The organism is Kitasatospora sp. MAP5-34, assembly GCF_029894335.1.
In the GTDB taxonomy this organism is placed as follows: Bacteria; Actinomycetota; Actinomycetes; order Streptomycetales; family Streptomycetaceae; genus Kitasatospora.
Map to the genome: position 1 here is coordinate 1 of NZ_JARXZC010000043.1, position 57,671 is coordinate 57,671.

General features: G+C 71.2%; 45 protein-coding genes, 1 pseudogene and 1 riboswitch (1 of these 47 running past the window's edge). Of the genes and pseudogenes, 36 read left to right on the top strand and 10 right to left on the bottom strand.

Translation table 11 applies throughout. The features are described from left to right. Positions 1-106: 106 nt before the first annotated feature. The 7 genes from P3T29_RS27485 to gcvT all read right to left on the bottom strand — a co-directional run bounded on the left by P3T29_RS27485 (position 107) and on the right by gcvT (position 6,608). The gene (locus P3T29_RS27485) at positions 107-325 is read right to left on the bottom strand and encodes a hypothetical protein (RefSeq protein ID WP_280719350.1); all 219 of its coding nucleotides are present in this window, start codon (positions 323-325) and stop codon (positions 107-109) included. A 715-nt stretch (positions 326-1,040) separates the two neighbouring features. Then, on the bottom strand, positions 1,041-1,499 hold the full coding sequence (locus P3T29_RS27490) for a type II toxin-antitoxin system VapC family toxin (RefSeq protein ID WP_280719351.1): 459 nt from the start codon (positions 1,497-1,499) through the stop codon (positions 1,041-1,043). Then, positions 1,489-1,758, bottom strand: coding sequence for a type II toxin-antitoxin system prevent-host-death family antitoxin (locus tag P3T29_RS27495; protein WP_280719352.1), 270 nt, complete (start codon positions 1,756-1,758; stop codon positions 1,489-1,491). Before P3T29_RS27495 ends, P3T29_RS27490 begins: the two co-directional genes overlap by 11 nt. Before the next feature lie 298 nt (positions 1,759-2,056). Continuing rightward, positions 2,057-3,439, bottom strand: a complete 1,383-nt coding sequence (locus P3T29_RS27500; RefSeq protein ID WP_280719353.1) for an L-serine ammonia-lyase — start codon at positions 3,437-3,439, stop codon at positions 2,057-2,059. A gap of 184 nt (positions 3,440-3,623) precedes the next feature. After that, complete coding sequence (glyA, locus tag P3T29_RS27505; protein ID WP_280719354.1) at positions 3,624-4,892, bottom strand: serine hydroxymethyltransferase; 1,269 nt, start codon at positions 4,890-4,892, stop codon at positions 3,624-3,626. A 138-nt stretch (positions 4,893-5,030) separates the two neighbouring features. Continuing rightward, a complete protein-coding gene (gene gcvH, locus P3T29_RS27510) occupies positions 5,031-5,408 on the bottom strand; it encodes a glycine cleavage system protein GcvH (protein WP_280719355.1) in 378 nt (125 codons plus the stop codon). Positions 5,409-5,489: 81 nt separating this feature from the next. Then, positions 5,490-6,608 carry a glycine cleavage system aminomethyltransferase GcvT gene (gene gcvT, locus P3T29_RS27515; RefSeq protein WP_280719356.1) on the bottom strand — a complete coding sequence of 373 codons (1,119 nt, stop codon included), beginning with the start codon at positions 6,606-6,608 and terminating at the stop codon, positions 5,490-5,492. Between the two features lie 149 nt (positions 6,609-6,757). Next, positions 6,758-6,860, bottom strand: a riboswitch (glycine riboswitch). Between the two features lie 228 nt (positions 6,861-7,088). Between gcvT and P3T29_RS27520 the strand changes: the two genes are divergently transcribed. From P3T29_RS27520 to P3T29_RS27585, 14 genes are all read left to right on the top strand, one after another. After that, complete coding sequence (locus P3T29_RS27520) at positions 7,089-7,886, top strand: enhanced serine sensitivity protein SseB (RefSeq protein WP_280719357.1); 798 nt, start codon at positions 7,089-7,091, stop codon at positions 7,884-7,886. Between the two features lie 133 nt (positions 7,887-8,019). Continuing rightward, positions 8,020-8,820 carry an enhanced serine sensitivity protein SseB C-terminal domain-containing protein gene (locus tag P3T29_RS27525; RefSeq protein ID WP_280719358.1) on the top strand — a complete coding sequence of 267 codons (801 nt, stop codon included), beginning with the start codon at positions 8,020-8,022 and terminating at the stop codon, positions 8,818-8,820. A gap of 576 nt (positions 8,821-9,396) precedes the next feature. Continuing rightward, the gene (locus P3T29_RS27530) at positions 9,397-10,392 is read left to right on the top strand and encodes an ABC transporter permease (RefSeq protein ID WP_280719359.1); all 996 of its coding nucleotides are present in this window, start codon (positions 9,397-9,399) and stop codon (positions 10,390-10,392) included. Between the two features lie 120 nt (positions 10,393-10,512). Next, the gene (locus P3T29_RS27535) at positions 10,513-12,276 is read left to right on the top strand and encodes an ABC transporter substrate-binding protein (protein ID WP_280719360.1); all 1,764 of its coding nucleotides are present in this window, start codon (positions 10,513-10,515) and stop codon (positions 12,274-12,276) included. 118 nt (positions 12,277-12,394) lie between these two features. Then, complete coding sequence (locus P3T29_RS27540) at positions 12,395-13,393, top strand: ABC transporter permease (protein ID WP_280719361.1); 999 nt, start codon at positions 12,395-12,397, stop codon at positions 13,391-13,393. Further along, a complete protein-coding gene (locus tag P3T29_RS27545) occupies positions 13,390-14,478 on the top strand; it encodes an ABC transporter ATP-binding protein (protein WP_280719362.1) in 1,089 nt (362 codons plus the stop codon). The genes P3T29_RS27540 and P3T29_RS27545 overlap by 4 nt, the downstream gene beginning before the upstream one ends. 43 nt (positions 14,479-14,521) lie before the next feature. Continuing rightward, a complete protein-coding gene (locus P3T29_RS27550) occupies positions 14,522-15,571 on the top strand; it encodes a dipeptide ABC transporter ATP-binding protein (protein WP_280719363.1) in 1,050 nt (349 codons plus the stop codon). 143 nt (positions 15,572-15,714) lie between these two features. Beyond that, positions 15,715-16,566 (top strand): methyltransferase domain-containing protein, encoded by an 852-nt coding sequence (locus P3T29_RS27555; protein WP_280719364.1) that lies wholly within the window; start codon positions 15,715-15,717, stop codon positions 16,564-16,566. An 83-nt stretch (positions 16,567-16,649) separates the two neighbouring features. Then, positions 16,650-17,849: an undecaprenyldiphospho-muramoylpentapeptide beta-N-acetylglucosaminyltransferase gene (gene murG / locus P3T29_RS27560; RefSeq protein WP_280719365.1), complete on the top strand. Its 1,200-nt coding sequence runs from the start codon at positions 16,650-16,652 to the stop codon at positions 17,847-17,849. A gap of 51 nt (positions 17,850-17,900) precedes the next feature. After that, a complete protein-coding gene (locus tag P3T29_RS27565; protein ID WP_280719366.1) occupies positions 17,901-18,668 on the top strand; it encodes an SMI1/KNR4 family protein in 768 nt (255 codons plus the stop codon). A gap of 136 nt (positions 18,669-18,804) precedes the next feature. Continuing rightward, positions 18,805-19,119: a DUF1778 domain-containing protein gene (locus tag P3T29_RS27570; protein ID WP_280719367.1), complete on the top strand. Its 315-nt coding sequence runs from the start codon at positions 18,805-18,807 to the stop codon at positions 19,117-19,119. Next, positions 19,116-19,619 (top strand): GNAT family N-acetyltransferase, encoded by a 504-nt coding sequence (locus P3T29_RS27575; protein WP_280719368.1) that lies wholly within the window; start codon positions 19,116-19,118, stop codon positions 19,617-19,619. The genes P3T29_RS27570 and P3T29_RS27575 overlap by 4 nt, the downstream gene beginning before the upstream one ends. A gap of 415 nt (positions 19,620-20,034) precedes the next feature. Beyond that, positions 20,035-24,426, top strand: coding sequence for a LamG domain-containing protein (locus tag P3T29_RS27580; RefSeq protein WP_280719369.1), 4,392 nt, complete (start codon positions 20,035-20,037; stop codon positions 24,424-24,426). Next, complete coding sequence (locus P3T29_RS27585; RefSeq protein ID WP_280719370.1) at positions 24,423-24,863, top strand: DUF4279 domain-containing protein; 441 nt, start codon at positions 24,423-24,425, stop codon at positions 24,861-24,863. The genes P3T29_RS27580 and P3T29_RS27585 overlap by 4 nt, the downstream gene beginning before the upstream one ends. Positions 24,864-25,017: 154 nt before the next feature. Here the strand turns inward: P3T29_RS27585 and P3T29_RS27590 are convergent, their stop codons facing one another. After that, the gene (locus P3T29_RS27590; RefSeq protein ID WP_280719371.1) at positions 25,018-25,188 is read right to left on the bottom strand and encodes a hypothetical protein; all 171 of its coding nucleotides are present in this window, start codon (positions 25,186-25,188) and stop codon (positions 25,018-25,020) included. A gap of 82 nt (positions 25,189-25,270) precedes the next feature. Here P3T29_RS27590 and P3T29_RS27595 point away from each other — a divergent pair, with 82 nt between their 5' ends. Beyond that, positions 25,271-25,930 (top strand): trimeric intracellular cation channel family protein, encoded by a 660-nt coding sequence (locus tag P3T29_RS27595; protein ID WP_280719372.1) that lies wholly within the window; start codon positions 25,271-25,273, stop codon positions 25,928-25,930. Here the strand turns inward: P3T29_RS27595 and P3T29_RS27600 are convergent. Then, positions 25,866-26,687 carry an IclR family transcriptional regulator gene (locus P3T29_RS27600; protein WP_280719373.1) on the bottom strand — a complete coding sequence of 274 codons (822 nt, stop codon included), beginning with the start codon at positions 26,685-26,687 and terminating at the stop codon, positions 25,866-25,868. The genes P3T29_RS27595 and P3T29_RS27600 overlap by 65 nt on opposite strands. 138 nt (positions 26,688-26,825) lie before the next feature. Between P3T29_RS27600 and P3T29_RS27605 the strand changes: the two genes are divergently transcribed. The 21 genes and pseudogenes from P3T29_RS27605 to P3T29_RS27705 all read left to right on the top strand — a co-directional run bounded on the left by P3T29_RS27605 (position 26,826) and on the right by P3T29_RS27705 (position 57,639). Beyond that, entirely contained in the window at positions 26,826-28,010 is a 1,185-nt protein-coding gene (locus tag P3T29_RS27605) for a cysteine desulfurase family protein (RefSeq protein WP_280719374.1), read from the top strand. Between the two features lie 112 nt (positions 28,011-28,122). Continuing rightward, positions 28,123-29,271: a tRNA 2-thiouridine(34) synthase MnmA gene (mnmA, locus tag P3T29_RS27610; protein WP_280719375.1), complete on the top strand. Its 1,149-nt coding sequence runs from the start codon at positions 28,123-28,125 to the stop codon at positions 29,269-29,271. A 40-nt stretch (positions 29,272-29,311) separates the two neighbouring features. After that, positions 29,312-29,848 (top strand): TIGR00730 family Rossman fold protein, encoded by a 537-nt coding sequence (locus P3T29_RS27615; RefSeq protein WP_280719376.1) that lies wholly within the window; start codon positions 29,312-29,314, stop codon positions 29,846-29,848. Then, positions 29,848-30,537 carry an SDR family oxidoreductase gene (locus P3T29_RS27620; RefSeq protein WP_280719377.1) on the top strand — a complete coding sequence of 230 codons (690 nt, stop codon included), beginning with the start codon at positions 29,848-29,850 and terminating at the stop codon, positions 30,535-30,537. The genes P3T29_RS27615 and P3T29_RS27620 overlap by 1 nt, the downstream gene beginning before the upstream one ends. Before the next feature lie 93 nt (positions 30,538-30,630). Further along, on the top strand, positions 30,631-31,641 hold the full coding sequence (locus tag P3T29_RS27625; protein ID WP_280719378.1) for a methionine synthase: 1,011 nt from the start codon (positions 30,631-30,633) through the stop codon (positions 31,639-31,641). A gap of 23 nt (positions 31,642-31,664) precedes the next feature. After that, positions 31,665-33,935 (top strand): NAD-dependent DNA ligase LigA, encoded by a 2,271-nt coding sequence (ligA, locus tag P3T29_RS27630; RefSeq protein WP_280719379.1) that lies wholly within the window; start codon positions 31,665-31,667, stop codon positions 33,933-33,935. 366 nt (positions 33,936-34,301) lie between these two features. Then, positions 34,302-35,897, top strand: a pseudogene (locus P3T29_RS27635) (bifunctional diguanylate cyclase/phosphodiesterase); the annotation flags it as partial. A 219-nt stretch (positions 35,898-36,116) separates the two neighbouring features. Continuing rightward, entirely contained in the window at positions 36,117-36,413 is a 297-nt protein-coding gene (gene gatC / locus P3T29_RS27640; protein ID WP_280719380.1) for an Asp-tRNA(Asn)/Glu-tRNA(Gln) amidotransferase subunit GatC, read from the top strand. A gap of 5 nt (positions 36,414-36,418) precedes the next feature. Beyond that, positions 36,419-37,912 carry an Asp-tRNA(Asn)/Glu-tRNA(Gln) amidotransferase subunit GatA gene (gene gatA, locus P3T29_RS27645; RefSeq protein ID WP_280719381.1) on the top strand — a complete coding sequence of 498 codons (1,494 nt, stop codon included), beginning with the start codon at positions 36,419-36,421 and terminating at the stop codon, positions 37,910-37,912. Beyond that, positions 37,909-38,166, top strand: a complete 258-nt coding sequence (locus P3T29_RS27650; RefSeq protein ID WP_280719382.1) for a hypothetical protein — start codon at positions 37,909-37,911, stop codon at positions 38,164-38,166. The genes gatA and P3T29_RS27650 overlap by 4 nt, the downstream gene beginning before the upstream one ends. Positions 38,167-38,260: 94 nt before the next feature. Next, positions 38,261-39,769, top strand: a complete 1,509-nt coding sequence (gene gatB, locus P3T29_RS27655) for an Asp-tRNA(Asn)/Glu-tRNA(Gln) amidotransferase subunit GatB (RefSeq protein WP_280719383.1) — start codon at positions 38,261-38,263, stop codon at positions 39,767-39,769. 223 nt (positions 39,770-39,992) lie between these two features. Next, positions 39,993-40,178 carry a hypothetical protein gene (locus tag P3T29_RS27660; RefSeq protein WP_280719384.1) on the top strand — a complete coding sequence of 62 codons (186 nt, stop codon included), beginning with the start codon at positions 39,993-39,995 and terminating at the stop codon, positions 40,176-40,178. A gap of 119 nt (positions 40,179-40,297) precedes the next feature. Next, on the top strand, positions 40,298-43,384 hold the full coding sequence (locus P3T29_RS27665) for an AAA family ATPase (RefSeq protein WP_280719385.1): 3,087 nt from the start codon (positions 40,298-40,300) through the stop codon (positions 43,382-43,384). Between the two features lie 633 nt (positions 43,385-44,017). Beyond that, complete coding sequence (locus P3T29_RS27670) at positions 44,018-47,005, top strand: EAL domain-containing protein (protein WP_280719398.1); 2,988 nt, start codon at positions 44,018-44,020, stop codon at positions 47,003-47,005. Between the two features lie 311 nt (positions 47,006-47,316). Beyond that, positions 47,317-49,170, top strand: coding sequence for an acetolactate synthase large subunit (locus tag P3T29_RS27675; RefSeq protein ID WP_280719386.1), 1,854 nt, complete (start codon positions 47,317-47,319; stop codon positions 49,168-49,170). An 88-nt stretch (positions 49,171-49,258) separates the two neighbouring features. After that, on the top strand, positions 49,259-49,783 hold the full coding sequence (gene ilvN, locus P3T29_RS27680) for an acetolactate synthase small subunit (RefSeq protein WP_280719387.1): 525 nt from the start codon (positions 49,259-49,261) through the stop codon (positions 49,781-49,783). 219 nt (positions 49,784-50,002) lie between these two features. Further along, a complete protein-coding gene (gene ilvC, locus P3T29_RS27685) occupies positions 50,003-51,001 on the top strand; it encodes a ketol-acid reductoisomerase (protein ID WP_280719388.1) in 999 nt (332 codons plus the stop codon). 233 nt (positions 51,002-51,234) lie between these two features. After that, positions 51,235-52,821: a phosphoglycerate dehydrogenase gene (gene serA / locus P3T29_RS27690; RefSeq protein ID WP_280719399.1), complete on the top strand. Its 1,587-nt coding sequence runs from the start codon at positions 51,235-51,237 to the stop codon at positions 52,819-52,821. A 186-nt stretch (positions 52,822-53,007) separates the two neighbouring features. Beyond that, a complete protein-coding gene (locus P3T29_RS27695; RefSeq protein ID WP_280719389.1) occupies positions 53,008-53,631 on the top strand; it encodes an LURP-one-related family protein in 624 nt (207 codons plus the stop codon). 275 nt (positions 53,632-53,906) lie between these two features. After that, positions 53,907-54,077, top strand: coding sequence for a hypothetical protein (locus P3T29_RS27700; protein WP_280719390.1), 171 nt, complete (start codon positions 53,907-53,909; stop codon positions 54,075-54,077). A 208-nt stretch (positions 54,078-54,285) separates the two neighbouring features. Next, on the top strand, positions 54,286-57,639 hold the full coding sequence (locus P3T29_RS27705) for a S8 family serine peptidase (protein ID WP_280719391.1): 3,354 nt from the start codon (positions 54,286-54,288) through the stop codon (positions 57,637-57,639). Here P3T29_RS27705 and P3T29_RS27710 read toward each other — a convergent pair. Then, a protein-coding gene (locus tag P3T29_RS27710; RefSeq protein WP_280719400.1) for a GtrA family protein crosses the window boundary here: on the bottom strand, positions 57,586-57,671 show its end. It continues 337 nt past the right edge of the window; only the last 86 of its 423 coding nucleotides appear in the window; the start codon falls outside the window, past its right edge; the stop codon is at positions 57,586-57,588. The genes P3T29_RS27705 and P3T29_RS27710 overlap by 54 nt on opposite strands.

Genomic DNA, 57,671 nt, shown 5'->3' on the forward strand with positions numbered 1-57,671 from the left:
CGCTCCGCATGCTCATCCGACGCTCGACAAGCCGCTACCGCTGGGACGGCCGGCCCACCACCCGACGCCTCAAGTGATCCATTTGCCGGTCGGTCTTACTTACTTCTTAGCGGCGACTCATCATCACCCACGTCACGGGGCTGGTGAGGCCAACAGCGGCGGCGGCAGTTACCGGCCAGCCGATCTGGTTGTGCAACGTCGCCGTGGTCAGGAGGCCGTGGAGGCCGACGATCAAGTCCCGCCAGGTCACCGGCTGGTCGACTCGAAATGCGGGAGGCTTCTTGCGTTGTGACATGATGGTGCCGTTCCCTTCAGTCCGCTTCATGGGAGATGCGAGGGAAACGCGGGCCACCCTGGCAGGGGTGGCCCGCACTCGCATTGGCATCTTAAGGCCCCTCAGATGCCCTCTCTAAATCGCCACGGACTCAAATGAACTGCACACGAATCGCAGCAGGTCACGGGGTCTATCATTGCGCCGACTGACACAAACCTGCACTGGTGTCAGTTTCCCGGGAAACTACCCCTCGGGTGTCAGTTCTCCGGACTATTGGCCAAAATGGTATAAATTAATAATTGAACTCTCCGGATTGGCCTTCCGATTTATCCCTTCCGTTTAACCCTCCGGTTTATCGCTCCCGGTTAACCCTCTGATTTAGTCCTGTGACCAAAAGGGATATCAGTGGGCGGAGATTATCGCTGCGGTTAGCGAGTACGCACGGTTCGCACCGCGTGTCTGGTGCTGCCCCGGGTTAGATCGGTGAGGGTGCGCTTGTCCAGGCTGTGGGGTCGTTGGGGTAGAGGCCGTACGCGTAGTCGAGAGCTTCTTCTGGGGATCCGGGCGCGGTGCAGGTGGTGCTGGACGATGAGGTGCGTGCGAAACCGGAACACACCGCCTCCTGGGCTCTGGCCGAGGAGTGATCGGCATGGTCACCCTCGGCGAGCCGGTCACGGAAGTCCGTCACTGTGGTGGAAGCCGGTGCCGTCCAACTCCATGGCCATGGCTGCTTGAAGTCGATTCCCAAGATCCCCGGCAGAGCCGCTCAATGCTCGTGGAGCACCTTGGGGCGGGTCACGGGCACCACGGTGAGCAAGGTTTCGAGTCCCTTGAAGTCATCGGGGTTGGTCGTGAACAAGGGGAGACCCTCCGCCATGGCGATTGCGGCGATCATGAGGTCGGCCACTCGCCGTCGCGGTTTGCGGCCTGCACCGATCACCGCTGCGCAGATGCGGCCGTAGATGCGCGCTGCCTCCGCATCGAAGGGGATGGGGTCGAATTCGCTCTCGGCGCGCTGGAGTACGTCGAGCCGGCGGGCACGTTCGTCGTACTCGTCGTAGTCGTCCTGCTCCTCGTTCCTGCGCACTTCGTGCGGCCCGGCGGAGAGTTCGGCCAGGGTGATCGCACTGATCGCCATCTGGGCGGGAAGCTCTGCAGGATCCACCCACTTGCGCAGGATCATGACGTTGGTATCGAGCAGGCCCTGCGCGTACTCAGCGGGCATACGGGTCGTCCAGTTCCTGATCGGCCGTGGCGTTCTGGTCGGCGCGGAACGCGTCGAGCGCGATGTCGGGAGCGGTACGTGACATTGCCGCGAATTCCTCGCGCGGGACGAAGCGCCTGCGCCGCCGGATCGGAATCAGCTCGCCAATCTGGTGTCCGTCCCGGGTGACGGTGAAAGACTGGCCAGCCTCGACGGCGTTCATGATCTCGCGGGATCTGCTGCGCAGGTCTCGCTGAGTGATCTCCGGCTGCACTGTCATGGCACCAGCGTAAGCGGATGTGCCACAAGGTGCTACAGGGTGCCACAGGGCGGTATATCGGTACGCCTCGCCCGCGCTTCGCTCAGGCGGCCGGGGCCCGACCGCCGTGCGGAGCGCCCGGGGTGGAGAGCCGTCCTCGCTGCCTCACCGTCAAGGTCGCCAGGGGTACGACAGATCCCCTGGTCAGCGAGGTGCTCACCAGGGGATCGGCAGGGACTTTCGGGGACCTCTCGCACTGCGACAGGAGAGGCCCCGACAGCACCGAAAGGCGCGAGGCCCCAGCTCAGGGCCTACGCCGTCAGCACTCGATGACGTTGACCGCCAGCCCGCCGCGCGAGGTCTCCTTGTACTTGACCTTCATGTCGGCGCCCGTCTCCTTCATGGTCTTGATGGCCTTGTCGAGGGAGACGTGGTGGCGGCCGTCGCCCCGGAGGGCCATCCGGGCGGCGGTGATGGCCTTGACGGAGGCCATGCCGTTGCGCTCGATGCAGGGGATCTGGACCAGGCCGCCGACCGGGTCGCAGGTGAGGCCGAGGTTGTGCTCGATGCCGATCTCGGCGGCGTTCTCGACCTGCTCGGGGGAGCCGCCGAGCACCTCGGCGAGGCCACCGGCGGCCATCGAGCAGGCGGAGCCGACCTCGCCCTGGCAGCCGACCTCGGCGCCGGAGATGGAGGCGTTCTCCTTGAAGAGCATGCCGATCGCGCCGGCCGCCAGCATGAAGCGGACGATGCCGTCGTCGTCGGCGCCCGGGATGAAGTTCAGGAAGTAGTGCAGGACGGCTGGGATGATGCCCGCCGCGCCGTTGGTGGGGGCGGTGACGACGCGCTGGCCGGAGGCGTTCTCCTCGTTGACGGCCATCGCGTAGAGGGTGACCCACTCCATCGCGTTGGCCGGCCCGATGCCCTCGGCGCGCAGTGCCCGCGCGCCGGAGGCGGCGCGGCGGCGGACCTTCAGGCCGCCCGGCAGGATGCCCTCGCGGGACATGCCGGCCGCGACGCACTCCTGCATGACCTTCCAGATCTCCAGCAGCCCGGCCCGGATCTCGGCCTCGGTGCGCCAGGCCTTCTCGTTCTCCAGCATCAGGCCGGAGATGGAGAGGCCGGTCTCGCGGGTGAGGCGGAGCAGTTCCTCGCCGGTGCGGAAGGGGTAGCGCAGGACGGTGTCGTCGGGCTTGACCCGGTCCGCGCCGATCGCGTCCTCGTCGACCACGAAGCCGCCGCCGACGGAGTAGTACGTCTTCTCCAGGACGGGCACGCCGTTGCTGTCGTACGCGAAGAGCGTCATGCCGTTGGCGTGGTAGGGCAGCGAGCGGCGGCGGTGCAGGATCAGCTGGGTGTCGGTGTCGAAGGCGATCTCGTGGGCGTCGCCGAGGTCGTGGCCGAGCAGCCGCAGGCGCTTCGCCGACTTGATCCGCTCCACGTCCGCGTCGGCCTGGTTCACGTCCACCGTGCGGGGGGAGTAGCCCTCGAGGCCCAGCATGACGGCCTTCGGGGTGCCGTGGCCGTGACCGGTGGCGCCGAGCGAGCCGAACAGCTCGGCGCGGACGGCGGTGGTCTGGGTCAGCAACCCCTCGGACTTCAGCCGTCGGGCGAACATCCGGGCCGCCCGCATCGGGCCGACGGTGTGGGAGCTGGACGGCCCGATGCCGATGGAGAAGAGGTCGAACACGCTGAGGGCCACGGGGGACGTCCTTGTCAGGTCTCGTGGTAAGCCGTAAAGGCTGAAGAGCAGAAAAGCGGGAGTGCAGAACTGCGTGGCAACGGCATGGCACGGGGCACCGCATCCACGTTCCAGTGTGCGCGGTGCCCCGGGGTTTCGGAAGGCGCAGCGGGGGTGCTGCTGCGCCTTCCGATTGAAGAGCTGGTTACAGGTTCGGGTACAGCGGGTACTTCGCGGCCAGCGCGGAGACGCGGGCGCTCAGGACGGCCGTCTTCGCATCGTCGAAGCCCGGGAGCAGGGTCTCGGCGATGATCTCGGCGACCTCGCGGAAGTCGTCGGCCTGGAAGCCGCGGGTGGCCAGCGCCGGGGTGCCGATCCGCAGGCCGGAGGTGACCATCGGCGGGCGCGGGTCGTTCGGGACGGCGTTGCGGTTGACCGTGATGCCGACCGCGTGCAGGCGGTCCTCGGCCTGCTGGCCGTCCAGCTCGCTGTTGCGCAGGTCGACCAGGACGAGGTGCACGTCGGTGCCGCCGGAGAGGACGGAGACGCCCGCCTCGGTCGCGTCGGCCTTCAGCAGGCGCTCGGCGAGGATCTTGGCGCCCTCGAGGGTGCGCTGCTGGCGCTCCTTGAACTCCTCCGAGGCGGCGACCTTGAACGAGACCGCCTTGGCGGCGATCACGTGCTCCAGCGGGCCACCCTGCTGGCCGGGGAAGACAGCGGAGTTGATCTTCTTGGCCCACTCGGCCTTGGAGAGGATCACGCCACCGCGCGGGCCGCCCAGGGTCTTGTGGGTGGTGGTGGTGACCACGTCCGCGTACGGCACGGGCGAGGGGTGCAGACCCGCCGCGACCAGGCCGGCGAAGTGCGCCATGTCGACCATCAGCAGGGCGCCGACCTCGTCCGCGATGCGGCGGAACTCGGGGAAGTCCAGCTGGCGCGGGTAGGCGGACCAGCCGGCGATGATCAGCTTCGGCTGGTGCTCCTTGGCGAGGCGCTCGACCTCGGCCATGTCGACCAGGCCGGTCTTGTCGTCCACGTGGTACGCGGCCACGTTGTAGAGCTTGCCCGAGAAGTTGATCTTCATGCCGTGGGTCAGGTGGCCACCGTGCGCCAGGCTCAGGCCCAGGATGGTGTCGCCCGGCTGGATCAGCGCGAACATCGCGGCCGCGTTCGCCTGCGCGCCGGAGTGCGGCTGCACGTTGGCGTGCTCGGCGCCGAACAGCTCCTTGATCCGGTCGATCGCGATCTGCTCGACCACGTCGACGTGCTCACAGCCGCCGTAGTAGCGCTTGCCGGGGTAGCCCTCGGCGTACTTGTTGGTCAGCACCGAGCCCTGGGCCTCCATGACCGCCACCGGGGCGAAGTTCTCGGAGGCGATCATCTCGAGGGTGGTCTGCTGGCGGTGCAGCTCGGCGTCGACCGCTGCGGCGATCTCGGGGTCGAGCGCGTGCAGGGACTGGTTCAGAACCGTCATGGTGGGTCTTCCCGTCATGGGGCTTCGAGCCGCGCAGCACGACCGAGAAGGGGCGGTGGCCGGCCGGCGGGGAAGGCAGTGGACCAAGGAGGAAGGGCGGCCGCCGCGCTGCGGCCGCCCCGTCACAACAGAGTTGGGTCAGCCGCCGATGAAGGCGGTGTACTCGGCAGCGTCGAGCAGGCCGTCCTGGGTGGACTCGACCTTGACCTTGAACAGCCAGGCGTTCCCGAAGGGCTCGGCGTTGACGAGCGCCGGGTCGTCCACGACGTCCTGGTTGATCGCGACGACCTCGCCGGTGGCGGGGGAGTACAGGTCGCTGACCGACTTGGTGGACTCGAGCTCGCCACAGGTCTCACCGGCGGTGACGGTGTCGCCGACCTCGGGGAGCTGGACGTAGACGATGTCACCGAGGGCGTCGGCGGCGTGGGCGGTGATGCCGATGGTCGACACACCCTCCTCGGCGGCCGTCAGCCACTCGTGCTCCTTGCTGTACTGCAGGTTCGTGGGGTTGCTCATGGCGTCATTCTCCAGGATCGCAAGAGGGTAGGGCGAAGCCGTCCGCTGAACGGACCGGACATGAGGGGGAGGTACAGCTGCTCAGCGGGCGCGCTTGTAGAACGGCAGCGCGACGACCTCGACCGGCTCGTGCTTGCCACGGACGTCCACGGCGACCGCCGTACCGGGGGCGGCGTGCGCCGCATCCACGTACGCGATGGCGATCGGCTTGCCCAGGGTGGGCGAGGGGGCGCCGGAGGTGATCCGCCCGATCGGGGTGCCGTCCGTGCTGACGACGTCGTACTCGGCGCGCGGGACGCGCTTGCCCTCGGAGACCAGGCCGACCAGCTTGCGCGGGGGGTTGGACTCGGCCTCGGCGGCGGCCGCCTCGAGCGCCTTGCGGCCGACGAAGTCACCGTTGTTGGTGGTCTTGTCGAAGCGGACGACCCGGCCGAGGCCCGCGTCGAACGGGGTCAGGTCGGTGTTCAGCTCGTGCCCGTACAGCGGCATGCCGGCCTCCAGGCGCAGCGTGTCGCGGCAGGACAGGCCGCACGGGACGAGGCCGACGGGGGCGCCCGCCTCGGTCAGCGCGTTCCAGATGTGCTCGGCGTCGGCGGGGGCGCAGAAGATCTCGAAGCCGTCCTCGCCGGTGTAACCGGTGCGGGCCAGCTCGACGTTCTTGCCGGCCACCACGGCGGGCAGGATCGCGTAGTACTTCAGGCCAGGCAGGTCGGCGTCGGTCTGCGAGGCCAGGATGCCGTTCGCCTCCGGGCCCTGGACGGCGAGCAGCGCGTACGCGTCGCGGTCGTCGCGGACGACGGCGTCGAAGCCGGCCGCGCGCTCGGTCAGCGCGTCGAGGACGATCTGCGCGTTGGAGGCGTTGGCGACGACCATGAACTCGGTCTCACCGGTGCGGTAGACGATCAGGTCGTCCAGGATGCCGCCGTCCTCGCGGCAGATCATCGTGTAGCGGGCGCGCAGCTCGCCGAGTGCGGAGATGAAGCCGACCAGCGCGTGGTCCAGCAACTCGCCGGCCTGCGGGCCGGTCACGGTGATCTCGCCCATGTGCGAGAGGTCGAAGAGACCGGCCTTGGTACGGACGGCGAGGTGCTCCTCGCGCTCACTGCCGTAGCGCAGCGGCATGTCCCAGCCCGCGAAGTCGGTCATGGTGGCGCCGAGCGAGCGGTGCAGCGCGTCGAGCGCGGTGAGGCGAGGGGACATGGTGACGGGACTCCTTGGCTGCTTAAGGGCATGCTGGGGTGGAGTCTCCCCGTCTGTCGTCACAACCTGAGAGCTTCACCGCCAACAAGAATGGCGGCTTGCACCGTGGGTGGGCGCACGGCGCGGCCGTGTCCACTTTCCAGATGTGCCTCGCCCACGCGGTAGGGGTGCCTGAGAGATTCTGGGGAGGACTTGCTCCTTCGGCGCCGGCTGTCCCCCGAGGGGCACTCCGGACTCTCCCGCGCGGGTTCGAACGGCCGATATGAAGTTATGAGCTTCGGGCGCGCCCATCATGGCATGCCGCGCGGCCGGACGGGAGAGGGGCCCGGCCCGTCCCTGTCATCTCCCGGCCGAGCTCCCCTCGCGGTACCGCGCCGAGCTCCCCTCGAGGTACCCCGGTGACCGCTACCCTCTTTCCTGGGAAGGCTTCCCTTGAACGCTTCCCGGAAGCGACAGTACGAGGGGCGGTAGCAGAGGCCGATGGATTACCCGGCGGGCGCGACACAGTCATGGGCCGAGCCGGGTGCGGCTCCGCAGGGCGGCGGCTGGCCCGCCAACGAGTTGGAGCAGGTACTGACGGCCGCGCTCGGTGATCCGGGCGCGACGCCCAGGGTGATCGAGGTGCTGGCCCGCAGCCAGGTGTGGATCCCGCTGCCCGCCGGCGCGGACCCGCAGGGCCAGTCGCTGGACCTGCCGACGATCGAGCTGGCCGGTTCGCCGTACGTACCGGTGTTCTCCTCGCAGGAGCAGTTCCTGCAGCACGCCCCCGGCGTGCCGTTCGCCATCGCGCCGGCCTGGGAGTTCGCCCGGGGGCTGCCGCTCGGCGTCGGCATCGCGGTCAACCCGGAGGCGCCGGTGGGTATCCCGGTGCCGCCCGAGGGGGTCGGTGAGCTGCGGCGCGGCCCGCAGGAGGCGCGCTGGGAGCAGCAACAGCAGCAGGCGGACGGCGGCCGGGTCGCGCTGCGGGAGCCGGAGCCGCACGAGGAGCCGTACGCCTTCCTGGCCGCCGCGATCACCGAGATGTCCCAGCTGCCGGGCGTGTTGACGGCCCGTCGGGCGCTGGCGAGCGTGGAGGGGGAGGCGCCGGCGCTCTTCGTCGGGATCCAGTTGGACCCGGCCTGGGCCGCCGACCCCGGCCAGGTGAACGAGGCGCTGGGCCGCGCACTGGGAACCGCCCCGCCGCCCTGGGGCGTCCACCTGGTGCTGCTCGACCTGGTCGCGGACCCGGTGGTGGAGTGGCTGCTCACCCGGGTGCGCCCGTTCTACGCGAGGGCGTGACGCGCTCGGCGGCCTGTGCCGGTAGCGGGGCGGCGGCAGGACGGCTGTCGGCCCGGCCCCTTAGGCTGCCCCCCGACAGCGGAGACGGCCGGGCGGACCCGGCCCGGCGGGGACGACGGAGAGAGAGCTCGACGTGAGCGCGGGAGCGGCAGGCGGCGGCGCGCTGGAGCGCGCCATGCGTGAGGTCGCGCCGGAGCGCTACGACGCGTACGAGAACCTGCTCCGCACCCTCGCCGAGGGCCAGGTCTGGATGCTGCTCTGGCACGGCAACCCGGGCAGCCCGGACGCCCAGTACGGGAACATGGACCTGGCCGGGCACGGTTACGCCCCCGCCGTCACCTCGCCCGCGCAGCTCGCCGCCAGCGGCTGGGCGCGCGCCCACGAGGTGATCACCGGCCCGGAGATCGCGGCCGCGCTCTACCGCACCCGCTGGGGCCTCTGGCTCGATCCGCACGTCCCCGGCGGCGGTGTCGGCATCCCGTGGGCCGATCTGAGACGGGTGGCGGGCGGGTTGGACCGGCTGCCGGCCGGGCCGCTCCGGCTGAGCGAGCCGCAGGTGGCGGCCCCCGCGTTCTACGGCCTGCTGGAGCAGCAGGCCGCCGAGGTCCGGCCGGTCCGGGCACTCCGCCGGGCCTGGGTGCGGCCCGCGCTCGGCGAGCCGTACCTGGCGATCGGCCTCGATCTCTACGACACCTCCCCATCCGCCGTCGAGGCGGTCCGGGCGCTGGTGCAGCGGGCGGTCGCGCACGCGCCCGAGGGGCTCGCGGTCTCCACCGTGGTGCTGGCCGACGACTACGATCCGGTCGCGCTGTGGATGCGCGCGCACGCCCGGCCGTTCTACGACCGCGAGGCCCGGCCCGGCCCGCTGCAGGTGGCGGCCCCGCCCGCGTACGGGTGGACCCAGCAGCCCTGGTCCGGGTACCCGGCGCGCTGAACTACGTTCGTATGCAACCAGGTTGACTGTGCGTTACGTCGTGCGCGGGTCTTGACAGCATTGTCACACGTAGGTGAAGAGCGTTATGCGTCAAGATCACCGGTGTATGTCGGCAGATCACAGTTGGGCATCCTTCGGCTGCCAGGTCTGGCGTAAGTCCGTCCGGATGACGGAGAGTCTGCGCAGTGCAGTGCGCGGATCCGGCCCCACAAGGGCGAACGCGCATGAACTGGACGCATGATCACCGCGCGATGTGCACCTCCGCGCGGAAGCACCTCGGTGCGCCCCGCTCCGCCTGCAAGTGCTCCACCTTCAGCACCTTTTCGTAGCTCTCTGTACCTCCCGCACCCGTCGACGCGCCCCCACAAAGCGCGGCGGTCCGGTGCGTACCCCTGACAACGATCTCGCACCGCCGCACAGCCATACCGGCAACGGCACCACCGCACCGACGCACCGCACCGCACCAGTACGCGACAACCGGACCGTCCTCGGCTCCGGGTCCTGATCGGGCCCGGCGCATCGTGTACGGCTTGGACCGTGGGCCGGCCACCGTCGGCGAGGGGAACGAACTGACTCATGATCACACCGACCGAGACCACCGGCACCGCCGCCGAGGCGCAGCCTGACCCGACGCCCGCCGTCGCGCCGAAGAAGATCGAAGGCCGGTCACCCGGCCGGATCGCCTGGGACCGCCTCAAGAGAGACAAGGTCGCCCTCGGGGGCGGCATCGTGGTGATCCTGCTGATCCTCGCAGCGATCTTCGCCCCCGTGCTGACCTCGCTCTTCGGTCACCCGGTCGACCAGCCGCACCCGGACCAGATCAACCCGGACCTCGGGCTGCCCAAGGGCGCGTTCGGCGGCATCAGCAGCAACTACCTGCTCGGTGTCGACCCGACCTTCGGCCGCGACGTCTTCAGCCGCATCGTCTACGGCGCCCAGATCTCCCTGACCGTGGCCTTCCTGGCCGCCGGCGTCTCGGTGGTCATCGGCGTCCTGATGGGCGTCACGGCCGGCTACTTCGGTGGCTGGGTGGACGCGGTGATCAGCCGGGTGATGGACGTGCTGCTGGCCTTCCCGCAGCTGCTGTTCAGCATCGCCCTGGTCTCCGTGATGCCCGACTCGCTGCTCGGACTGAGCGGCAGCGGCGTCCGGATGGGCATCCTCGTCATGGTCATCGGCTTCTTCGGCTGGCCCTACATCGGACGTATCGTCCGAGGCCAGGCCATGTCGATGCGAGAGCGCGAGTTCGTCGACGCCGCGCGCAGCCTCGGCGCGGGCAGTGTCCACATCCTGCTGCGTGAGCTGCTCCCCAACCTGGTGGCGCCGATCCTGGTCTACACGACCCTGATCATCCCCACCAACATCCTGAGCGAAGCGGCTCTCAGCTTCCTCGGCGCCGGCGTCAAGCCGCCGACTCCCTCCTGGGGTCAGATGCTCTCCGACGCCACGAAGATCTACACGGTGGACCCGACCTACATGGTCGTCCCGGGTATGGCGATCTTCATCACCGTCCTCGCCTTCAACCTCTTCGGCGACGGACTGCGCGACGCGCTCGACCCCAAGGGCAACTGAGCCCGCATCAGCTCCACCTCCGGCCGGTCGCACCCCCCAGCCGGCTCACTCACCTCGGGGGAGTCACCCACCCTCGGCGGACCGCTCAGGCCCGCACACCCTTCAGGAGGATCCGTACCCATGACGCGTAACAGGACGCTCGCAGCCGCCGCTCTGGTGGTTACGCTGGCCCTCACCACCGCCGCGTGCGGCGGCTCGACCAGTGGCGGGGGTGGCGGCACAGACGCCAGCAAGCCGACCTTCAACGGCGCTGTGGACAAGGTGCTGAACCCCTCCGACAAGAAGGGTGGCACGCTCAACCTCTGGACCAGCACGGACGTCGACTCGCTGGACCCGGGCCGCGCGTACTACTCCTCGGTCTGGAACTACGAGCGTTACTACGCCCGCACGCTGCTGGCCTTCGACGGCAAGCCCGGCAAGGACAGCCTGAAGCTCGTTCCGGACCTCGCCACCGCGCAGCCGGTCGTCTCGGCCGACGGCAAGACCTACACCTTCAAGCTGAAGTCCGGCCTGAAGTTCGAGGACGGCTCGGCGATCACCTCGAAGGACATCAAGTACGGCATCGAGCGCATCTTCGCGCAGAACGTCGTCTCCGGTGGTCCGACCTACCTGATCAACGAGCTGGACCAGGGCCAGAACTACAAGGGCCCGTACACCGACCCGGCCCCCGACAAGCTCGGCCTGAAGACGGTCACCACGCCGGACGACAGCACCATCGTCTTCTCGCTGGCGAAGCCCGACTCGTCCTTCCCGTACCTGCTCGCCATGGGCAGCTCGGCGCCCGTGCCGCAGAAGCTGGACACCGGCTCCAAGTACGGTGACCACCCGGTCTCCTCGGGCCCGTACAAGTTCCAGACCATCCAGCCGGGCAAGAGCTACACGCTCGTCCGCAACCCGAACTGGGACCCGAGCACCGACCCGTTCCGCAAGGCGCTGCCGGACCAGGTCGACCTGACGGTGACCACCAACGCCGACGACATGGACGCCCGTCTGCTGGCCGGCACGGCCGACCTCGACTGGAGCCAGACCGGTCTCTCGCAGGCCGCCCAGGCGAAGGTCCTGACGGACCCGACGCTGAAGGCCAACACGGACGACCCGTACAACGGCTTCATCCGCTTCATCTCGATCCAGCCGAAGGTCGCCCCCTTCGACAACATCCACTGCCGCAACGCGATCATGTACGCCGCCGACACCACGGCGCTGCAGACCGCCCGTGGCGGCTCGGTGGCCGGCTCGACCTACGGTTCGATGCTGCCCCCGAACATCCTCGGCTCGGACGGCTACGACCCGTTCGGTCTCACCAAGGGCACGCCCGATGTGACGAAGGCCAAGGCGGAGCTCGCGGCCTGTGGCAAGCCTGACGGCTTCAAGACCACCATCGCCGTCCGTGGCAACAAGGCCAAGGAGGTCAACTCCGCGATCGCCCTGCAGACCGCGCTGAAGGCCATCAACGTCGACGTCGCCATCGACCAGTACGACGGCAAGCTGCTCGCCTCGGTCGTCGGCGCGCCCGACGTCGTGCACAGCAAGGGCTACGGCCTGATCGTCGCCGGCTGGGGCGCCGACTACCCGAACGGCGCCGGCTACATGCAGCCGCTCATGGACAGTCGCTTCATCACCCCGAACGGCAACAGCAACTACCCGGAGACCAGCGACCCCGAGGTCAACACCTGGTTCGACCAGGCTGCTGCCGAGACCGACCCGGTGAAGGCCGCGGCGATCTACACCAAGATCAACCACAAGGTCACCGACATGGCGGTCTGGCTGCCGATCGTCGCCGACAAGGCGCTGAACTACCGCAACCCGCGTCTCACCAACGTCTACGTCACCGATGCCTTCGGCGAGGTTGACTTCCAGGCCCTCGGCGTCTCCGACGGCAAGTGACCTGAACCGCCCGCTTCCGTAGTTCGCTCAGCTAGTCCGAAGGGCAGGTGAGGGCTTCGCCGGGGCCGGTCGGGACTCCTACAGGAGGACCGGCCGGCGCCTGGCGGCGCCGACCGCAATGCTCGTGTATTTCACTCGACGGCTCATAAATGTCGTCGCCATGCTGCTGGTGGTCTCCGCCGTCACCTTCGGCATCTTCTTCATGGTGCCGAAACTGACCGGGAGCGACCCCGCGCTGCTGTACGTCGGCAAGATCGCCGACAAGGTAGCCATCGAGGGCATCCGGCACAAGATGGGCCTCGACAAGTCGATCATCGAGCAGTACTTCCTGTTCCTGAAGGGCTTGTTCGTCGGGCGCGACTACAGCACCGGCGTAGACGTCACCCACTGTTCCGCGCCCTGCTTCGGGTACTCCTTCAAGACCGAGCAGGAGGTCTGGCCCCTCCTGCTCGACCGGCTCGGCGTCACCGCCTCGCTGGCCGCCGGTGCGGCCGTCCTGTGGCTGGTCTTCGGTACCGCGACCGGTGTGGTCTCCGCCCTCAAGCGGCGCACCCTGCTGGACCGCTTCACCATGACCACCGCGCTGGCCGGCGTCTCGCTGCCGATCTACTTCACCGGCATGATCAGCATCGCGATCTTCGTGCACCAGCTCGGCTGGTTCCCGAACAACTACGTCGCGCTGACCACCGACCCGGTCGCCTGGTTCCAGAACCTGGCCCTGCCGTGGATCACGCTCGCCTTCCTGTACGCGGCGACCTACGCCCGGCTCACCCGGGCGACGCTGCTGGAGGTCCTCGGCGAGGACTACATCCGTACCGCCCGGGCCAAGGGCCTCGGCGAGCGGACGGTCATCGGCAAGCACGCCATGCGCTCCACCCTCACCCCGATCCTCACCGTCTTCGGTATGGACCTCGGCGGCCTGATCGGTGGCGCGGTCCTCACCGAGACCACGTACAACTTCCGTGGACTCGGCTACGAGGCGGTCGCGGCGATCAGCTCCAGCGACCTCCCGGTGATCATGGGTGTGACCATGTTCGCCGGATTCTTCATCATCCTGGCAAACCTGCTGGTTGACGTGTTGTACGCCGTTGTCGATCCTCGGGTGAGGCTGGCATGAGCAAGACCCAGAACACCACCTCCGCGCTGACCGCGCCGAGTGCCGAGGCCCCCGAGGGCTTCCTCACCGTGCGCGACCTGCGGTGTCACTTCCCCACCGACGACGGCCTGGTCAAGTCCGTCGACGGGCTCAACTTCTCGCTGGAGAAGGGCAAGACCCTCGGCATCGTGGGTGAGTCCGGCTCCGGCAAGTCCGTCACCTCGCTGTCCATCATGGGCCTGCACCGGATGGGCACCAAGCGTGGCGCCCCCCGGATCAGCGGCGAGGTCTGGCTGGACGGCGAGGAGCTGATCGGCGCCGACCCCGACCGGGTCCGGCAGCTGCGTGGCCAGAAGATGGCGATGATCTTCCAGGACCCGCTGACCGCCATGCACCCGTACTACTCGGTCGGCCAGCAGATCATCGAGGGTTACCGGGCGCACCACCCCGGCGCGAGCAAGAAGGAGGCCCGCACCCGGGCCATCGAGATGCTCGACCGGGTCGGCATCCCGCAGCCCGACAAGCGCGTCGACGGCTACCCGCACGAGTTCTCCGGCGGTATGCGCCAGCGCGCGATGATCGCCATGGCACTGGTCAACGACCCGTCCCTGCTGATCGCCGACGAGCCGACCACCGCCCTGGACGTCACCGTCCAGGCGCAGATCCTGGACCTGATCCGGGACCTGCAGAAGGAGTTCGGCTCGGCCGTCATCATCATCACCCACGACCTGGGCGTCGTCGCCGAACTGGCCGACGACATCCTGGTGATGTACGGCGGCAAGTGCATCGAGAAGGGCCCGGCGGCGACGCTGTTCGAGTCCCCCGAGCACCCCTACACCTGGGGCCTGCTCGGCTCGATGCCGCGCCTCGACCGTGAGCTCCAGGAGCGGCTGATCCCGGTCAAGGGCACCCCGCCCAGCCTGATCAACGTGCCGTCCGGCTGCGCCTTCCACCCGCGCTGCCCGTACGCGGACCTGACCGGGGGCCGGTCGACGAGCGAGGTGCCGGTGCTGGCCGAGGCCAGCCCGAAGCACCACGCCGCCTGCCACATCCCGGCCGCCGACCGGCACCGGATCTTCACCGACGAGATCGCGCCTCGGCTGTGAACCCGGCAGTTGCGAGCCCGTACCACCTTTCAGGAGATACCCCATGACGGACAGTCAGACGGCGACGATCCCCGCGCCCGCACCTGCGTCCGACCGCGAGCCGCTGCTCAAGGTGACCGGCCTGACCAAGCACTTCCCGATCACCAAGGGCCTCTTCGGGCGCAAGACCGGCGCGGTCCGCGCGGTGGACGGGATCGACTTCACCGTGAACGCGGGGGAGACCCTCGGCGTGGTCGGCGAGTCCGGCTGTGGCAAGTCCACGATGGGCCGGCTGGTCACCCGGCTCGCCGAACCCACCGGCGGGACGATCGAGTTCGAGGGCAAGGACATCACCCACCTGGGTGTCTCGGGCATGCGTCCGCTGCGCCGCGACATCCAGATGATCTTCCAGGACCCGTACTCCTCGCTCAACCCCCGGCAGACCGTCGGCACCATCGTCGGTGCGCCGTTCAAGCTGCAGAAGGTCCAGACCGAGCACGGCACCAAGCGCGCCGTCCAGGACCTGCTGGAGCTGTGCGGCCTCAGCCCCGAGCACTACAACCGCTACCCGCACGAGTTCTCCGGCGGCCAGCGCCAGCGCATCGGCATCGCCCGCGCCCTGGCCCTCAAGCCGAAGATGATCGTCGCGGACGAGCCGGTCTCGGCGCTGGACGTCTCCATCCAGGCGCAGGTCGTCAACCTCCTCGACGACCTGCAGAAGGAACTCGGGCTGACGTACCTGATCATCGCGCACGACCTCTCGGTGGTCCGGCACGTCTCGGACCGCGTCGCGGTGATGTACCTGGGCAAGATCGTCGAGATCGCCGACCGGGACTCGCTGTACAAGGCGCCGCTGCACCCGTACACGACCGCCCTGATGTCGGCCGTCCCGACGCCGGACCCGAAGCGCAAGGAGGCGCGCGAGCGCATCCTGCTGACCGGTGACGTCCCGTCGCCGATCAACCCGCCGAGCGGCTGCCGCTTCCGGACCCGCTGCTGGAAGGCTCAGGACATCTGCGCCTCCCAGGAGCCGCCGCTCGAACTCCTGAAGACCGGCCACCAGGTGGCCTGCCACTTCCCGGAGAACATCGGCACGGAGAATGCTGCCAAGTGAGCTGAGACTCAGCTGAACTCGGCTGATTCGAGCCGTACCGAGGCCGGGCCGGACGTCCAAGGACGTCCGGCCCGGCCTCTGGCATAGTGGCGGAGGCACGGCCAGCCGGCGATCCTGTCGGACGGCAGAGGAAAGAGACAGCGATGAGCACGACGGACTTCGCGGAGTTCGAGCGCAGCGGCTGGGCGCGGCGCAGCGGTACGTACGACGGCGGCTTCGGCGCGATGACGGCGGGCCTGCACGAGGCGCTGCTCGACGCGGCGGGGGTGGCCCGGGGCACCCGGCTGCTGGAGGTCGGCTGCGGCAGCGGGCGGCTGGCCGCCGCGGCGCTGGCCCGGAGGGCCGAGGTGGTCGCCACCGACGGGGTGCGGGAGATGGTGGCGGTCGCGGCGCGGGCGCTGCCCGGTGCGCGGGTGCTGCACGCGGAGCTGCCCGGACTGCCCTTCGCCGACGGTGAGTTCGACGCGGCGGTGGGGGCGTTCGTGATCAACCACGTGCCGGACCCGGCCGCCGCCGTCCGCGAGCTGGCCCAGGTGGTCCGGCCGGGCGGCCGGGTGGTGCTCTCCTGCTGGGACACCCTCGCCCGCAACCGCGCCCAGGGCGTCTTCTTCGACGCGGTCGCCGCCGCCGGTGCCACCCCGCCGGCCGACCTGCCCGGCACCTCGCCCTTCGCCCGCCACGCGACGCCGTCCGACTTCGCCGCCCTGCTCGCGGAGGCCGGACTGACCGACGTCCGGGTGGAGCAGGTCGGCTGGACGCACCGGGTGGACCCGGGGCAGTGGTGGCGGGACGTCCTGGCGGGGACGGTCCTTACCTCCTCGCTGATCGAGGGGCAGGACGCCGGGACGGTCGCCCGGATCCGGGCCGCGTACGACGGCCTGGTGGCGGCGTACGCGGCGGGCGACGGCTCTGTCGCGCTCCCGGTCGCGGCCCTGCTCGCGGTGGGCACCCGTGCCGCCGACGGTGAGATGACGGGACGGCAGCAGGGCTCGTGAGCGGGTGAGTCGGCTACTTTGCCCTGCTATCGTCCCCGGGCGGGGCAGGTGGAGTCCCGAGTATCCGGATTGGGAGATCCTCTGTGAACAGCGACGCCTTCGAACAGTTCCCGGCTGCTTCCGGGCGGCCGTTCCGCCTGGTCGTGACGGGTGGCGGGACCGGCGGTCACACGTACCCCGCGCTGACCGCCGTGCGTACTCTGCAGGCCCGGCTCGCCACCGTGGGGCGGACGTTGGACGTCCTGTGGGTGGGCACCGCCGACGGGCTGGAGGCGCGGATCGCGCCCGCCGAGGGCATCAAGTTCATGGCGGTCGCGACCGGCAAGGTCCGCCGTTCCAGCAACCCGCTGAAGCTGGTCTCCCCGGCCAACGTGAAGGACATGGGCCGGGTGCCGCTGGGCGCCGCCCAGGCCCGGTCGATCATCGCGGACTTCCACCCCGACGTGGTGCTGGCCACCGGCGGCTACGTCGCCGTCCCGGTCGGTCTGGCGGCGAGGGCGTGCCGCCGGCCGCTGGTGGTGCACGAGCAGACGGTCCGCCTCGGCCTGGCGAACAAGGTGCTGGCCCGGGCCGCGACCCGGGTCGCGGTCTCCTCCCCGTCGACCCTGCCGCTGCTGCCGGAGTCGGCCCGCCGGACGGCGGTCGTCACCGGCAACCCGGTGCGGCCCGAGGTGCTGAACGGCCACCCCGCCAAGGCCGTTCAGGCATTGGGCCTGTACGGGTTCAACTCCGCCCTGCCCACCATCTACGTCACCGGCGGCGCCCAGGGGTCGATGCAGATCAACACGGTCGTCCGCGACATCCTGCCGTGGCTGCTGACCCGGGCCAACATCATCCACCAGTGCGGCCCGGCGAACCTCGACAACCTGCGGCAGAACGTCGCGACACTCCCCGGCGAACTCGCGGCCCGGTACCTGCTCACCGACTTCGTCGGCCCCGAACTGCCCGACGTCCTCGCCCTGGCGGACCTGGTCATCTCCCGCAGCGGCGCGGGCACCATCGCGGAACTCACCGCCCTCGGCAAGGCCGCCGTCCTCATCCCGCTCGCCAGCTCGGCCGGCAACGAACAGGCCCACAACGCCGCCCACCTGCAGGAGGCCGGCGCTGCGACCGCCCTGCTCGGCGAGGTGACCGCAGACGCCCTGGGGGAGGCCGTGGCACCCCTGCTCGCGGACCCGGCCCGCCGCGCCGAGATGGCCCACCGGGCCCGGTCGCAGGGCCGCCCGGACGCGGCCGAGCAGCTGGTCGACGTCCTCCTGTCCGTCGTCGAGGACCAGGCGTAGGCCGGTCCTTTCCTGCCTGCTTCGGTGTGACCCTGTGTCAGACTCGCAGCCGTGTCCCCCGACCTGGCCCTCCTCCGGGCGCTGATCCACCGATCGCCGGCCATCGCCACCCGGCCCGGGCGCGGTGCGCCGGACGTGTGGATCCGCGCGGCCGAGTCGGCCGTGGGCCCGCTCGCGCCGTCGTACCGGTGGTGGCTGGCCGAGTACAACGACGGCGAACTCGACGGCGTGCCGCTCGCGACTCTCGCCGCACCCGGCGAGCGCGGTGCCGACGACCTCACCGCTCGGTGGCGCCTCGACGGGGATCGGCTCTGCTTCCACGCCGACCCGGACGCCGGCGACACCTACCACTTCGCGCTCGACCGTCCGGCGGAGCCGGGTACGGGCGGGGAGTACGTGGTGATCCGGCGTGACCGCCGGAGCGGCGCGGAGGAAGCGGTGGCGGACTCGTTCGCGGGTTTCCTGACCGTACGCGTGGCCCGGACCACCGAGCTCGGCGACGGCCCCACCCCGGCGCTGGCCCGGCTCTGGCGGTCGACGCCCGGCGTGTGCCTCCCCAACGGCGTGGTGATCTACGGCCCGCAGGACCTCCTCGAACGCAACGAGACCTACGAGGTACGCGAGTACCAGCCCGACTGGGTGCTCATCGGTGACGACAGCGGCGGACACGGCCTGTTCATGCGGCGCGACGGCGGTGCGGGGGCAGCTGTGTACAGCCTCGACCTCGGCGCGGGCGACCACGACATCGACAGCCCCGGCGTGGGCGAGTGGCTCACCGACGACCTCCCGGCCTGGCTGGCGGGCATGGCCGCCGGGTAGGCCCGCCGAGCGGGCCTGACGGGCCGGCCCTCTCATTGGGCGAGGAGCAGCGCGGCAAGGTGCGCGAAGGGGTGGGCGCTGACCGGGGGCGCGTTTTCTTCTGGCTCTGTACGGACACCCGTAGTACGGTGCATTTATGGACACTGCCGCCTCCTCCACCCCCGAGACCGCCGGACGCCGGCCGAAGGAACGCCGATTCGAGATGCGCCTGACCGATGAGGATGACGCCCTCATCACCGAGGCCGCCAGCCTCGCAGGGATCACCAAGTCGGAACTCGGCACCGCCGCCCTCCGTGCCTACGCCCGCGATGTCATCGCCGACTACCGGGCTACCGCCGTCTCCGCCGAAGAGTTCTCAGCCCTGCTGGCCGCCCTCGACCAGCCCGCCGAACCGAACGAGCGCCTGCGCCGGGCCGCCAGGACGTGGCAGGAACAGGTGGACCAGCGGTGACCCGCATCAGCGAGCTGATCGACGTCCCGCTTACCGGCGCGGACGGCTTCGATTCGGGCATTCCCGTCCTGGACGACTGGCTCCGTGATGCCTCCGCGACGATGGTGCGGGCCAACCTGGGCCGGACGTTCGTCTGGCGGGACGCCACTGGGAAGGTGGTCGCCTACTATCACCTCACCCCGCATGAGGTCTGCCAGGAGGGAATCCCCAGCCGGGACCGGTTCTCCGCGAAGCACCGCCCCGTCCCCGGGTTCCTGCTCGCCAAGCTGGCCCTCGACAAGACCCTTCACGGGCAGCGCCTGGGCTCGGCGTTGCTGTACGACGCGCTGACCCGTGTGGCCACCGCCGCCGAGCAGGTCGGTGGCCGTCTGGTGGTCGTGGACGCCATCAACGACCACGCTGCCGGCTTCTACCGCGCCCACGGCTTCAAGGATGTGCGCGCCGATCATCCGGACCGGCCGCAGCGGCTGTTCCGCCCCATCGCCGACCTACTCGGCTGAGAGCCTGCTCCACGGCCCCGTCCTCCAAAGGCGGGGCTTCGTGCTGCCGTGGGCAAGTCAAAGAACGAGGGCAGGGCCCAGCGCCGAAGCCCCAGGCCTTGCCGTGCCCTTGGTCCCAGCAGGCTGGGGAAGTGGAGAGCATGCGCCCGGCCTGCTGACGCGGCACCCGCGCGACCCGACCCACCCGCCGATCGGCGGGGTGGGCTACCCGCCGGTAGGCGGGTGTCGTGTGGTCCCTGGGGCGTGTGAGGATGTGCTCGCCTTCGGGGGGTGGCTTCGCTGATCGCACTCAATCATCGCCGGAATCTCATGTTCCGTGCCGTGCGGGCGTTAACAACTGATGGTCCGTCATCTCCGTGGTGCCCGGCCGCCTCCTCCTGGAGCGCAGTTCACCCCTCCAGGAAATGGCGACGGAATGTACAGGAAAGTCCCCATACGTGCGGGTTGGGCGCGGCGCGCCCTCGCCCGGGCGTTGACGGTCACCGCGCTGGCGACGGCCACCTCGATGGTGGTGTCGGTGGCGCACGCCGTCCCGGCGAAGGCCGCGCCGCGCGTGGCGGACCCGGTGCCGGGTTACGCCGTCAATGGCGAGTTGGCGCACTACGACTTCGAGTGGAGCGAGCCGGACTCCTCGCCGAACCTCATCGACGGCGGCCCGAGGGCCATTCACCACAACGGCGTCTACGCGGGGCCGCGTACCGACAATGAGTCGATCTGGGGCAACCCGGCCGCCGGTGGCCGGACGCTCCGGCTGAACGGCGTCGACAACTACATGACCGTGCCGGTCACCCTGCCGACGGACCAGTCGTTCTCGGTCTCGGCCTGGGTGCAGCTGTCCAAGACCGGGCAGTCCTCCACGGTGGTGTCCGAGGACAGCAGCCGGGTCTCCGGCTTCTACCTGAAGGTGAATGCGGACGGCAAGCCGGTGTTCGCCATGCTGCACGGCGACGACGAGAAGGCCGCCTGGGACACGGCGGCCGGCTCGACCGCCGTCGCCGTCGCCACCCCCACCAACTACGACTGGACGCATCTGACGGGCGTCTTCGACGCGGCGGCCGGTCAGGTCAAGCTGTACGTGAACGGCAACCTGGCCGCCACCGCGCCGCACACGGCGACCTGGCAGGCCACCGGTCAGGTGCAGGTCGGCCGGGACATCTGGGCCGGCCAGCCGGGCAGTTACTTCCCGGGCCGGATGGACGAGGTCCGGATCTGGCAGCGGGCGCTGCCGGATCTCGACGCCGCCGGGGTCGCGATCCCGGCCGACGTCACCCGCGCGGACCGGTGCCAGGCGGGCAGTTGGCTGCACGCCGGCGGACCGAGGGTCAAGGCCGCAGCCACCCAGAGCCTGAACGGCACCGGCGCGGACGTGCGCCGGGCGGTGACCTGGTGGGGCAACGGCACGCTCGGCGACGCCAGGATGCAGGATCAGGACGACCAGCGGACGGCCAACCAGGCCCAGGCGGCCGGCCAGACGGGCTGGTCGAACACCACCAAGTCCTTCGCCGTCGCGCCGGACTACCAGTCGTTCTACACGGCCCCGGACTACGGCAAGCCGATGCGCGACTTCCTGCTGGACAGCGGCGACAAGAACTTCAACCCGCCGCCACCGCCCAAGCCGACCCAGGCGGTGCTGGACCAGGCGCTCGCCATCATGAAGCAGCGCAAGGCCGAAACCGCGAACCAGCCCTGGGGCGGGGTCTACGGCTTCTTCTCGTCCGAGGACTCGCTGAAGGCGATGTCCTCGTACCAGATCGCCCGTTGGATCCGGCTCGGCGGTTTCCCGTCGGTGGCTCCGGTGAAGGACTCGGCCGAGTTCCGGATGGAGGTCGAGGACCTCAAGATCCAGTGGGCGGGCTGCGACACCGCAGACCCGGCCGACCCGTTCCACGTGTTCGGTGACGTGGTCGCCACCGCGAACGCCGAGTGGCAGGCCGAGCAGGACGCGCAGGCCAAGCAGCGCGCCGACATCGCGGCCGCCGACCTCCAGGCGACCAAGGACGTCCGGACGGCCTCGGCCGCGATGGTCGAGGCGCAGGGGCAGGCGTACATCGTCAGCCGGATGCTGCTCTTCCAGAAGTACTGGCAGGGCAGGCCGAAGAGCGACATCCTCTACCCGAAGCCGGCCGACTTCGCCCAGGCCGCCACCAACCTCACCAACGCCAAGAAGGCGGTCGCGGTCCAGCTGACGATCGCGAAGAACGCCGCCGCATCGGCCAAGTCCCAGGCGGACAAGGCCACTACGGCCCAGGCCGACGCCGGTAAGATCGCCGCCGCGAACGGCACCCCGTACGGGCGCGGTCTGACCTACGCCCGGCAGTCCGCGCAGGTGGTCAAGGCTTCGGCCGCCGCCGCGCAGTCCTCGGCGAGCGCCACCGCCGCGACCCTGGCGGCGGTCTCGGCCACCCAGGCCGACAGCGCCGCTCTCTACGCCCTCGGCGACACCCAGTCCCACGCCGCCAAGGCCGAGTTCCAGCGGGCCGCCGCCCAGGAGGCCGCCGACCAGGCCCACGCCGCAGCCGTGGCCGCCGCCGCCCAGGCCGACCAGGCCGGGCAGGCCGCAGCCCGGGCCGCCGCCGACAAGGTGAAGGCCCAGCAGGCGGAGCAGACCGCCAGGTCCGCCGCCGCCGACGCGGACAAGCAGCGCGGCATCGCCGACCAGGAGCGTGCCAACGCCGCGACCGCCAGGGCTACGGCGGACTCGGAGCGGGCCAAGGCGGTCCAGGCGGAAGCCACCGCGAAGGACCAGCAGGCTGCGGCCGCAACCGCCTTGGGCGCAGCTCAGACCGCCGGACAGACCGCTGCGGACAAGGATGCCGCAGCAAGCGCCGCCGAGGGACGAGCCGCCGACGCGAGGGATGCCGCCGTCGCGGCCGAGGCCAACCGCGACGCGACGCTCTCCAGGCAGAAGGCCAGCGAGGCGATCGCCGCAGCGGCCGAGGGCACCACCGACGCGCAGGAGACCAGGCAGGCGGCGAACGACGCGGCGACAGCGGCCGGTCAGGCCGGCACTGCGGCCACCGACGCGCGGGCCGCCGCGAACGACGCGGGCACGGCCGCCGTCTCCGCTCGCACGGCCGCCACTCAGGCGGACGGCGCGGCCGCCCGGGCCAACGCCGCCGCCACGAGCGCCCAGGCGGACGCGGCGGTCACCGCTGCGGCAGCCGCGACCTCGCACGCTGCCGCCGCCGACGCCATCGCGGCGTCGGAGCAGGCCGCGACGAACGTCAAGAACGCGAACGATCAGGTCCAGAAGGCCGGAGCAGCCACGGCTCAGGCTCTGGTCGCGTCGAAGGCGGCGCGCGCCGAGGCCGACCAGGCGGGCATCGACAGCGCCCGTACGGCAGGTCAGGCCTTCGCTGCCGCAGAGGCCGCCACGGCGGCGCGTGACGCGGCGTCGTCCGCGATCGCCTCCGGCAACGACGCCATCTCGCTGGGCACGCCGTTCCGGGAGAGCGACTCCTCCGCCGGGCTGGCCGTCCTGGTCGGCCAGACCAGCAAGACGCTGGCCCAGTCCCAGGCCGACACCGCCAAGGCCCGGGCCGACGAGGCGGCCAAGGCCGCCAAGGACGCGGCCGCCGCAGCTGCGAAGGCCGACGCCGCAGCGAAGGCGGCGGCCCAGGCCTACGCCGCCGCCGCTGCGGACACTGCCGCCGCCACGGTCTCGCTGCAGAAGGCCCGCGACTTCGCGGCCCAGGCCGCGAGTGACGCCCAGGCGACGAAGACCGCCGACGCCAACACCACCGGGTACGACCTGCGGGCCCAGTCCGACGCGTTCTACGCGACCCTCGCTGCGCGGGACGCCTCGGCCGACGCGACAGCCGCCCGCAGTTCGGCCACCGACGCGGAGCAGAGCGCAGCCGGCGCCCACCAGGCCGCCGACAGCGCCGCCGCCAGCGCCGGCACCGCCCGTGCCACCGCCACCACGGCGGGGCAGGACGCCACTGCCGCCGAAGCGGCGGCGGCCACCGCGCAGGGCGACGCCACCCAGGCCAACCAGGCCGCGACGGCCGCCGAGGAGCAGGCGCGCAAGGACGAGCAGGCCGCCCGTGAAGCGGCGATGGCGTCCGGCGGCACCGGCGTCACGGGCGGCGCGGGGGCGGATCTCACGGCCGGCGACGAGCAGGTCCTGCTGGCCCAGTGCGGGCAGACCTGCGTCGACCAGTACCGTCAGGCCCGTGCGGACGCGAGCAAGGACGTCCTCGACTGGGTGAAGGAGAACGGCGGCCAGATCCTGCTGGACGTTCTCGGGATCACCGACGCCAAGAAGTGCTTCACCCAGGGCGATGTCGAGAGCTGCCTGTGGACGGTCGTCAACGTCGGCAGCCTGGTCGTTCTCGTCGGCAAGGGTCCGGCCCTCACCAAGGCGATCATCCGGATCAGCACGGGGATCGCCAAGTTCTTCGAGGAGTCCGAGGCCGCGGTGCGGATCCTCAACCAGCTCCGCAAGATCGTCGAGCGGGCCAAGGACGTCCCCGCGTGCGCGGTGGGAGCCGCCGGTGCGATGACTGCGCACGCCGCGCACCCGGGCCTGTCGGCGCGGGCGTCCGGCCCGGTGTGCTCGTGGATCGCCGGTGCGATTCCGGTTGCCACGGATATCGCGCGGGGCTCCCTCAAGATCATCAGGGAGAAGCAGTTGGAGAAGGCCATGGCCAAGATCGGAGAGGACATCCACGACTTCAAGGCGGAGTACGTCGGAGCCAAGCTGGTCGCGAGGTTCGACTGTGCCTACGATGCGCTCAACCGAGTCATCCTCATCAGCAAGGACGGCAAGACCCTGATCCCGACCGCGCTGAGGTATGTCCCGTGAGCGCCTTCCGCATGTACCTCAGGATCGTCAGCACCACGCTGTCCCCCGAGGACATCACCACCCGGCTCGGCACACAGCCGGACGAGGCGTACGCGATGGGCAGCCGGCGTCGGCCGGAGCTGCCCGAGCGCGGCCACACGTCCTGGATGCGCCGGGCGACGGTGCCGGAGCCCGGTGCCAGGCCCGAGGACCTCGAGCCGGTCGTGCTGAGCTGGGGGCGGGCTTTCGCCGACGCCGTCGGCGCCCTGGCCGACAGTGGTGACGCCGACGTCTCCTTGGTGCTCGTCCAGTCGATCAGGGACCTCGGCAGCCCCGCCGAGAAGGGGATCCCGCTCGGAGCCGAGCTGATCGCCTGGCTCGGCGCGGCGCGGGCGGGCCTCGACATCGATCAGTACGTCTTCCACGACTGCGAACCGGAGTCGGACGGCCCGGTGTAACGCCGACTGGGACCGGAGCCCGGTCATCGACGCGCTCGACGCGTCGATGACCGGGCTCTCCGCTGTGCTGCCGGGCCACGTGCGGTCCGCTCGTCAGTGTGTCCGTCCCACGTGTTTCTTACCGCTGAGGTATTCCCACGACCAGCTCACCCGCTTACCTCGGCGTCGCGGTGTTGAAGATCGCCCGGGACTCGTTGACCGCGTCCATCCATGTTGGCGACCGCACTTCCAGGGTCTGGGCCAGGCGCTCGACCTCGCGCAGGCGGCCGGCGGTCCCCAGATTCCGCGCGATCTCCGCATGCGCTGCGCAGGTCGTGAGGAACACCTGAAGCGTGCCGATCGAGCTGTCCTCAACGTGACGGCCGGGCGGTGCCTCCGACGGGTGACCGTCGGGAGAGACTGGGCCGGTGACCTCGCAGATCTTCTCGCCCGGGCTCCAGCAGACGCTGGATCTGATCGGCATTTTCGTCTTCGCCCTGTCCGGCGGCCTGATGGCCGTGCGCAAGAACATGGACATCTTCGGCATCTGTGTGCTGGCGGAGGTGACCGCGCTCGGGGGCGGGGTGATGCGGGATCTGGTGATCGGTGCCACGCCGGTGGCGGCGTTCACCAACCTGGGGTACTTCGTGACGCCGCTGGCGGCGGGGCTGGTGGTGTTCTTCCTGCACCCGGAGGTGGAGCGGATCAACCGGGCGGTGCAGACGCTGGACGCCATGGGTCTCGGGCTGTTCTGCGTCACCGGCACGGTCAAGGCGCACGACTACGGGCTCGCCTTCGTGCCCTCGGTGGCGCTCGGGATCCTCACGGCGGCCGGTGGCGGCGTGATCCGCGACGTGCTCGCGCTGGAGAGCCCGGCGCTGCTGCGCTGGGACCGGGAGATCTACGCGGTGCCCGCCCTGGTCGGCGCCACGGCGGTGGCCGTGCTGCTCGCGATCGGCCACCTGGACGCCTGGACGGCGACGGCCGCCGCGCTCTCCGCCTTCGTGATGCGGATGCTCGCGCTCAAGTACGGCTGGCGCGCACCGCGTGCTTGGCACCGCAACGGTTCTCGCACCAGCGAGGAGTAGGCGACCCGCCGTACGCCAGCGAGACCGCCTCGACGGTGCAGAGCAGCTCCGGCAGCAGCCGGCTGAGCTCGGCGATCGGGGTGAGCAGCACCGGCGCGGAGATCGAGCAGGCCGCGATGGCGGTGCCGTCCGTCCCGACGATCGGCGCGGCGATGCAGTTGACGCTCTCCTGGTACTCGGCCTGGTCGGCCGCCCAGCCCTGCCGCCGGACGGCGGTCAGCTCGGTGCGGAACTGCTCGGCGGAGCGGATGCTGTGCCTGGTCCGGGCCGGGAAGTCCTGGCCGGTCAGAAAGGTGGTCAGCTGATCCTCCGGCAGGTCGGCGAGCAGCACCTTGCCGACGGCGGTGGCGACCGCCGGGACGCGCCGCCCGATCCGGCCGACCGGATCGGGCCAGGAACCGGGCCGGTCGGGGTAGCGGCCGTCGACGCGGTCCAGGTAGAGCACCTCGCCCTCCTCCAGCACCGCGAGCTGCACGGTGTGCCCGTACCGCTCGTTCAGCGAGGCCAGGTAGGGCGCGGCGACCTGCCGTACGTCGATGCCCTCCAACGCCTGCTGGGCGAGCGAGAAGAGCCGGCCGCCGAGGCGGTAGCGGTGGTCGGACCGGCGGTCCACCAGACCGTGCTCCTGCAGCGTGCGCAGCAGCCGCAGGGCGGTGGACTTGTGCACACCCACCCGGGCGGCGGCCTGTTCGAGGGAGGCGGGCCCCTCGCCGAGGGAGGTCAGAATCGTCAGTGCCCGGTCGACCGACTGCGACATCCGCGCCCACCCCATCCACGCCCCGCTGGTGAGGCAGGACGCTAACGGCGCGTTGCAGTGCGCGCAATGGCCAAATCGTGACCCTGCACCGCCCTGGGGCCGGGAAGTTCCTCCACGGCCCCTACACTTGGAGCCGCTATGCCATATCTCGATCATGCGGCCACCACCCCGATGCTGCCCGAGGCGATCACCGCCATGAGCGCGCACCTCGGGGTCGTCGGCAACGCCTCCTCGCTGCACGCCGCCGGCCGCCGCGCCCGTCGGGTGGTCGAGGAATCCCGGGAGTCGCTGGCGCAGTCGCTGGGCGCCCGGCCGAGCGAGATCGTCCTCACCGGGGGCGGTACCGAGTCGGACAACCTGGCCGTCAAGGGCCTGTTCTGGGCCCGCCGGGACGCCGACCCGGCCCGGCGGCGGGTGCTGTGCAGCCCGGTCGAGCACCACGCGGTGCTGGACGCGGTGCACTGGCTCGCCGAGCACGAGGGCGCGGAGGTCGAGTACCTGCCGGTCGACGGCTACGGCCGGGTGCACCCCGAGGTGCTCCGGGCGGCCGTCGAGCGTGACCCGGCGTCGGTCGCGCTGATCACCGTGATGTGGGCCAACAACGAGGTCGGTACCATCCAGCCGATCACCGAACTCTCGTCGATCGCACGCGAGTTCGGCATCCCGATGCACGCCGACGCGGTGCAGGCGCTCGGTCAGGTCCCGGTCTCCTTCGCCGACTCGGGCCTGGACGCGCTGACCGTCACCGGCCACAAGATCGGCGGACCGTACGGCGTCGGGGCACTGCTGCTCGCCCGCAGCGTGACTCCGGTACCGCTGCTGCACGGTGGCGGCCAGGAACGCGACGTACGCTCCGGCACGCTCGACGTGCCCGCCGCCGCCGGGTTCGCCGCCGCCACCGCGATCGCGGTGGAACGCCGGGCCACGCACGCCGCCGAGCTGGCGGCCCTGCGCGACGAGCTGATCGCGGGTGTGCTCCGGGTCGTCCCGGATGCCGTGCTCAACGGTGACCCGGCCGCTGCCGGACGGCTCTCCGCCAACGCGCACTTCTCCTTCCCCGGCTGTGAGGGCGACGCGCTGCTGATGCTGCTCGACGCCCAGGGCATCGAGTGCTCGACCGGCTCCGCGTGCTCGGCGGGCGTCCCGCAGCCCAGCCACGTCCTGCTCGCCACCGGCGCCGACCCGCTGCTGGCCCGGGCCTCCCTGCGCTTCTCCCTCGGCCACACCTCGACCCCCGCCGACGTCGCGGCCCTGGTGACGGCCATCGAGCCTGCCGTACACCGCGCCCGTAACGCGGGGCTGGCTGCCGCAGCGCGGCGTTGAGCGCGAGCGGAAGGGTGCGGACCGTTGCCTTCCGGTTTCGCGCACGCGGTTCATCAAGCAGGGCCTCGCGCCCCCAAGAGCACTCCGGCCCGCGTCGTAAGCTGGGTGCATCATGACTGACTTCCCTGGTGCCCCGACCGCCGCAAGCAACGGCCGCCTGCGAGTGCTGGCCGCGATGTCCGGCGGGGTGGACTCCGCCGTTGCCGCCGCCCGAGCCGCCGAGGCGGGCCACGAGGTGACCGGGGTGCACCTGGCGCTCTCCGCGAACCCGCAGTCCTTCCGGACGGGCGCGCGTGGCTGCTGCACCATCGAGGACTCCCGGGACGCCCGCCGTGCGGCGGACGTGATCGGCATCCCGTTCTACATCTGGGACCTGGCCGAGCGGTTCCGCGAGGACGTGATCGACGACTTCGTCGCCGAGTACGCGGCCGGCCGCACCCCCAACCCGTGCCTGCGCTGCAACGAGAAGATCAAGTTCGCCGCGCTGCTCGACAAGGCCATCGCGCTGGGCTTCGACGCCGTCTGCACCGGCCACTACGCCCGGATCGTCGATCTCCCGTCCGGCGAGCGGCAGTTGCACCGCGCCGTCGACATGGCCAAGGACCAGTCGTACGTGCTCGGCGTGCTCGACGCCGACCAGCTCGCCCACTCGCTCTTCCCGCTCGGCGACACCACCAAGGATGTCATCCGGGTCGAGGCCGAGCAGCGCGGGCTGGCCGTCGCGAAGAAGCCCGACAGCCACGACATCTGCTTCATCGCCGACGGCGACACCCAGGGCTTCCTGGCCAAGCACCTCGGCACCGCCACCGGCGACATCGTGGACGAGGACGGCGCGAAGGTCGGCGAGCACGACGGCGCGTACGGCTTCACCATCGGCCAGCGCAAGGGCCTGCGGATCGGCCGCCCGGCCGCCGACGGCAAGCCGCGCTACGTCCTCGACATCTCCCCGGTGAACAACACCGTCACCGTCGGCCCGGTCGAGGGCCTGGACGTGCTGTCGCTGACCGCGATCCGCCCGCGCTGGTGCGGGACGGCGCCGCTGGCCGACGGCGCGTACACCGCGCAGCTGCGCGCCCACGGCGACGAGGTGCCGGTGACGGCCTCGGTGGTCGACGGCGAGCTGCGGGTCGAGCTGGCGACCCCGGCCCGGGGCATCGCGCCCGGCCAGGCCGTGGTGCTCTACGACGGCACCCGGGTGGTCGGCTCGGCCACGATCGCGTCCACGGGACGCCGTACGCAACCGGCCGCCCCTGTCGGGTAGCCGTAAGCACGGAGTTTGACCGGCCGCGTACGGTTCGACTGTGAATATCACCGTCTTCTGTTCTGCTTACTCGCTCGACGAGCGCTACACCGAGCCCGCCGCCGAGTTCGCCCGGCTGCTGGGCGAGCGTGGCCACACCCTGGTCTGGGGCGGCTCGCACGCCGGGCTGATGGGCCTGCTCGCCGACGGCGTCAAGGAGGCCGGCGGCCGGCTGGTCGGCATCTCGGTCGACCTGCTCGCCCACAAGACCTACGAGGGCGCGGACGAGCTGGTGATGACCCGCGACCTCGCCGAGCGCAAGGCCCAGCTGCTGGCCCGCGCGGACGCCGTGGTGGTGCTGGTCGGCGGGCTCGGCACGTTGGACGAGGTGTCCGAGGTGCTGGAGCTCAAGAAGCACGGCCTGCACGACAAGCCGGTCGTGGTGCTCGACACCGACGGCTTCTACGAGGGCCTGCACACCCAGCTGCTGCGGATGGACCAGGAGGGCTTCCTGCCCCGGCCGCTCGCCCAGCTGATCACCTTCGCGGCCACCCCGGCCGAGGCCCTCGACCACCTCCAGCACCTCCGGGAGCACTGATGGGCAACCACCTGATCACCGGCGCCGGTTCCGGTATCGGCGCGGTCGTGGCCGAGCGGCTGGCCGAGCGCGGCGAGAACATCTGGCTGTTCGCCCGCAACGCCCGCCGGGCGGCCGAACTGCGCCAGCGCTTCCCCACCGCCCGTACCTTGGTCGCGGACCTCGCCGACCCGGCCAAGCTCTCCTGGGCGCTCGGGCAGCAGGAGCTGCCGGTCGAGATCGACTCGCTGCTGCACATCGCCGGGGTGGTCCAGCTCGGTGAGATCGGGGATCTCCCGGTCAAGGCCTGGCAGGAGCAGCTGAACGTCAACCTGGTCGCGCCGGCCGAGCTGACCCGTCTCGTCCTGCCGTCCGTCCGGCTGGTCCGGGGGCACGTCGTCTTCGTCAACTCCGGTGCCGGGCTGAGCGCGAGCCCGACCTGGGGCGCGTACGCGGCGAGCAAGTTCGGCCTGCGCGCGCTCGCCGACTCGCTGCGGGCGGAGGAGCACGCCCACGGCGTCCGGGTGACCACGGTCTACCCCGGCCGTACCGCCACCCCGATGCAGGTGAAGGTGCACCAGCAGGAGGGCAAGGAGTACGACCCCACCCGCTGGATCGCCCCGGAGTCGGTGGCCACCGCCGTGCTCACGGCCCTCGACCTGCCGCGCGACGCCGTGATCACCGAGATCACGGTCCGCCCGGGGAAGTGATCGCGGTCCGCCCGGGCAAGTGACCGGGAAGTGACCGCAGCAGTGATCGATGCCCGTCCGGGGAAGTAGCGCAGGGGCACTAGTCTCGGCCGGGTGACCACTGAATACGCCTTCCCCGAGCTGACCGGCGCCGCGACCGGTATCGGTTCGATGCCCGGTACCGACGCCCGCGAGGCCGCGAAGACCGCCGTCGGCGCGCTGGAGCAGCTCCCGTACCTGCCGGAGCTGCCCGCGCGCGGACCCGGTGCCGACATGATCGGGCGCGGGGCCGGGCTACTGGTCGAGCTGTTCGCGCAGACCGAGCCGAGCGGCTGGCGGTTCGCCGACCGGCCCGGCCGGGACACCAAGCGGGCGCACTCCTGGCTCGGCGAGGACCTGGACGCCCTGGAGGAGTTCACCCAGGGGTACCAGGGCGCGCTGAAGGTCCAGGCCGTCGGCCCGTGGACGCTCGCCGCCGCCATCGAACTGCGCGGCGGTGAGAAGGCGTTGAAGGACCCGGGCGCCTGCCGGGGCATCGCCGAGTCGCTCACCGAGGGCCTGCGCCGGCACCTGGCGGAGGTCCGCAGGCGCATCCCGGGCGCGCAGCTCGTACTCCAGCTGGACGAGCCCTCGCTGCCCGCCGTGCTCGCCGGTTCGGTGAAGACCGCGAGCGGTTTCTCCCGGCTGCGCCCGGTGGACCGGCAGGTCGCGGAGGAGGTGCTGCGGGGCGTCGTCACCAGCCTGGACGCGCCCGTCCTGGTGCACTGCTGCGCGCCCGAGGTGCCGATCCCGCTGCTGCGCCGGGCCGGGGTGGCCGGGGTCGCACTGGACCTCTCGCTGCTGACAGAGCGTGACGACGACACCATCGGCGAGGCGGTCGAGGCCGGGACGCGGATCCTGGCTGGTGTGGTGCCGTCCACCGACCAAGGATTGTCGGACCCGGCCGGTAGTGTCCACGGTGTCAGGACGTTGTGGCGCAGGTTGGGGCTCTCCCCGGAGCTGCTGGGCCGCCGCGTGCTGGTGACACCGACCTGCGGGTTGGCGGGGGCGAGTCCCGCCTACGCCCGCAAGGCGCTGTCACTGAGCGCGCAGGCGGCGCAGAGTCTGGTGGACAACCCGGAGTAGTTCATGAGGATGCGGAGGACGCGGTGGCGGTCGAGGGCTGGGAAGAGGTTCCGGCTGAGGTCCGGGAGCGGCACGCCGAGCTGGCGGACGAGATCGAGACCCATCGGATCACCTACTACGAGCACGACTCCTCGGTCATCACCGACGCGGAGTTCGACCGGCTGATGCGCGAGCTGGAGGCGATCGAGGCGGAGCACCCGGTGCTCCGCACGCCCGACTCGCCCACCCAGAAGGTCGGCGGCGGCGTCGCCGAGGGCTTCGTGAAGGTCGAGCACCGCGAGCGGCTGCTCAGCCTGGACAACGCGATGGACGACGAGGAGCTCGCCGCCTGGGCCGAGCGCGTCGCCAAGGAGCTCGCGGGGGTGGAGTACCACTACCTCTGCGAGCTGAAGGTGGACGGCCTGGCCGTCAACCTCACCTATGAGCGCGGCCAGTTGGTGCTGGCCGCGACTCGTGGCACCGGCCGGGTCGGCGAGGACATCACCGCGAACGTCCGCACCATCAAGGAGATCCCGCACGAGCTCAAGGGCGACAACATCCCCGAGCTGGTCGAGATCCGGGGCGAGGTCTACCTCCCGACCGAGGCCTTCGCCGAGCTGAACGCCTCGTTCGCGGCCGAGAACGACCGCCGCCGGGCCGAGAACGAGGAGCGCGCCAAGGAGGGCAAGCGCCCGCACGCCCTGGTCAAGCTGTTCGCCAACCCGCGCAACGCCGCCGCCGGTTCGCTGCGGATGAAGGACCCGCTGGTCACCGCCTCCCGCCCGCTGCACATGGTGGTGCACGGCATCGGCGCCCGGGTCGGTTTCGACATCGACTGCCAGTCGCACGCCTACCAGCTGCTGCACGACTGGGGCCTGCCGACCGCCCGGCACAACCGGGTGGTCGCCACCCTCGACGAGGTCCGCGCCTTCATCAAGCTGTACGGCGAGCAGCGGCACGCGGTCGAGCACGAGATCGACGGCGTGGTCGTCAAGGTGGACGAGATCCCGCTGCAGGGCCGGCTCGGCGCCACCTCCAAGTCCCCGCGCTGGGCGATCGCCTGGAAGTACCCGCCGGAGGAGGTCACGGCGAAGCTGGCCAGCATCCGGGTCGGCATCGGCCGCACCGGCCGGGCGACGCCGTTCGCCGTGCTCGCCGAGCCGGTGAAGGTGGCCGGCTCGATGGTCCAGTACGCGACGCTGCACAACCAGCAGATCGTCAAGGCCAAGGGCGTACTGCTCGGCGACACCGTGGTGCTCCGCAAGGCGGGCGACGTCATCCCCGAGATCCTCGGCCCGGTCGAGGACCTGCGGGACGGCACCGAGACCGAGTTCGTGATGCCCGTCGAGTGCCACGAGTGCGGCTCCCAGCTGCGCCCGATGTCCGAGGGCGACATCGACGTGCGCTGCCCCAACGCCCAGTACTGCCCGGCCCAGGTGCGCGAGCGCGTGGCGTACCTCGGCGGCCGGGAGTCACTGGACATCGAGGGCCTCGGTTACGTCGCGGCCACCGCGCTCACCCAGCCGCTGGAGCCCGCCGACCCGCCGGTCAAGAACGAGGGCGACATCTTCGGGCTGACGATGGAGCAGCTGCTCCCGATCACGGTCAAGGTCCGCGACCAGAAGACGGGCATGCCGAAGCTCGACGACAGGACGGCGGCGGAGAAGACCGTCACGTTCTTCGCCAATCTCAAGGGCGAGCCGAAGAAGACCGCGACCCTCCTGCTGGAGAACCTGGACAAGGCCAGGGAGCGTCCGCTGTGGCGATACGTCAACGGACTGTCGATCCGTCACGTCGGCCCGGTGGCGGCTCAGGCGCTGGCCCGGGAGTTCCGGGACCTGGACCGGATCTTCGCCGCGACCGAGGAGGAGCTGGCCGCCGCCGAGGGCGTCGGCCCGATCATCGCCCGCTCGATCAAGGAGTGGTACGAGGAGGAGTGGCACCGGGAGATCCTCGACAAGTGGCGCGCGGCCGGTGTCCGGTTCACCGAGGAGGCGGCCGAGGACGAGGGCCCGCGTCCGCTGGAGGGGCTCACCGTGGTGGTCACCGGCACCCTCGCCGGGCACACCCGGGACGGCGCGAAGGAGGCGCTGACCTCGCGTGGTGCCAAGGTGACCGGGTCGGTTTCGAAGAAGACCGACTTCGTGGTGGCCGGTGACAACCCCGGGTCCAAGTACGACAAGGCCGTGCAGCTGGGGCTGGTGGTGCTGGACGACGCGGGCTTCACCGTCCTGCTGGAGCAGGGCTCGGAGGCGGCCCGGGCGCTCGTCGGGCCGGCGGAGGCCGAACTCCCGGAGGAGGCTCCCGAGGCCTGACACTCGTTACCTTCCTGATGCCGCGTCACCAGGGTCCGGCCGTCGGAAAGAGGGCATTCTGTCACTGTGTGGCGGCGACTCACGGAGGTTCCGTCGGTGAGGTGCTCACGGATGTCCGAAAGTCCGCCCTTCCGGCGGACACCGGCTTACCCTTGAGCGCAACAGTGTGTCAGCAAGGGTGATCGGTACCGGTCCTGTGTCCGGAGCCGTAGGGGACACCCGTCACTGGCGCCCATCGGCACCATCGAGGTGCCGGCACCGAAAGGCGGCCTGACGGGGCGGGCCCGACGGAGGACAGGGCTTATGGATCGTTCGACCGGCGGCGCGCCCACACGCCCGCCGCAGGGGGTGGCGGGTGCGGTCCTGCTGCTCGGCGTGCTGCTGGCCGGGGCCGCGCCGCTCATCCCACTGGCCGTTCTGGTCTACCGGCACGAACCCGAGCTGCTGCCGCTCTTCGCGGTCCCGCTCGCCGTCCTGGTGGCCGCCTGGCGGATCGCCCGGGACCGGGCCCGGGACCAGCTCACCGACCCGCTGACCGATCTGCCGAATCGTCACGCCTTGCTGTTGGCGGCCCAGGACGCGATCGCCGACCACGAGGACGAGGAGGACTACAGTGTCGGGCTGATCCTGCTCGACCTCGACCGGTTCAGGTCACTCAACGACGCTTTAGGGCACACGGCGGGCGACCGACTGCTGGTCCACATCGCCCGCCGCCTGCACCGGGCGCTGCGCTCCGGCACCCACAACCCGGCCCGCAGCGATCCCGACGACGTGTTCTCCAGCCTGCCGCCCGCCGTCCAGCGCGGCGGCCGCCCGGTGGTCGCCCGGATGGGCGGCGACGAGTTCGCCGTGCTGCTCCCCGGCGTCGGCTGCGCGGACACCCTGGAGCGGGTCGCCAAGGCCCTGATAGCCGAACTCGCCGCGCCGATCCGGCTGGACGGCCTGCTGCTCGTCCTGGAGGCCAGCGCCGGACTCTGCGTCTACCCCCGGCACGCCCAGGACGCCGAAGCCCTGCTCCGCCGCGCGGACGTCGCGATGGGCCACGCCCAACGCCGCCGCAGCGGCGTCGAGCAGTACGACGAGGCCCGCGACCTCGACACGCCGTACCGGATCGGACTCCTCGGTGACCTCAGAAGGGCCCTGGAGACCAACGAGGTGCAGCTGCACTACCAACCCAAGGTCGCCTTCGACGGCCGGGTGGTCGGCCTGGAGGCGCTGCTGCGCTGGGACCGGCCGGGCCGGGGCCGGGTCGGACCGGACGAGTTCATCGGCCTCGCCGAGTCCAGCGGCCTGATGCCCCGGCTGACGGACTACGTCCTGGAGGCCGCCGTCGGCCAGCTCGCCACCTGGCGCCGGCAGGGGCTGGAGGTCCAGGTCGCCGTCAACGTCTCACCGCGCGACGTCCTCAGCCCGGGCTTCGCCGGCCGGGTGGCCGGTCACCTGACCAGGCACGGGGTGCCCGCCCACGCCCTGCAGCTGGAGATCACCGAACGGCTCCTGCTGGACGACTCCCGGCTCGCCGCCGACACCCTCGCCGAGTTGCGCCGCTACGGCGTCGGGATGTCGCTGGACGACTTCGGCACCGGGCACTCCTCGCTGGTACGGCTGCGCAGCCTGCCGGTCGGCGAGCTGAAGATCGACCGCTCCTTCGTCTCCCGGATGGTCGCCGACCACCACGACGCCGCCGTGGTCCGCTGCTCGGTCGAACTCGCCCACTCGCTCGGCCTCACCGTGGTCGCCGAGGGCGTCGAGGACGACGAGACCTGGGAGCGCCTGCACAGTATGGGTGTGGACGCCGTCCAGGGTTGGCTGGTCTCGGCCGCGCTCCCGGCCGACCAGGCCACCGCCTGGCTGATGGTCCACCGCAACAACGCCCCGACGGTCGAGTGGCTCACCCCGCGCGCCCTGCCTCCGGTGGTCCAGTCGGAACTCCCGGCGCCTGCACCCACCACTCCCCAGTAACGAGCGGGTACTCCTCAGGGGCGCGAGGCCCCTTTTGATGAACTGCGCGCGCGACAATGCACGACGTACGTGCACTGTTGCGCGCGCAGTTCCCCGCGCCCCTGCTCCGGTTGCTCTAACGCGTTGCGGCGCCCCATAGGATGGTCCCCTAGACCATGAGATCGCGGGCGCCCCTCCGGCGCCCGGCCTCACCAGAACTCACCCCCTGAGGATCGCTGCATGCCTGGCATCACGCGCGAGGAGGTCGCCCACCTCGCTCGGCTGTCGCGTCTTGAGTTGCAGGCCGAAGAGCTGGACCACTTCGCCGAGCAGCTCGACGTGATCATCGGCGCGGTCGCCCGCGTTTCCGAGGTCGCCGGACAGGACGTACCGCCCACCTCCCACCCGCTGCCGCTGACCAACGTCATGCGCGCGGATGTGGTCCGGCCGTCGCTCACCCCGGAGCAGGCGCTCTCCGGCGCGCCCGCCGCCGAGGAGCAGCGTTTCCGTGTGCCGCAGATCCTGGGGGAGGACTAACACCCATGACCGATCTCATCCGTTCCACCGCAGCCGAGACCGCCGCCGCCATCGCGAGCGGCCAGGTCAGCGCCGTCGAGGTGACCCAGGCCCACCTGGACCGCATCGAGGCCGTGGACAAGAAGGTCAACGCCTTCCTGCACGTCGACACCGAGGGCGCGCTCGGCGCCGCCCGCGCTGTCGACGAGAAGCGCGCCCGTGGCGAGAAGCTCGGCCCGCTGGCCGGTGTCCCGCTCGCGCTGAAGGACGTCTTCACCACCAAGGGCATTCCGACCACCTGTGGTTCGAAGATCCTCGAAGGCTGGATCCCGCCCTACGACGCGACCGTGACGTCCCGTCTGAAGGACGCGGGCGTGGTGATCCTCGGCAAGACCAACATGGACGAGTTCGCCATGGGGTCCTCCACCGAGAACAGCGCCTACGGCCCGACCGGCAACCCGTGGGACCTCTCACGCATCCCCGGCGGCTCCGGCGGCGGCTCGGCGGCGGCCCTGGCCGCGTACCAGGCCCCGCTTGCCATCGGCACCGACACCGGCGGCTCGATCCGCCAGCCCGGCGCCATCACCGGCACGGTCGGCGTCAAGCCGACGTACGGCTCGGTCTCCCGCTACGGCCTGGTCGCCTTCTCGTCCTCGCTGGACCAGGGCGGCCCCTGCGCCCGTACCGTCCTCGACGCGGCCCTGCTGCACGAGGCCATCGCCGGGCACGACCCGATGGACTCCACCTCGATCGACGCGCCCGTCCCGGCCGTGGTCGAGGCGGCCAAGCGCCGCGACATCCGTGGCATGCGGATCGGCGTGGTCAAGGAGTTCGCCGGTGAGGGTTACCAGGCCGGCGTGATGCAGCGCTTCAACGAGAGCGTCGAGCTGCTGCGCGAGCTGGGCGCCGAGGTCGTCGAGATCTCCTGCCCGTCGTTCCTGCTCGCGATGCCGGCGTACTACCTGATCGCTCCGAGCGAGGCCTCCTCCAACCTGGCCCGCTTCGACGCGATGCGCTACGGCCTTCGGGTCGGCGACGACGGTACCCGCTCGGCCGAGGACGTCACCGCCCTCACCCGCGAGGCCGGCTTCGGCGCCGAGGTCAAGCGCCGCATCATCCTTGGCACGTACGCGCTCTCCTCGGGCTACTACGACGCCTACTACGGTTCGGCCCAGAAGGTGCGCACGCTGATCTCGCGCGACTTCGATGCCGCCTTCGCGGGCGTGGACGTCCTGGTCTCGCCGACCACGCCGACCACCGCCTTCCCGATCGGCGAGCGCGCCGACGACCCGCTGGCGATGTACCTGGCCGACCTCTGCACGATTCCGTCCAACCTCGCGGGCAACGCGGCCATGTCGCTGCCCTGCGGGCTCGCCCCGGAGGACAATCTCCCGGTCGGCCTGCAGATCATCGCTCCCGCGATGGCGGACGACCGCCTGTACCGCGTGGGCGGCGCCGTCGAGGCCGCACTCAACGACAAGTGGGGGCACACCCTGCTGGAGGAGGCACCGGCACTGTGAGCAAGATCGAGAAGGCCAAGGCCCAGAGCTCGCTCAAAGGCTTCAAGCACAGCAAGACCGGCCTGTGGCTGTCCATCGGCGCCAGCGCGTTCGGCGCGATCTCGGTCGTCAAGGACGTCAAGAAGGCCCGTGGCGAGCAGGACACCCTCAAGCTGATCAACGCCGTGGTCGGCGCGGTGGCCCTGGTCACCGGCACCGCCCTGCTGCTCCGTGAGCTCAAGCAGCTCGGCGACGAGGACATTCTCCGGGGCTGAACGGCCCGCTGGGCTCGAGTGCTCGTCAGGCCCGGCTCCCTCCGCTGTGGGGCCGGGCCCGTACCTCCCAAGACTTTTTAGTGAAGGGGACGCTGTGAGCGTCATGAACCTGGTGTCCTACGACGACGCCATGGCCTCCTACGACCCGGTGATGGGCCTGGAGGTCCACGTCGAGCTGGGCACCAAGACGAAGATGTTCTGCGGCTGCTCGACCGAGCTCGGTGCCGAGCCGAACAGCCAGACCTGCCCGACCTGCCTCGGCCTGCCCGGCTCGCTGCCGGTGGTCAACGCGATCGGCGTGGAGTCGGCGATCAAGATCGGCCTCGCGCTGAACTGCGAGATCGCCGAGTGGTGCCGGTTCGCCCGGAAGAACTACTTCTACCCGGACATGCCGAAGAACTTCCAGACCTCGCAGTACGACGAGCCGATCGCCTTCAACGGCTACCTCGACGTACAGCTGGAGGACGGCGAGATCTTCCGGGTCGAGATCGAGCGCGCCCACATGGAGGAGGACACCGGTAAGTCCTCCCACATCGGCGGTGCGACCGGCCGGATCCACGGCGCCTCGCACTCGCTGCTCGACTACAACCGGGCCGGCATCCCGCTGATCGAGATCGTCACCAAGCCGATCGAGGGCGCGGGCGTCCGCGCCCCCGAGGTGGCCAAGGCGTACGTCGCCGAGCTGCGCGAGCTGATCAAGGCGCTGGACGTCTCCGAGGCCCGGATGGACAAGGGCCAGATGCGCTGCGACGTGAACCTGTCGCTGCGCCCGCACGGCCGGGAGAAGTTCGGCACCCGGAGCGAGACCAAGAACGTCAACTCGCTGCGCTCGGTCGAGCGCGCGGCCCGCTTCGAGATCATGCGGCACGCGACCGTGCTGGACGACGGCGGGACGATCGTCCAGGAGACCCGGCACTTCCACGAGGAGGACGGCTCCACCACGGCCGGCCGGATCAAGGACAACGCCGAGGACTACCGCTACTTCCCCGAGCCGGACCTCGTCCCGATCGCCCCCTCGCGGGAGTGGGTCGAGGAGCTGCGCGCCGGGCTGCCCGAGCTGCCGCGCCTGCGCCGCGCCCGTCTGCAGGGCGAGTGGGGCCTCTCGGACAAGGACATGCAGTCGGTGCTGAACGCCGGCGCCGTCCAGCCGATCCTGGAGACCATCGCGGCCGGCGCCCCCGCCGACCAGGCCCGTAAGTGGTGGATGGGCGAGCTGGCCCGTCGCTCCAACGAGACCGGCACCGACCTCGCCGAGCAGCCGATCACCCCGGCCCAGGTCGCCCGGGTCTGCGCGCTGGTCGCCGAGGGCAAGCTCAACGACAAGCTGGCCCGCCAGGTCATCGAGGCCGTGCTCGCCGGTGAGGGCGAGCCGGACGCGGTCGTCGAGAAGCGCGGCCTGGCCGTAGTCTCCGACGACTCCGCGCTCGGCGCAGCCGTCGACCAGGCCATCGCCGAGAACGCCGCCATCGCGGACAAGATCCGCGACGGCAAGCTCGCGGCCGTCGGCGCCCTGGTCGGCGCGGTCATGAAGACGACCCGTGGTCAGGCCGACGCGGCCCGCGTGAAGGACCTCATCCTGGAGAAGCTGGGCGTCCAGGCCTAGGACGGTCGGGCTAAGGCTCCTTAGGTACCTCCAGCTGTGCCCACCCTCGACAGGGGTGGGCACAGCTGTTTCTAAGGCTGATTCCAAGTCTCTAAGGCGTCGGGGCCCCCGAAGATCGGGAATGCTGCCGATGTCGGGCACCCCGCTGGGGGAGGAGTCTCTTACCCAGGACGACGGACCGGCCGAAGGGGCCGGGAAACGTCCGGTACGAGGGGAATCCCAGATGTTCCAGTACGAGATGATCCAGCAGCGGAACGCCGAACTGCACCGGCTGGCCGAACACTCCCGCCTGGTCCGCGAGGCCCAGGCCACCAGCGGCCGGCGCCGGACCGGTGTGCTGAGCCGGCTGGCCCGGAGCGTACGGCCGGCCGTCGCGCCGCGTCGCGCCGCGTGCCTCGCCGAATGCTGACAGACCGGCACAACCGGGTCGTGGAAGGGGAGGTGGCCGACGGCGCCTCCCCTTCCGGGCGTCCGGGGACCGGGATAACCCTTCCGCGGCTGTCCGGGGGCTATGGGATGCTCACCGTCATGGAGCAGATATCGGTCAGTCCTGTCTTCGTCGGTCGCGGTACCGAGACCACCGCCCTCACGGCGGCCCTCGGCCGCGCGGCGGCGGGTCAGCCGCAGGCCGTGCTGATCGCCGGTGAGGCGGGGGTGGGGAAGACCCGCCTGCTCGAGGAGTTCCTCGACGAGGTGTGCGGCGAGAAGGTCGTCATCGGCCTGGGCGGGTGCCTGGAGGTCGGGGCCGAGGGCCTCCCGTACGCGCCGCTGGCCACCGCGCTGCGCCGGTTGTACCGCCGGCTCGGTGCCGAGCTGGAGCGGGCCGCCGAGGGGATGGCGGGCCACCTCGCGCGGCTGCTGCCGGAGTTCGGGGAGACCGGCGCCGAGCCCAACGACGAGTTCGGGCGGGCCCAGCTGTTCGAGCACACCACCCGCCTCTTCGAGCGGCTGAGCGCCGAGCGGACGATCGTCCTGGCGATCGAGGACCTGCACTGGTCCGACCGCTCCACCCGCGAGCTGCTCGCCTACCTGATCCGGACGCTGCACCGCTCGCGCGTCCTGATCGTCGCCACCTACCGCTCCGACGACCTGCACCGCAGACACCCGCTCCGGCCGTTCCTCGCCGAGCTGGACCGGCTGCGTACCGTCCAGCGGCTGGAACTCGCCCGCTTCGGACCCGGCGAGGTGGCCGCGCAGCTGGCCGGCATCCTCGGCACCGAGACGCCCGACCGCGAGCTGGTCGACCGCATCCACCGCCGGTCCGAGGGCAACCCGTTCTTCGTCGAGGAACTCGCCGCCGCCCACCAGGACGGCTGTCCGGCGGGGATGACCGACTCGCTGCGGGACATCCTGCTGGTCCGGGTCGAGGCGCTGCCGGACGAGACCCAGCGGGTGCTGCGGATCGCCGCCGAGGGCGGTTCGTACGTCGAACACGCGCTGCTGGCGGCCGTACTGGACGACGGCGACGGTGACGGCGACGCCGAGGAGGCGCTGATCGGGGCGCTGCGGACCGCCGTCGGCGCCAACGTGCTGCGGCCGGACACCGACGGCGAGGGGTACCGCTTCCGCCACGCGCTGGTCCGCGAGGCGGTCTCCGACGACCTGCTGCCCGGCGAGCGGTACCGGATCAACCGGCGGTACGCCACCGTGCTGGAGGGCGACTCCGCCCTGGTCTGCACCGACAGCGGGCCCGCCCGGCTCGCCAACTACTGGTACCACGCGCACGATCCGGCCCGCGCCCTGCCGACCGCCCTGGACGCCGCCCGGGCGGCCCGCCGCCGCAACGCCTTCGCCGAGCAACTGCGGATGCTGGAACGCGCGCTGGGCCTCTGGGACGAGGTCTCCGAGGAGGTCCTGGCGACCACTCTGCGCCCGTACGACTGGGCCGAGACCTACCCGCCGTGCAGTTGTGACGCGGGCGACCACGACGAGTCCTGCGACCGGCTGCGGCTGATCGACGTCCTGGCCGAGGCGGTGGTGGCCGCCCGCCGCAGCGGCGATCCGGAGCGCGGCCTGAGCCTGTCCAAGCGGGCGCTGAAGCTGGTGGACGAACGGGAGGACCCGGAGCGCGCCGCCTGGTTCCGGATGCACCGCTCGCGGATGCTGGGCCACCTGCTGCGGGCCGGCCGCGACGAGGAGATCGAGCACGCGCAGCGGCTGGTCGCGGGCCTGCGCCCGTCGGCGGTGCAGGCGGAGGTGTTCGCGCTGGCGGCGGCGCACGCCGCGGCCCTGCAACCGACCACCGGGGACGTGGCGCTGGCCGAGCGGGCGGTGGCGATCGCCCGCGAGGTCGGCGCCACCGGCGTCGAACAGCACGCCCGGATGACGCTCGGCACGCTCAGCGCCTACCTGGGGGACCCGGAGGCAGGCGTCGCCCTGCTGACCGACGCGGTCGAGCGGACCAAGTCGCTGGGGGCACCCGACCTGCACTGCCGGGGCCTGAACAACCTGGCCAGCCTGCTGCTGGACGTCGGACGCCCGGCGGAGGCCGAGGCCCTGGCCCGGGAGGGGCTGCTGGCGGCGGGCCGGACGGGACTGCTCGCCAACACCGGTGCGATCCTGGCGGGCAACCTCGCCGAGGCGCTGATCGCCCTGGGCCGCCCGGCGGAGGCGACCGAGGTGCTGGCCGAATGGGACACCGACCTCGGGTCGGGCTCGTGCCACGAGTTCCTCGACCGGCTGCGGGGTGAACTCGCGCTCGAACGGGGGGATCCGGCCGCCGCCGCGGCCTTCCTCGCGAGGGTCAGGCAGTTCGGCCGGGTACGGCAGTCGCAGCACGAACTCCCCAACGTACGACTGGCGATGCGGATCGCGGCCCGTGCGGGGCGCCCCCTGGAGGCACGGGCCGAGCTGCTCGCGGTACTCGACGCCCGCGCCGCGCGGCGCCGGGAGGAGGGCGACCGGCTGCCGGAGGGTGCTTGCGACCGGTTGCTGCCGGTGCTCGCCGAGGCGGCGGCGATCGAGGCGGACGCCCGGGGGCTGCCGTCGGCCGTCCCCGGCCGGGCGGCGGTGCTGGGCCGGATCGCCGAGGTGGCGGCCCGGTTGTCCCCGCGAGTGCCGCTGCACCTGGGCTGGGCGCGGCTGCTGGCGGGGGAGCTGGCCCGGGCCGAGGGCGCCGACACCCCGGCGCACTGGGCCGCCGCCGTCGCGGCACTGCGGGCCGTCGACCCCGGATACCCGCTGCTGCTCGCGCTGTACCGGAGCGCCGAGGCGGCGGCCGTCGCCGGGCAGCGGGAGTCGGCCGCCACCCTGCTGCGGGAGGCCCACGAGCTGGCCGAGGCCCGGAGTGACCGCGAACTGCGCCGCGAGATCACCCGGCTGGCCGAGCGCGCGGGGCTCACTCTCTACAGCCGCCCGGCCGCTCCCGTGGCGAGCGGCCGGGCGGTGGAGGCGCTCGGCCTCACGCCGCGCGAGCGGGACGTGCTCCAGCGGCTCGCGCTCGGCCGGACCAACCGGCAGATCGCCGAGGAGCTGTTCATCTCGCCCAAGACGGCGAGCGTGCACGTCTCCAACATCCTCGCCAAGCTGGCGGTGGGCGGTCGCGGCGAGGCGGCGGCGCTGGCGCACCGCCTACGACTCTTCCCCGAGGCCGAGTTGGTCCCTACGGGCGCTTAGCGGGGGTCCCCCTGCTGTGGCCACGCGTACCGGCGGGGGCCGGGGCGTCCACGCTCCCCCGGCGTACGCTCCGCCCAACCGGTCCGATCCGGTCGAAGCGGGTGCAAATCCCTACGGGTGGACCATTACTCTAAGTTGAGTGTATGTGTCATTGAGTGACCAGAGTGGTGTAGTGTCCCGACTGGGAACACCGGTACGGCACGGCGGATCAGCTTCGCCGGCCCGCCCCGCAGGTGCCGGAACGGTCTTTCGGGGGCACTGTGATGACGCGACGTCAGGTCGCTTCGAGCGGTGGCACAGCCGAGGTCCGGGCGCGCTGCGGCCCCGGGCCGGAGGGGGAGATGTCGAGTGAACTCCACCGATGCGGTGTTGCCTGCCGCGCCTGCGCCGGGCCCGGCGGGCGAGGCCCGCAACTGCCCCCGCCACGTCCACCCGCAGCAGGCCCACCCCGAGCAGGCCCACCCCGAGCAGCCGCACCGGGACCAGTCTCACGCGCAGCACCTGCACCCCCGGCTCGCCGAGGCCCCGGCGGGCCGTTTCGGTGCCGTGGGCCACTGGGTGGCGGCCTGTTGGGCGGCCAAGTCCTCGGCGGCCAGAGCCTGGTGGGGCAGCCCCTGGTACCTGACCCCCTGGGTGCTGGCCAGCCGCGCGGTCCGGCGCCCCGGTACCGCCCTCGTGGTGCTCTGCCTCGGGTACGCGCTGGGGGCCGCGCTCGACTGGGGCTCGCCCTCGCTCGCGCTCTTCATGGGTGACTTCGGTCTGGCCGGTGCCGCCCTGGCGGCCGCCCTCTCCTGTCTGTTGCACGGCTGCACCGTCGGCGGCCCGTCCCGGCCGGCCTGGCTGCTGTTCGGGCTCTCCTCGTCCGTGGTGGCGTTCGGCAACGGCGCCTGGGGCTGGTACGAGGTCGTGCTCCGTACCGACCTGCCGCCCGACTCGCCCGCCGCGTACGCCTTCCTGCTCTTCGCCCCGCTCGCCATCGCCGGTCTGCTGGGGCTCGCCCAGCGCCCGCGCACGGCCGCCGACTGGCTCTGCCTGGTGCTGGACGGATGGCTGGTCGCGGGCTCCCTGTTCACCCTCAGCTGGAGTCTCGCGCTCGGCCGGGTCGCCGCAGGGGAGGGCGACGACCCCCTCCGGCTGGCGCTCGGCCTGGCCTACCCCGTCCTGGACATCCTGCTGATCAGCCTGGTGGTCGGCCTGCGCTTCCGCAGCCGGGACGGCAACCGGGCCGCCGTCCACACCGCCATGGTCGCCCTCGCGGTGACAGTGGTCTGCGACGCTCTCTTCACCTCGCCGGAGCTGCGGAACAGCTACCACTCCGGCGAGTTGCTGGACGCCGGCTGGTTCTGCGGAAGTGTGCTGCTCGCCCGGGCGCCCTGGTCACCGCGCCGCAGCCCGAGCCGCGAGCACCCCTCGTCCGGCGGAGCGCCGCGCCGCCGGGTCGCCTCCACCTTCAGCGCCCTGACTCCGTACGTCGCGGCGGCGGTCTGCACGGCCGGAATCCTCTACAACGCCCTGTACGGGCACCTGGACACCATGGTGGTCGCCATCGCCTGCACGGTCGGCTTCGCGCTGATCCTGCGCCAGGGCGTGATGCTGCTGGACAACCTCAAGCTGGCGCAGGAACTGGCCCAGAAGGAGGCGCACTTCCGCTCCCTGGTGCAGGGCTCCAGCGACGTCATCATGATCGCGGGCGCCAACGGCGTGCTCTCGTACGTGAGTCCGGCGGCCCTCGGGGTCTACGGCCGGGATCCGGAGGAGCTGGTCGGCGGCAACCTGCTCAACCTCGTCCACCCCGAGGACGTCGACCGGATGCTGCTGGAGGTCAGGCGGCTGCTGGTGAAGAGCCACGGCCGGCGCGGCGGTGAGGGCGCCACCGAGCCGTCGGCCCGGGTCGAGTGCCGGATCCGCTCCGGCGGCGGCGAGTGGCTGCACGTCGAGTCGACGGTCAACCGCTACCGGGACGGGCTGATCCTGAACAGCCGCGACGTCACCGAGCGGGTCATGCTGCAGGCCCAGCTCCAGCACAACGCCTTCCACGACCCGCTCACCGACCTCCCCAACCGGGCCCTGTTCGCCCAGCGCGTCCGCGCCGCGCTCGGCGCCCCCGCCGAGCCGGGCCCGCGCGCTCCGGAGCACCCCTACGGCCTCGACAGCATCTACACCGCCGACGGTTCGCGCGATCACCCCGGCCAGGACAGCTCCGCCATCGCGGTGCTCTTCCTCGATCTGGACGGTTTCAAGGCCGTCAACGACACCGCCGGGCACCAGGTGGGCGACGAGCTGCTGGTACAGGCGGCCCGCCGGCTCCAGGGCGCCGTCCGGGCCGGTGACACCGTCGCGCGGTTCGGCGGCGACGAGTTCGCCGCGCTGGTCTGCGGGCGGCTCGGCCGCAGCCAGGTCCACGAACTCGCCGAACGGCTGCGCTCCGCGCTCTCCGAGCCGTACTGGATCGGCGGCGCCGAGCTGGGCGTCGCCGCCAGCATCGGGATCGCGTTCGGCCCGCGCGACCACACGCCCGGCGCGGACCCCAAGGCCGCCACCGACGAGCTGATGCGCAACGCCGACCTGGCGATGTACCGGGCCAAATCGCAGGGCAAGGGCCGGGTGGTGCTCTACACCCCGGCGATGCGGGCCGAGTTGGACCGGCGGGCCGAGCTGGAGGACCGGCTCCGGGTCGCCGTCCGGGAGGGCGGCTTCACCCTGCTCTACCAGCCGTTGGTGGACCTGCACACCGGCGCGGTCACCGCCGTCGAGGCCCAGGCCCGCTGGCGCTCCGCCCAGGGGCTGCTGCTCACCCCGGCGGAGTTCCTGCGCACCGCCGAGCACGGTGACGCCGCCACCCGGTTCGCCCGCTGGATGCTCCAGGAGGCGGTCACCTCCGCCGCCGCCCGCCGCGCGGACCTGGCCCCGCCCAGATCCGTCCCCGTCCCGGTCTCGGTGCGGCTCACCTCCGAGCGGCTCTGCGCGCCCGGCATGTACGAGGCCATCATCGCGGTGCTGCGCGAGACCGGGCTCCCCGCCGAGCACCTGGTGATCGAGCTGGCCCGGACGGGTCCGGACACCGTCGCCGACGAGCTGGGCCGCCGGCTGGCCGCCCTGCGCCGGGCGGGGGTCTGCACCACCGTGGCGGGCTTCGGGGCGGGCCACGGCTCGCTCGGCGCGCTGGCCCGGCTCCCGTTCGACGCCCTCAAGCTGGACCGCAGCCTGGTCCAGGACGTCGCCGACTCGGCCGTCACCAGGGCGCTGGCCGGCCACGCCCTGCGGCTCGGCCGCGATCTCGGCCTGGTCACCGTCGCCGAGGGGGTCGACCACGCCCGGCAGGTGGTCGCGCTCCAGGAGCTGGGCTGCCGCCAGGGCCAGGGGCTGGCCTTCGCGCAGCCGCTGGACGAGCACCGGCTGCGCCGCGCGCTGGCCCGCCGGACGTACCCCCTGCCGCGTCCGCTCGGATCGCTCTCGGCCCGGCGCGCGTACCTGGCGGTCGACACCCGTTCGGGTGGCCGTGCGGAGCCCGGTGCGGGGCGGGTGGTGCACCGCCACGGGGCCCCCGACCTGCCGGAACGCCGGATGCCCACCGGTCCGTTGACAGGTCCGCATGGTGAGACCTCCGTCCCACCTGCTTGACACTCACCACCCCCTGGGAGGAAGGTCGGTGCCATGCGCACCCGAATTCTCGTACTTGGCGGGCGCGTCGGCTGAGTGGGCTACCGAGCCCCACTTGAGACAGACCGACGCGCCACCCCTCGCTTGCCCTTGGCACGAGGGGTTTTTTGTTGCACTGGAACTGGTCAAACACCGCAGAACCCCTGGCCGAAGCCGTCCGCACCTCCCTTTTCGCAGAAGACGGGCGGACGATTGAGGCAGAGCCGGAGACCGGCCACCCGAAGCGAGGCCATGACTCGCCCGGCCGGCAGAACCCGAGAAGAGACAGGCAGATGACTGAGCACGCCGCATCCCCCCGCCGTGGGGACAACCCGGCCGCCCACGCTCCGGGTCCCACCACCGTCGTCGAGACGATGACCGGCGCGCAGTCGCTCATCCGCTCGCTGGAGGCCGTAGGCGCGGACACCGTCTTCGGTATCCCGGGCGGGGCCATCCTTCCGGCGTACGACCCGCTGATGGACTCGACCAAGGTGCGCCACATCCTGGTCCGGCACGAGCAGGGCGCCGGTCACGCCGCGACCGGCTACGCGCAGGCGACCGGCAAGGTCGGGGTCTGCATGGCGACCTCGGGGCCGGGCGCGACCAACCTGGTCACCCCGATCGCCGACGCCTACATGGACTCCGTCGCGATGGTCGCGATCACCGGCCAGGTCGCCTCCAAGGCGATCGGCACGGACGCCTTCCAGGAGGCGGACATCTGCGGCATCACGATGCCGATCACCAAGCACAACTTCCTGGTCACCGACCCGGCCGAGATCCCGCGCGTGATCGCCGAGGCGTTCCACATCGCCGCCACCGGCCGCCCGGGTCCGGTGCTGGTCGACATCGCCAAGGACGCGCTGCAGGCCACCACCACCTTCCGCTGGCCGGTCGAGATGTCGCTGCCCGGCTACCGGCCCGTCACCAAGCCGCACGCCAAGCAGATCCGCGAAGCCGCCCGGATGCTGGTGAGCGCCAAGAAGCCGGTCCTCTACGTCGGCGGCGGCGTCCACAAGGCGGGCGCCGCCACCGAGCTGCGCATCCTCGCCGAGCTGACCGGCGCGCCCGTGGTCACCACCCTGATGGCGCTCGGCGTCTTCCCCGACAGCCACCCGCAGCACCTGGGCATGCCCGGCATGCACGGCTCCGTCCCGGCCGTCACCGCCCTGCAGAAGGCCGACCTGCTGTTCACCCTCGGCGCCCGCTTCGACGACCGCGTCACCGGCAAGCTGGACAGCTTCGCCCCGTACGCCAAGGTCGTGCACGCCGACATCGACCCCGCCGAGATCGGTAAGAACCGCCCGGCCGACGTGCCGATCGTCGGCGACGCCCGCGAGGTGCTGGCCGACCTGATCGTCGCCGTCCAGGCCGAGTACGACGCCGGGCACAAGAGTGACTACGCCGACTGGTGGGTCAAGCTCAACGAGTGGAAGACGACCTTCCCGCTCGGCTACGAGCCGGCCCCCGGTGGTGAGCTCTCGCCGCAGCAGGTGATCGAGCGGATCGGGCAGCTGGTCAGCCCGGACGCGATCTACGCGGCGGGCGTCGGCCAGCACCAGATGTGGGCCTCACAGTTCATCAACTACGAGAAGCCGGCCACCTGGCTGAACTCGGGTGGCGCGGGCACCATGGGCTACGCCGTCCCGGCCGCGATGGGCGCCAAGGCGGGCCGGCCGGAGGCCGTGGTCTGGGCGATCGACGGTGACGGCTGCTTCCAGATGACCAACCAGGAACTGGTCACCTGCGCGCTGAACAACATCCCGATCAAGGTCGCGATCATCAACAACGGGTCGCTGGGCATGGTCCGCCAGTGGCAGACGCTCTTCTACAACCAGCGCTACTCCAACACCGTGCTGCACTCCGGCCCCGAGCACGACGGCATCGCGGCCCCCACCCAGGGGACGCGCATCCCGGACTTCGTGCTGCTGTCCGAGGCGATGGGCTGCGTCGGTCTGCGCTGCGAGCGCCCGGAGGACCTGGACGCGGTGATCGAGCAGGCGATGGCGATCAACGACCGTCCGGTGGTCATCGACTTCATCGTCCACCAGGACGCCATGGTCTGGCCGATGGTCGCCGCCGGTACCAGCAACGACGAGATCCTCGCCGCCCGGGACGTGCGTCCCGACTTCGGCGACGACCTCGACTAACCCGCCCGTCGCCCGCCGCCACCCTTGCTCGATCCGGCTTCGCCGGAGCTCCTCTGGTGGACCTACCGATAGAGAGCTCATGACCATCATGTCCAAGCACACCCTCTCCGTCCTGGTCGAGAACAAGCCCGGCGTGCTCGCCCGCATCGCCGCCCTGTTCTCCCGTCGGGGTTTCAACATCGACTCCCTCGCCGTCGGCCCGACCGAGCACCCGGACATCTCCCGGATGACGATCGTGGTCAACGTCGAGGACCTGCCACTCGAGCAGGTCACCAAGCAGCTGAACAAGCTGGTCAACGTGATAAAGATCGTCGAGCTCGACCAGTCCGCTGCGATCCAGCGGGAACTGGTCCTGGTCAAGGTCCGCGCCGACGCCGAAACCCGGTCACAGGTCGTGGAAATCGTCCAGCTCTTCCGCGCCAAGACAGTTGACGTCTCCCCGGACGCCGTGACCATCGAGGCCACGGGCAGCTCCGACAAGCTGGAGGCGATGCTGCGGATGCTGGAGCCGTACGGCATCAAGGAGCTCGTCCAGTCCGGCCTGGTGGCGATCGGGCGAGGCGCCCGTTCGATCACCGACCGTTCCCTCCGAGCCCTCGACCGTTCTGCCTAAGGCTTCGCACCAGGCAACTGGTCAGCCACAGACAGGGGCGCGGGGAACTGCGCGAGACCGGAAGGCAACGGTCCGCAGGTTCCCACGTCGCCCAGCCCCCGCGCGCCCCTGGTCGTAACCCGTCTCACCCCTTAAAGCACTGCCCCACACCACCGCCGGGCCGACGTACGGTAAGTACGCAACGCACCTGGTACACCACACGCAAGGAGATGTGCCCCCGTGGCCGAGCTGTTCTACGAAGACGATGCCGACCTGTCCATCATCCAGAGCCGCAAGGTCGCGGTCATCGGCTACGGCAGCCAGGGCCACGCCCACGCGCTGTCCCTGCGCGACTCGGGCGTGGACGTCCGGGTCGGCCTGCTGGAGGGCTCCAAGTCCCGTGCCAAGGCCGAGGAGGCCGGCCTGCGGGTGACCGACCCGGCCACCGCCGCCGCCGAGGCCGACGTCATCATGATCCTGGTGCCGGACCCGATCCAGGGCGACGTCTACAAGGAGTCCATCGAGCCGAACCTGAAGGCGGGCGACGCGCTCTTCTTCGGTCACGGTCTCAACATCCGCTTCGGCTTCATCACCCCGCCGTCGGACGTCGACGTCTGCATGGTCGCCCCGAAGGGCCCGGGTCACCTGGTCCGCCGTCAGTACGAGGAGGGTCGCGGCGTTCCGGCGATCGTCGCGGTCGAGCAGGACGCCACCGGCAAGGGCCTGGAGCTGGCGCTCTCGTACGCGAAGGCGATCGGCGCCACCAAGGCCGGCGTCATCAAGACCACCTTCACCGAGGAGACCGAGACCGACCTGTTCGGTGAGCAGGCCGTCCTCTGCGGTGGCACCGCCGCCCTGGTGAAGGCCGGTTTCGAGACCCTGGTCGAGGCCGGCTACCAGCCGGAGATCGCCTACTTCGAGTGCCTGCACGAGCTGAAGCTCATCGTCGACCTGATGTACGAGGGCGGCCTGGAGAAGATGCGCTGGTCGATCTCGGAGACCGCCGAGTGGGGCGACTACGTCACCGGCCCGCGCATCATCACGGCCGACACCAAGGCCGAGATGAAGAAGGTCCTCGCCGAGATCCAGGACGGCACCTTCGCCAACACCTGGATCGCCGAGTACAAGGCGGGCCTGCCCAAGTACAACGAGTACAAGAACGCGGACTCCGAGCACCTGCTCGAGACCACCGGCAAGAAGCTGCGCAAGCTGATGAGCTGGGTCGACGAGAAGGCGTAACAAGGGACCACGAGGCACAACCGCCTTGTACAACCAGGCTGCTCCCGTCCGGGTGATTTCGCCGGACGGGAGCAGCCCGGTCCTCCGCCCGTCGATACACTTCCGAGTGCGCGTCAGGCCCACAGCGTCGTGCGTCTATCTACGCGGCATGCCACCTTCCCCCCGCCGGTCACGCCACGCCCGTGCCCCGGGGTGAACCGGACAGTTAAGGACACACTGTCGTGAGCAGCACTGTGACACCGAAAACCGCCGTAGTACTGATCGCCGAAGAGCTGTCCCCCGCCACCGTCGACGCGCTGGGCCCGGATTTCGAGATCCGCCACTGCAACGGCGGGGACCGGAACGAACTCCTCACCGCCATCGCGGACGTGGACGCCATCCTGATCCGCAGTGCCACCAAGGTGGACGCCGAGGCGCTGGCCGTCGCCAAGAAGCTCAAGGTCGTCGCCCGCGCGGGCGTGGGTCTGGACAACGTGGACGTCGCCGCCGCCACCAAGGCCGGCGTGATGGTCGTGAACGCCCCGACCTCCAACATCGTCACCGCCGCCGAGCTCGCCTGCGGTCTGCTGATCGCCAGCGCCCGGCACATCGCGCCCGCCAACGCCGCGCTCAAGCAGGGCGAGTGGAAGCGCAACAAGTACACCGGCGTCGAGCTGAGCGAGAAGACCCTCGGCGTCGTCGGCCTCGGCCGGATCGGCGTGCTGGTCGCCCAGCGGATGTCCGCCTTCGGCATGAAGATCGTGGCGTACGACCCCTACATCCAGGCCGCCCGCGCGGCCCAGATGGGCGTCAAGCTGCTGTCGCTCGAAGAGCTGCTGGAGGTCTCGGACTTCATCACCGTGCACCTCCCGAAGACCCCCGAGACGATCGGCCTGATCGGCGACGAGGCGCTGCACAAGGTCAAGCCGACCGTGCGCATCGTCAACGCGGCCCGTGGCGGCATCGTGGACGAGGCCGCGCTCGCCAGCGCGCTGCGCGACGGCCGGGTGGCCGGCGCGGGCCTGGACGTCTACGCGAAGGAGCCGTGCACCGACTCCCCGCTGTTCGCCTTCGACAACGTGGTCGCCACCCCGCACCTGGGCGCCTCGACCGACGAGGCGCAGGAGAAGGCCGGCATCGCCGTCGCCAAGTCCGTCCGCCTCGCGCTCGCGGGCGAGCTGGTGCCGGACGCGGTCAACGTCCAGGGCGGCGTGATCGCCGAGGACGTCCGTCCGGGCCTGCCGCTGGCCGAGAAGCTCGGCCGGATCTTCACCGCGCTGGCCGGCGAGGTCGCCGTCCGCCTCGATGTCGAGGTCCGTGGCGAGATCACCCAGCACGACGTCAAGGTGCTCGAACTCTCCGCGCTCAAGGGCGTGTTCGAGGACGTCGTGGCCGAGACGGTGTCCTATGTCAACGCCCCGCTGTTCGCCCAGGAGCGCGGCGTCGAGGTCCGTCTGACGACCAGCAGCGAGAGCCCCGAGCACCGCAACGTCATCACCGTGCGCGGCACGCTGTCCGACGGCGGCGAGATCGCCATCTCCGGCACGCTCTCCGGCCCGAAGCAGACCCAGAAGATCGTCGGCGTGGACGCGTTCGAGGTGGACGTGGCGCTCACCGACCACATGGCCTTCTTCAAGTACGAGGACCGCCCCGGCGTGGTCGGCACCCTCGGCCAGATCCTCGGCAACGCCGGCATCAACATCGCGGGCATGCAGGTCGCCCGGGACGGTGACCGCGCGCTGGCCTCGATCACGGTCGACAGCGAGGTCTCGCAGGAGGTCCTGACCGAGATCGCCGGCGCGATCGGCGCCGAGTTCGCCCGCTCGGTCAACCTCGGCTGACCCACCCCTTCTGACGATTGGCTGAGGGCCGGCTGGTGACCGGCTGACCGTTCGTCATCGTCCTGACAGCCCCCTCGGTCTGATGTTGTGCTGATTGCGTAACAGCAGGCCAGGGGGCTGTCATGGTGCAAGTCGGACTCTCTATGCTCATCCCCGTCATCACATCACCAAGGGGAGGAAACCGGCATGAGTGACGGAATCGGCAGCCTGTTCGGCATAGCGCAGCAGCTGCTCGGCAGCGCCCAGCAGCAGGGTCACGGGGACAATCACGACAACTTCCTGGAGGGCCTCAGCCAGCGCCTGCTGGAGGGTCACGAGCCCGTCCAGAACGGTGTCACCTACGAGATCGACGAGAAGTTCTTCTCGCCGACCCACGACTTCTGGATCAAGCGCGGCGGTGAGCGCGTCTTCCAGGTCGACGAGAAGATGTTCAGCTTCAGCGGCGTCATCGCGCTGCAGGACGTCAACGGCAACGAGCTGTACCGGATCTCCGAGAAGATCATGACGCTCCGGGACATCCGTTACATCCAGCGCGGCGAGCAGCGCATCGCCACGGTGAAGAAGGCGCTCTTCTCGCCGCTGGTCTACAAGTTCACCGTGACCTTCGAGAACGGTGCCGAGCTGCACGTCACGGGCAACATCACCGACCACCAGTACGCCATCACGTTCGGGCAGCAGGAGGTCGCGCACATCGCCCGTAAGTGGTCGCTGCTGAGCGAGCACTACGGCGTCACCATCGTCCCCGGCCAGGACGACGCACTGCTGCTGACCATCGCGGCCTGCGCCGAGGCCATGGTCCTGGACGACTGATCCCGCCCCGACCCGCCAGGGCCCGGACCGCCGCTGCGGTCCGGGCCCTGTGCCGTCCCGGGCGCTGTCTCAGATAGTAGGAAATCCAAGTAGTTGTGCAGACAGCAACGGTGGGTCCGCGTACCTTGGAAGAGCCGGACGGTGAGCCCACCCCCTTCAAGCCAGGGTGCGCGGCCCCTCCGTGCCGTACGCACAACGACAGGCGACCCCTGCTCGGCGTACCAACTTCTCCCCACCCTCAGCACGCTCACGTGCCCTGAACCGAGGAGCCCGGTATGCCCCACGCAAACCTGCTCACCCACCGTGACCACTACACCGCCCCCGCCGCCCCCGTCCGGACCCCGCGCCGCCACCGCCGGTCCGAGCCCGACCCGCACGCCGCAGCCGCCCTCCAGCGAGCCCTCGACCGCCGCGACAACGGCGGCGCGACGGGCCACGGCGCCTGACGGCTTCACAGCCAGGCGCCCCTGTCGTGGTTAGCCCGAATGCCTGACGATCCGTCACCCGCAGGAGTGCAAGCCCGACCCCGGAGGGGGAACTCGCTGGCCCTGGTCGACGAGGTGATCCTAATTTGGTGCTCCGGGAGGGTGATCGACGTCCGCGCCGCGCGGGCTGTACGCAGATCAGTCCACCCCTGCCGGGGGAGGCGGACCTGTGCGCACCCATGGTGCTCTGACCCGGATCGGTATCACCCTCGCCGTCGTCGCCGGCTCCGCCGTGCTCGCCGCCGCGCCGCCCACCGGTGCGGCGGCCGAGCCAGGTGCGATCGGGAGTCGGGCCGATACCCAGCAGAGCGTTCTGCTGGAACTCGACACCGAGGCCGCCGCCCCCGCCTGGCGCCGGGCCGGCACCGAGGCCCGGCGGGCCCGGCGCTCCCCGGAGGAGGTCCGGCGGCAGGCGGCGCAGGCCGGTGCCGACCAGCGTGGGCGGGTGAGCCAGGCGCTCGACCGGCTGGCCGACGCTGTCCACAGGGCCGCCCCGGACTCCCGGGAGCTGTACCGCACCCGCACCCTGCTCGCCGGTCTCGCGGTGACCGCCCCGGCCGGGCGGCTGCCCGCGCTGCGCGCGCTGCCCGGCGTACGGGCGGTGCACCCGATCACCCGCAAGGAGCGCGGCAACGCGTACTCCGTCCCGCTCACCGGCGCGCCCGCCGTCTGGTCCGGCACTCTCGCGGACGCGGGTCTGCCCGGCAACACCGGTGCGGGCGTGCGGATCGGCATCATCGACTCCGGCATCGACTACACCCACGCCGACTTCGGCGGTCCGGGCACCGAGCAGGCGTTCCGCTCGGTCGAGCGCGGCAAGCCCGCCCCGGCCGCCCTGTTCCCGAACAGCAAGGTGATCGGCGGCAAGGACCTGGTCGGCGACGACTACAACCCGGACCCGTCGGCCCCCAACTTCCAGCCCGTCCCGCACCCCGGCCCCAACCCGCTGGACTGCGCGCTGAACGGCCACGGCACCCATGTCGCGGGCACCGCCGCCGGCCTCGGCGTCACCTCCGCCGGCAAGACCTACACCGGCCCGTACCACCCGGGGCTGGACCCGGCGGGCTTCAAGGTCGGCCCCGGCGCCGCCCCCGGCGCTCAGCTGTACGCGATCCGGGTCTTCGGCTGCGACGGCTCCACCGACCAGCTCGCCCAGGCCCTCGACCTGGCGGCGGACCCGAACGGCAACGGCGACCTCTCGGACCGGCTGGACGTCGTCAACCTCTCGCTCGGCAGCCGCTTCGGCAACCCCGACGACACCGACGCACTGGCCGCCGACCGCCTCGCCGAGCTGGGGACGGTGGTGGTCGCGGCGGCGGGTAACGAGGGCGACGTGTACGGCGTCGGCGGCAGCCCCGGCAACGCCGCCCGGGCCATCGACGTCGCCGCCTCGGTGGACGGGCACGCCGACGCCGACGGGATCCGGGTGCTCGCCCCCGAGCCGATGGCCGGTCTCGTCCCCGCGCACTGGAGCGCCAAGTACCAGAGCTGGTCGGCCAAGGACGTCAGCGCCGAACTCGCTCTCCCGGTCGACCAGTCGGACGGCTGCGCCGCCTTCGACGCGGCCGACGCCGCCCGCCTCAAGGGCCGGATCGCGGTGCTGAGCTGGCATACCAAGGATCCGGAGCGGGCCTGCGGCTCCGCCCCCCGGGCCGACCACGCCGCCGCCGCCGGGGCGGTCGGCACACTGTTCGCGGCCGACGGTGACCACCTGGGCGAGATCGCCGGTGACGACAGGATCCCTGCCGCCATCATGGCCAAGGCCGACGGTGAGCGGCTGGTCAAGGCCGTCGCCGCGGGGCCGGTCCGGGTGCAGTTGGCCGTCCCCGGCAATCCGCTGCACGGTGCGGTCGTCCAGAACCAGCCGCTCCGGGCGGACACCCTGACCAGCTTCACCTCACGCGGCGTCGGGCTGCCGGGCCTCGTCAAGCCGGACGTCGCGGCGCCGGGCGAGACCATCTGGTCGGCGCGGGTGGGCACCGGCAGCGGCGGTATGCGCGAGGACGGCACCTCGATGGCCAGCCCGCACATCACCGGGCTCGCCGCCCTGGTCCGGTCCGCACACCCGGGCTGGTCGCCGGCCGAGGTCAAGGCGGCGCTGATGAACACGGCGGGCGACACCTGGCTCGGCGACGACCACACCGGCCCGGTCTACGGCCCGGAGCGGACGGGCGCCGGCCGGGCCAGGGTCGACCTCGCCGTCCGCACCCCGGCCGTGGCGTACGCGGCGGGGGAGGGCTCGGTGGACGGCGCGGTCGGCGTCTCCTTCGGTCCGGTACCGGTCACCGGGCCGACCGAGCAGGCCCGGGAGGTCGAGATCCGGAACTTCTCGGATCAGCCGCTCGACTACACCACCGGCTACCTGCCGGCCACCGAAGTCCCAGGCGCGCGCTTCGACCTGTCGCCTGCTCAGGTCACCGTCCCGGCGGGCGGTACGACCCGGGTCACCGTGACCCTGCGCGTCCCCGGGCGGCTCGGCCGGGCGCCCGATCCGACCATCGACCTCACCCAGACGGGCCACGCCCGCAGCTACCGGGCCGAACTCTCCGGGCGGCTGCTGCTGACCCCCGTCGGCGCCGACGTACCGGCCCTGCGCGTCCCGCTCTTCGCCGCCCCGCGCCCCGCGTCCGAGCTGTCGGCGGGCCCGCAGGCCCGCACCTCGCAGACCTCCACCCTGCTCAGCCTGACCGGCACCGGCGCACCGGCGGCCGGTGGCGACGCGCTGATCAGTGCCTTCGCCCTCGGCGGGGAGGCCGCCCGCTGGCCCGACTGCCCGCAGGACACCCACCAGAGCGACAAGGACAAGGAGAAGGACAAGGGCGAGAAGGGCAAGGACGTCTGCGTCACCCGGGCCGGTGACCGCGCGGCCAACCTCCGGACGGCCGGCGCCGCCACCGACGCCCCGGCGGTCAGCGGCGACCCGCTGGACAAGGGCATGCTCTACCTGGCCGCGACCTTCTGGGCCCCGAGTGCCAGCCCGGTGAGCAGCTTCGGCGTCCGGGCCTCGCTGGACACCGACGGTGACGGCGTGACGGACGTGATCGTCGTCGCCGACCGGCTGACGGGCAGTGACGTCCTGGTCGCCCGCGCCCTGGACGCCAGGACGGGCAAGGAGCTGGACGTCGAGCCGCTCAACGCCCGCTGGGGCGACACCGACACCGATCTGCTGGACAGCGACACCGTCGTCCTGCCCGTCCGGCTGTCGGCCCTGCCGGGGCTGAGGCAGAGCGCCGGCAAGATCCGCTACGCCCTCTGGACGGGCCTCGCGACCCAGGGCGGCACACCCGGCGTCAAGGACGCGGTCTCCTCGATCGGCCTGGACGGCGAACACCCGACCCTGACGATCGACGCGCTGCACCCGGCCCTCGACATCCGCAGCGGCTTCGGCGGCCCGGCGGCGATCACCACCCCGGAGCGGCCCGGCTCCGTGCTGGAGATCCGCCGCATGCCGGGGGACAGCACCCGGCTGCTACTTGTCCACCACTTCAACCCGGACGGGCGCCGGGCCGAGATCCTCGGCTGAGGTCGATCGGTCAGATTTATCTCCAGGCGCTG

What these genes read in the sequence shown, in the direction of transcription:
- P3T29_RS27485 (WP_280719350.1), bottom strand. Translation starts at nt 325, where the DNA reads ATGAAGCGGACTGAAGGGAACGGCACCATCATGTCACAACGCAAGAAG.
- P3T29_RS27490 (WP_280719351.1), bottom strand. Translation starts at nt 1,499, where the DNA reads ATGCCCGCTGAGTACGCGCAGGGCCTGCTCGATACCAACGTCATGATC.
- P3T29_RS27495 (WP_280719352.1), bottom strand. Translation starts at nt 1,758, where the DNA reads ATGACAGTGCAGCCGGAGATCACTCAGCGAGACCTGCGCAGCAGATCC.
- glyA (WP_280719354.1), bottom strand. Translation starts at nt 4,892, where the DNA reads ATGACGGTTCTGAACCAGTCCCTGCACGCGCTCGACCCCGAGATCGCC.
- gcvH (WP_280719355.1), bottom strand. Translation starts at nt 5,408, where the DNA reads ATGAGCAACCCCACGAACCTGCAGTACAGCAAGGAGCACGAGTGGCTG.
- gcvT (WP_280719356.1), bottom strand. Translation starts at nt 6,608, where the DNA reads ATGTCCCCTCGCCTCACCGCGCTCGACGCGCTGCACCGCTCGCTCGGC.
- P3T29_RS27520 (WP_280719357.1), top strand. Translation starts at nt 7,089, where the DNA reads ATGGATTACCCGGCGGGCGCGACACAGTCATGGGCCGAGCCGGGTGCG.
- P3T29_RS27530 (WP_280719359.1), top strand. Translation starts at nt 9,397, where the DNA reads ATGATCACACCGACCGAGACCACCGGCACCGCCGCCGAGGCGCAGCCT.
- P3T29_RS27535 (WP_280719360.1), top strand. Translation starts at nt 10,513, where the DNA reads ATGACGCGTAACAGGACGCTCGCAGCCGCCGCTCTGGTGGTTACGCTG.
- P3T29_RS27540 (WP_280719361.1), top strand. Translation starts at nt 12,395, where the DNA reads ATGCTCGTGTATTTCACTCGACGGCTCATAAATGTCGTCGCCATGCTG.
- P3T29_RS27545 (WP_280719362.1), top strand. Translation starts at nt 13,390, where the DNA reads ATGAGCAAGACCCAGAACACCACCTCCGCGCTGACCGCGCCGAGTGCC.
- P3T29_RS27550 (WP_280719363.1), top strand. Translation starts at nt 14,522, where the DNA reads ATGACGGACAGTCAGACGGCGACGATCCCCGCGCCCGCACCTGCGTCC.
- P3T29_RS27555 (WP_280719364.1), top strand. Translation starts at nt 15,715, where the DNA reads ATGAGCACGACGGACTTCGCGGAGTTCGAGCGCAGCGGCTGGGCGCGG.
- P3T29_RS27570 (WP_280719367.1), top strand. Translation starts at nt 18,805, where the DNA reads ATGGACACTGCCGCCTCCTCCACCCCCGAGACCGCCGGACGCCGGCCG.
- P3T29_RS27580 (WP_280719369.1), top strand. Translation starts at nt 20,035, where the DNA reads ATGTACAGGAAAGTCCCCATACGTGCGGGTTGGGCGCGGCGCGCCCTC.
- P3T29_RS27600 (WP_280719373.1), bottom strand. Translation starts at nt 26,687, where the DNA reads ATGTCGCAGTCGGTCGACCGGGCACTGACGATTCTGACCTCCCTCGGC.
- P3T29_RS27605 (WP_280719374.1), top strand. Translation starts at nt 26,826, where the DNA reads ATGCCATATCTCGATCATGCGGCCACCACCCCGATGCTGCCCGAGGCG.
- mnmA (WP_280719375.1), top strand. Translation starts at nt 28,123, where the DNA reads ATGACTGACTTCCCTGGTGCCCCGACCGCCGCAAGCAACGGCCGCCTG.
- P3T29_RS27620 (WP_280719377.1), top strand. Translation starts at nt 29,848, where the DNA reads ATGGGCAACCACCTGATCACCGGCGCCGGTTCCGGTATCGGCGCGGTC.
- gatC (WP_280719380.1), top strand. Translation starts at nt 36,117, where the DNA reads ATGCCTGGCATCACGCGCGAGGAGGTCGCCCACCTCGCTCGGCTGTCG.
- gatA (WP_280719381.1), top strand. Translation starts at nt 36,419, where the DNA reads ATGACCGATCTCATCCGTTCCACCGCAGCCGAGACCGCCGCCGCCATC.
- P3T29_RS27660 (WP_280719384.1), top strand. Translation starts at nt 39,993, where the DNA reads ATGTTCCAGTACGAGATGATCCAGCAGCGGAACGCCGAACTGCACCGG.
- P3T29_RS27665 (WP_280719385.1), top strand. Translation starts at nt 40,298, where the DNA reads ATGGAGCAGATATCGGTCAGTCCTGTCTTCGTCGGTCGCGGTACCGAG.
- P3T29_RS27675 (WP_280719386.1), top strand. Translation starts at nt 47,317, where the DNA reads ATGACTGAGCACGCCGCATCCCCCCGCCGTGGGGACAACCCGGCCGCC.
- ilvN (WP_280719387.1), top strand. Translation starts at nt 49,259, where the DNA reads ATGTCCAAGCACACCCTCTCCGTCCTGGTCGAGAACAAGCCCGGCGTG.
- P3T29_RS27695 (WP_280719389.1), top strand. Translation starts at nt 53,008, where the DNA reads ATGAGTGACGGAATCGGCAGCCTGTTCGGCATAGCGCAGCAGCTGCTC.
- P3T29_RS27700 (WP_280719390.1), top strand. Translation starts at nt 53,907, where the DNA reads ATGCCCCACGCAAACCTGCTCACCCACCGTGACCACTACACCGCCCCC.